This is a genomic window from Photobacterium sp. TLY01 (genome assembly GCF_021432065.1).
Lineage (GTDB): Bacteria > Pseudomonadota > Gammaproteobacteria > Enterobacterales > Vibrionaceae > Photobacterium > Photobacterium halotolerans_A.
Window position 1 is genome coordinate 3107843 of sequence record NZ_CP090364.1, and the last position, 57671, is coordinate 3165513.

General features: G+C 51.7%; 49 protein-coding genes (1 of these 49 cut by a window edge). 29 read left to right on the plus strand and 20 right to left on the minus strand.

Annotated elements, in window-relative coordinates; translation table 11 throughout:
* Together LN341_RS14420 and LN341_RS14425 are read right to left on the minus strand one after the other, a co-directional pair.
* Positions 1-2426 carry the 5' portion of a PAS domain-containing hybrid sensor histidine kinase/response regulator gene (locus LN341_RS14420; RefSeq protein ID WP_234203660.1) on the minus strand. The gene continues 1036 nt to the left of window position 1, outside the view, so only the first 2426 of its 3462 coding nucleotides appear in the window; it begins with the start codon at positions 2424-2426; its stop codon lies beyond the left edge, outside the window.
* A gap of 115 nt (positions 2427-2541) precedes the next feature.
* The gene (locus LN341_RS14425) at positions 2542-3714 is read right to left on the minus strand and encodes a 3-phenylpropionate MFS transporter (RefSeq protein ID WP_234203661.1); all 1173 of its coding nucleotides are present in this window, start codon (positions 3712-3714) and stop codon (positions 2542-2544) included.
* Positions 3715-3961: 247 nt separating this feature from the next.
* Here LN341_RS14425 and LN341_RS14430 point away from each other — a divergent pair, with 247 nt between their 5' ends.
* The 19 genes from LN341_RS14430 (at position 3962) to LN341_RS14520 (ending at position 21662) form a co-directional block, all read left to right on the plus strand.
* Positions 3962-5791, plus strand: a complete 1830-nt coding sequence (locus LN341_RS14430; protein WP_234203662.1) for a DUF294 nucleotidyltransferase-like domain-containing protein — start codon at positions 3962-3964, stop codon at positions 5789-5791.
* 23 nt (positions 5792-5814) lie between these two features.
* Positions 5815-6438 carry a 3'-5' exonuclease gene (locus tag LN341_RS14435; protein ID WP_234203663.1) on the plus strand — a complete coding sequence of 208 codons (624 nt, stop codon included), beginning with the start codon at positions 5815-5817 and terminating at the stop codon, positions 6436-6438.
* Positions 6439-6642: 204 nt separating this feature from the next.
* Positions 6643-8592 (plus strand): acetate--CoA ligase, encoded by a 1950-nt coding sequence (acs, locus tag LN341_RS14440; protein ID WP_234203664.1) that lies wholly within the window; start codon positions 6643-6645, stop codon positions 8590-8592.
* A 490-nt stretch (positions 8593-9082) separates the two neighbouring features.
* The gene (aroQ, locus tag LN341_RS14445; protein ID WP_234203665.1) at positions 9083-9535 is read left to right on the plus strand and encodes a type II 3-dehydroquinate dehydratase; all 453 of its coding nucleotides are present in this window, start codon (positions 9083-9085) and stop codon (positions 9533-9535) included.
* Positions 9536-9557: 22 nt separating this feature from the next.
* Positions 9558-10025: an acetyl-CoA carboxylase biotin carboxyl carrier protein gene (gene accB / locus LN341_RS14450; RefSeq protein WP_046222158.1), complete on the plus strand. Its 468-nt coding sequence runs from the start codon at positions 9558-9560 to the stop codon at positions 10023-10025.
* An 11-nt stretch (positions 10026-10036) separates the two neighbouring features.
* Positions 10037-11380 (plus strand): acetyl-CoA carboxylase biotin carboxylase subunit, encoded by a 1344-nt coding sequence (accC, locus tag LN341_RS14455; protein ID WP_234203666.1) that lies wholly within the window; start codon positions 10037-10039, stop codon positions 11378-11380.
* 291 nt (positions 11381-11671) lie between these two features.
* The gene (prmA, locus tag LN341_RS14460) at positions 11672-12556 is read left to right on the plus strand and encodes a 50S ribosomal protein L11 methyltransferase (RefSeq protein WP_234203667.1); all 885 of its coding nucleotides are present in this window, start codon (positions 11672-11674) and stop codon (positions 12554-12556) included.
* 155 nt (positions 12557-12711) lie between these two features.
* On the plus strand, positions 12712-13677 hold the full coding sequence (dusB, locus tag LN341_RS14465) for a tRNA dihydrouridine synthase DusB (RefSeq protein ID WP_046222156.1): 966 nt from the start codon (positions 12712-12714) through the stop codon (positions 13675-13677).
* A 22-nt stretch (positions 13678-13699) separates the two neighbouring features.
* Positions 13700-13996, plus strand: a complete 297-nt coding sequence (gene fis, locus LN341_RS14470) for a DNA-binding transcriptional regulator Fis (RefSeq protein ID WP_027254108.1) — start codon at positions 13700-13702, stop codon at positions 13994-13996.
* A 123-nt stretch (positions 13997-14119) separates the two neighbouring features.
* On the plus strand, positions 14120-14536 hold the full coding sequence (locus LN341_RS14475; RefSeq protein WP_234203668.1) for a hypothetical protein: 417 nt from the start codon (positions 14120-14122) through the stop codon (positions 14534-14536).
* Between the two features lie 105 nt (positions 14537-14641).
* Positions 14642-14920: a hypothetical protein gene (locus LN341_RS14480; RefSeq protein WP_234203669.1), complete on the plus strand. Its 279-nt coding sequence runs from the start codon at positions 14642-14644 to the stop codon at positions 14918-14920.
* Between the two features lie 101 nt (positions 14921-15021).
* On the plus strand, positions 15022-15273 hold the full coding sequence (locus LN341_RS14485; RefSeq protein WP_234203670.1) for an AlpA family transcriptional regulator: 252 nt from the start codon (positions 15022-15024) through the stop codon (positions 15271-15273).
* Complete coding sequence (locus LN341_RS14490) at positions 15266-15535, plus strand: AlpA family transcriptional regulator (RefSeq protein ID WP_234203671.1); 270 nt, start codon at positions 15266-15268, stop codon at positions 15533-15535. The genes LN341_RS14485 and LN341_RS14490 overlap by 8 nt, the downstream gene beginning before the upstream one ends.
* A 9-nt stretch (positions 15536-15544) precedes the next feature.
* Complete coding sequence (locus LN341_RS14495; RefSeq protein ID WP_234203672.1) at positions 15545-15922, plus strand: hypothetical protein; 378 nt, start codon at positions 15545-15547, stop codon at positions 15920-15922.
* A 54-nt stretch (positions 15923-15976) separates the two neighbouring features.
* The gene (locus LN341_RS14500) at positions 15977-16420 is read left to right on the plus strand and encodes a hypothetical protein (protein ID WP_234203673.1); all 444 of its coding nucleotides are present in this window, start codon (positions 15977-15979) and stop codon (positions 16418-16420) included.
* Between the two features lie 7 nt (positions 16421-16427).
* Positions 16428-18470: a phage/plasmid primase, P4 family gene (locus LN341_RS14505; protein ID WP_234203674.1), complete on the plus strand. Its 2043-nt coding sequence runs from the start codon at positions 16428-16430 to the stop codon at positions 18468-18470.
* Positions 18471-18887: 417 nt separating this feature from the next.
* A complete protein-coding gene (locus tag LN341_RS14510; protein WP_234203675.1) occupies positions 18888-19172 on the plus strand; it encodes a hypothetical protein in 285 nt (94 codons plus the stop codon).
* A 609-nt stretch (positions 19173-19781) separates the two neighbouring features.
* On the plus strand, positions 19782-20258 hold the full coding sequence (locus LN341_RS14515; protein ID WP_234203676.1) for a DNA-packaging protein: 477 nt from the start codon (positions 19782-19784) through the stop codon (positions 20256-20258).
* 366 nt (positions 20259-20624) lie between these two features.
* A complete protein-coding gene (locus tag LN341_RS14520; protein WP_234203677.1) occupies positions 20625-21662 on the plus strand; it encodes a reverse transcriptase/maturase family protein in 1038 nt (345 codons plus the stop codon).
* On the opposite strand, the gene LN341_RS14525 is transcribed toward LN341_RS14520, so the two are convergent.
* The 4 genes from LN341_RS14525 to LN341_RS14540 form a co-directional block, all read right to left on the minus strand.
* On the minus strand, positions 21604-22395 hold the full coding sequence (locus LN341_RS14525) for a PEP-CTERM sorting domain-containing protein (protein ID WP_234203678.1): 792 nt from the start codon (positions 22393-22395) through the stop codon (positions 21604-21606). The genes LN341_RS14520 and LN341_RS14525 overlap by 59 nt on opposite strands.
* A gap of 896 nt (positions 22396-23291) precedes the next feature.
* Positions 23292-24454 (minus strand): IS3 family transposase gene (locus LN341_RS14530; protein WP_234203679.1). Its coding sequence is split into 2 segments (ribosomal slippage): positions 23292-24199 and positions 24199-24454, totalling 1164 coding nucleotides; the frame shifts between segments, so codons are not numbered across the junction.
* A gap of 55 nt (positions 24455-24509) precedes the next feature.
* The gene (locus LN341_RS14535) at positions 24510-26387 is read right to left on the minus strand and encodes a GIY-YIG nuclease family protein (protein ID WP_234203680.1); all 1878 of its coding nucleotides are present in this window, start codon (positions 26385-26387) and stop codon (positions 24510-24512) included.
* 423 nt (positions 26388-26810) lie between these two features.
* A complete protein-coding gene (locus LN341_RS14540) occupies positions 26811-28034 on the minus strand; it encodes a site-specific integrase (RefSeq protein WP_234203681.1) in 1224 nt (407 codons plus the stop codon).
* A gap of 838 nt (positions 28035-28872) precedes the next feature.
* On the opposite strand from LN341_RS14540, the gene LN341_RS14545 reads away from it, so the two are divergent.
* The 3 genes from LN341_RS14545 to LN341_RS14555 all read left to right on the plus strand — a co-directional run bounded on the left by LN341_RS14545 (position 28873) and on the right by LN341_RS14555 (position 32590).
* Positions 28873-30792 (plus strand): PTS mannitol transporter subunit IICBA, encoded by a 1920-nt coding sequence (locus LN341_RS14545; protein ID WP_370643747.1) that lies wholly within the window; start codon positions 28873-28875, stop codon positions 30790-30792.
* A gap of 63 nt (positions 30793-30855) precedes the next feature.
* Positions 30856-32004 carry a mannitol-1-phosphate 5-dehydrogenase gene (locus tag LN341_RS14550; RefSeq protein ID WP_234203682.1) on the plus strand — a complete coding sequence of 383 codons (1149 nt, stop codon included), beginning with the start codon at positions 30856-30858 and terminating at the stop codon, positions 32002-32004.
* A gap of 55 nt (positions 32005-32059) precedes the next feature.
* Positions 32060-32590, plus strand: a complete 531-nt coding sequence (locus LN341_RS14555; RefSeq protein WP_046222154.1) for an MltR family transcriptional regulator — start codon at positions 32060-32062, stop codon at positions 32588-32590.
* A gap of 25 nt (positions 32591-32615) precedes the next feature.
* Here the strand turns inward: LN341_RS14555 and LN341_RS14560 are convergent, their stop codons facing one another.
* From LN341_RS14560 to zntR, 3 genes are all read right to left on the minus strand, one after another.
* Entirely contained in the window at positions 32616-34508 is a 1893-nt protein-coding gene (locus tag LN341_RS14560) for a methyl-accepting chemotaxis protein (RefSeq protein WP_234203683.1), read from the minus strand.
* Positions 34509-34749: 241 nt separating this feature from the next.
* Complete coding sequence (locus tag LN341_RS14565) at positions 34750-35031, minus strand: pyrimidine/purine nucleoside phosphorylase (protein WP_234203684.1); 282 nt, start codon at positions 35029-35031, stop codon at positions 34750-34752.
* 110 nt (positions 35032-35141) lie between these two features.
* Positions 35142-35552, minus strand: coding sequence for a Zn(2+)-responsive transcriptional regulator (zntR, locus tag LN341_RS14570; protein ID WP_234203685.1), 411 nt, complete (start codon positions 35550-35552; stop codon positions 35142-35144).
* A gap of 221 nt (positions 35553-35773) precedes the next feature.
* On the opposite strand from zntR, the gene purH reads away from it, so the two are divergent.
* Both purH and purD read left to right on the plus strand, forming a co-directional pair.
* Complete coding sequence (gene purH / locus LN341_RS14575; protein ID WP_234203686.1) at positions 35774-37366, plus strand: bifunctional phosphoribosylaminoimidazolecarboxamide formyltransferase/IMP cyclohydrolase; 1593 nt, start codon at positions 35774-35776, stop codon at positions 37364-37366.
* 95 nt (positions 37367-37461) lie between these two features.
* Entirely contained in the window at positions 37462-38748 is a 1287-nt protein-coding gene (purD, locus tag LN341_RS14580) for a phosphoribosylamine--glycine ligase (RefSeq protein WP_234203687.1), read from the plus strand.
* Positions 38749-38845: 97 nt separating this feature from the next.
* Here the strand turns inward: purD and LN341_RS14585 are convergent, their stop codons facing one another.
* Entirely contained in the window at positions 38846-39517 is a 672-nt protein-coding gene (locus tag LN341_RS14585) for a DUF1481 domain-containing protein (protein WP_234203688.1), read from the minus strand.
* A gap of 42 nt (positions 39518-39559) precedes the next feature.
* A complete protein-coding gene (hupA, locus tag LN341_RS14590) occupies positions 39560-39832 on the minus strand; it encodes a nucleoid-associated protein HU-alpha (RefSeq protein ID WP_027254117.1) in 273 nt (90 codons plus the stop codon).
* A 330-nt stretch (positions 39833-40162) separates the two neighbouring features.
* Here hupA and LN341_RS14595 point away from each other — a divergent pair, with 330 nt between their 5' ends.
* Complete coding sequence (locus LN341_RS14595; protein WP_234203689.1) at positions 40163-41236, plus strand: CNNM domain-containing protein; 1074 nt, start codon at positions 40163-40165, stop codon at positions 41234-41236.
* Positions 41237-41294: 58 nt separating this feature from the next.
* Here LN341_RS14595 and LN341_RS14600 read toward each other — a convergent pair whose 3' ends face one another.
* Entirely contained in the window at positions 41295-41882 is a 588-nt protein-coding gene (locus LN341_RS14600; protein WP_234203690.1) for a YjaG family protein, read from the minus strand.
* Positions 41883-41951: 69 nt separating this feature from the next.
* Here LN341_RS14600 and LN341_RS14605 point away from each other — a divergent pair, with 69 nt between their 5' ends.
* Together LN341_RS14605 and LN341_RS14610 are read left to right on the plus strand one after the other, a co-directional pair.
* A complete protein-coding gene (locus tag LN341_RS14605; RefSeq protein WP_234203691.1) occupies positions 41952-42863 on the plus strand; it encodes a D-2-hydroxyacid dehydrogenase in 912 nt (303 codons plus the stop codon).
* Between the two features lie 5 nt (positions 42864-42868).
* Positions 42869-43471: a uracil-DNA glycosylase family protein gene (locus LN341_RS14610; RefSeq protein WP_234203692.1), complete on the plus strand. Its 603-nt coding sequence runs from the start codon at positions 42869-42871 to the stop codon at positions 43469-43471.
* A 62-nt stretch (positions 43472-43533) separates the two neighbouring features.
* Here LN341_RS14610 and hemE read toward each other — a convergent pair whose 3' ends face one another.
* The gene (gene hemE, locus LN341_RS14615) at positions 43534-44598 is read right to left on the minus strand and encodes a uroporphyrinogen decarboxylase (protein ID WP_046222143.1); all 1065 of its coding nucleotides are present in this window, start codon (positions 44596-44598) and stop codon (positions 43534-43536) included.
* A gap of 244 nt (positions 44599-44842) precedes the next feature.
* On the opposite strand from hemE, the gene LN341_RS14620 reads away from it, so the two are divergent.
* Positions 44843-45022: a hypothetical protein gene (locus LN341_RS14620; RefSeq protein WP_082095862.1), complete on the plus strand. Its 180-nt coding sequence runs from the start codon at positions 44843-44845 to the stop codon at positions 45020-45022.
* A 44-nt stretch (positions 45023-45066) separates the two neighbouring features.
* Here the strand turns inward: LN341_RS14620 and nudC are convergent, their stop codons facing one another.
* On the minus strand, positions 45067-45858 hold the full coding sequence (gene nudC, locus LN341_RS14625; protein WP_370643660.1) for an NAD(+) diphosphatase: 792 nt from the start codon (positions 45856-45858) through the stop codon (positions 45067-45069).
* Positions 45859-46018: 160 nt separating this feature from the next.
* Here nudC and LN341_RS14630 point away from each other — a divergent pair, with 160 nt between their 5' ends.
* On the plus strand, positions 46019-46504 hold the full coding sequence (locus LN341_RS14630) for an Rsd/AlgQ family anti-sigma factor (protein ID WP_046222141.1): 486 nt from the start codon (positions 46019-46021) through the stop codon (positions 46502-46504).
* A gap of 204 nt (positions 46505-46708) precedes the next feature.
* Here LN341_RS14630 and rpoC read toward each other — a convergent pair whose 3' ends face one another.
* From rpoC to rplK, 6 genes are all read right to left on the minus strand, one after another.
* Complete coding sequence (gene rpoC, locus LN341_RS14635; RefSeq protein ID WP_046222140.1) at positions 46709-50926, minus strand: DNA-directed RNA polymerase subunit beta'; 4218 nt, start codon at positions 50924-50926, stop codon at positions 46709-46711.
* Positions 50927-51020: 94 nt separating this feature from the next.
* On the minus strand, positions 51021-55046 hold the full coding sequence (gene rpoB, locus LN341_RS14640; RefSeq protein ID WP_046222139.1) for a DNA-directed RNA polymerase subunit beta: 4026 nt from the start codon (positions 55044-55046) through the stop codon (positions 51021-51023).
* Between the two features lie 222 nt (positions 55047-55268).
* A complete protein-coding gene (gene rplL / locus LN341_RS14645) occupies positions 55269-55637 on the minus strand; it encodes a 50S ribosomal protein L7/L12 (protein WP_046222138.1) in 369 nt (122 codons plus the stop codon).
* Positions 55638-55698: 61 nt separating this feature from the next.
* Positions 55699-56187: a 50S ribosomal protein L10 gene (gene rplJ / locus LN341_RS14650; RefSeq protein WP_027254129.1), complete on the minus strand. Its 489-nt coding sequence runs from the start codon at positions 56185-56187 to the stop codon at positions 55699-55701.
* A gap of 239 nt (positions 56188-56426) precedes the next feature.
* The gene (gene rplA / locus LN341_RS14655; RefSeq protein WP_046222137.1) at positions 56427-57128 is read right to left on the minus strand and encodes a 50S ribosomal protein L1; all 702 of its coding nucleotides are present in this window, start codon (positions 57126-57128) and stop codon (positions 56427-56429) included.
* Between the two features lie 4 nt (positions 57129-57132).
* Entirely contained in the window at positions 57133-57561 is a 429-nt protein-coding gene (gene rplK, locus LN341_RS14660) for a 50S ribosomal protein L11 (RefSeq protein ID WP_027254131.1), read from the minus strand.
* Between the last annotated feature and the right edge of the window lie 110 nt (positions 57562-57671).

Below are 57671 nucleotides of genomic sequence, written 5' to 3' on the forward strand. Positions count from 1 at the left end.
GCATTGAGCGGTTGCATCAGATCATGACTGACCGCGGCCAGAAAGCGGCTTTTCGAGTGCGCCTGCTGCTCGGCATGCTGTGTGGCCGACACCAGCCGGCGGTTGAGCTGTTCCAGCTCCTGGGTCCGCTGCCGCACCCGGGCTTCGAGATTTTCATTAGCTTCTTTGAGCGCTTCTTCAGCCTGGCGAAATGCCGTGATGTCAGTAAAGCTCATGACAAAGCCGCCGCCCGGCATCGGATTGCCCTGCACTTCAATCACCCGTCCGTCCGGCCGGATCCGGGAAGAAGTGTGTGCCGTTCCCTGCTGCAGGTGCTTCACCCGTTTGGCCACGTGAACTTCCGGATCCCCCGGCCCGCACAATCCCAGACGCGCGTTATGGCGGATCACATCGGCAATTGGCCGCCCGACCTGAATCAGCCCGGGCGGGAAAGAAAACAGTTCCAGATAACGCTGATTCCAGGCCACCAGCCGCAGTTGCTTGTCCACCACGGCAATCCCCTGACTGATGTGCTCAATGGCGCCTTGCAGGAGTCCGCGACTGAAATCAAACAGTTCAGAGGCTTCATCGACTATAGTGGCTACTTCTTCGAGCTGCATGTTGCGCCCCTGCAATGCCGAGGTCAGTACCAGGCGAGCCGAAGAAGCGCCGAACACCCCCGCCAGGACCCGTTCGGTATGACGGATCAGGCTGGCTGGTGCCTGCTGTTGGGGCTGAAAATTAAACTGGTGCTGCTGGGCAAAATGGGTGAATGCCTGCCGCATCCGCTTACGGCCGACAAACCGCGCCGCCAGCAGTTCAAGCTCAGATACGGTCACCCGCGCCTGATATAAACGAGCGTCATCAGCCTCCGGCATCGGTGCGCCAACAAAAGTGGCGGCCTGCAAACGCTCGGTGAGGGATGAGCGGGTCACCATAGAGACCAGGATATAGAGCAGCAGGTTGGTGGTCAGGCTGATCAGCATGCCCCAGTCCACCGTGGTTAACTCGCTCAATACCGGCAGGGAAGGCGGTGTCAGCAACCACAGCAAGAGGTTGGTCTCGGCAGTACCGGCCAGCATACCGGTCTGGCTCATCAGAGTAATCACCCACAGCGCGGTGCCGCCCAACATGCCGGCATAGACACCGTTACGGTTGCCTTCGCGCCAGTAAATGCCCCCCAGCAATGCCGGTGCGAACTGGGCAATCGCGGCAAAAGAGAGCAAGCCGATTGCCGACAGCGATTCAATCTCATCCAGCACTTCATGGAAGCCCCAGGATGCGAGCAGCAGCAGCAGAATCAGCCCGCGGCGGATATTGAGCAGCAACCCGGAAAACGCCGCATGGTTTCGGCTCGAGACCCGCAACCGGCGCAGCAGCAAAGGCAGCACCAGATCGTTGGATGCCATGATCGCCAGTGCGATGGTCGAGACAATCACCATGCCGCTGGCCGCTGAGGTGCCGCCCAGAAATGCCAGCAAGGCAATGGTATCCGCACCTTGCATCAGCGGCAGGTTGATCACATAAGTATCGGCGGGTACATCCGGCAGCAGCACTTTCCCGGCCAGCGCCAGGGGCACCACAAATATCCCCATCAGCAGTAGATAGACAGGAAATACCCGCCGCGCGAGGTGCAGATCCGGGGCGTGGGTATTTTCCACCACAGTGGTGTGGAACTGGCGCGGCAGACAGATAATCGCTGTCATAGTCAGCAGGGTATGAATAATAAAACTGCCGGCATTGAGATCCATAAACGGCAGGACAGACATATCCAGTTGGCTCAGTTCCAGCGCCGGGACATCCCACCACAACAGCATGACAAACAGCCCCACCACCAGAAAGGCCGCCAGTTTGATCAAAGATTCGAACGCCACCGCCATCATCATGCCGCGATGATGTTCGGTGGTATCCAGGTGGCGGGTGCCGAACAACACAGTAAAAGCGGCCAGGGCCAGTGTCACCAGCCAGGCGATATCGCCGTCATTGAGCATACTGTTACGGGTCAGATCAGGAGCCACCTGGGCCAGCCCCATGGTGATCCCCCGCAATTGCAGGGCGATATAGGGCAGAATTCCCGCGACGGCAATCAGGGTGACCAGCACCGCCAGTCCCTGCGATTTGCCATAGCGCGCGGCGATGAAATCGGCAATCGAGGTGATATGTTCGCGTTTAGCGATCAGGATCAGGCGGGCAAAAATACGCCAGCCGAAGGTGAAGACCAGAATGGGCGCCAGGTAAATCGGCAGAAACGACCACAGATCCCGGCTGGCCTGACCGACCGTGCCATAAAACGTCCAGGAAGTGCAGTAGACGGCAATCGACAGGCTGTAAATCCAGGGGCGCCAACGGGACATCCATCCGGCATGTTTATCGCCGTACCAGGCAATCAAAAACAATAGCCCAAGATAGGCCAGTGATACCGGCACGACTATCCATCCCTGCTCCATAGGATCTCCCTGAAAAATGTTCCCTGATTCGGCCCCGTGCCTGGGGCCGAGTGTACCTCACTCTCGGGTGAGTATCCGTCCGGCAGGTCACATCTCACCCGCCGGCCCGTTGCCCTTAATGCACTTCTTGCGCTCTGCTTGGTTCGGTCTGCGGCGATTCGTCAATTTTCATCAGCAAGACCGGCAGTCCCATCACGGCCATCAGCCAGAACACATCGGCGCCCCACCAGCCGTATCCCCAGCCACTCAGGGTCGTCAGTGCCGCCATGACCGCGCCCAGCGGCAAGGCATTATAGAGCGCCTGCAGGGCCACCATCTGATGACTTTGCGCATGCTGAATATACCGGATCGCCGCCAGATGGGCTGCGGCAAAGGTCACGCCATGCAGCGCCTGCGTCAGCACCAGCATCGGCAATTCCGTCATGGTCGCGGTCAGTCCCCAGCGCAACAACACGCCTGCTGCCGCCAGCCGGAACATGGCTGCGACACGCCAGCCGGAAAACAGTCGCTTGCTGAGTGCAAATACCGCAATTTCAGCGATCACGCTGAAGCTCCACAAATAGCCGCTGACCGCTTCGCTGTAGCCGATTGTCTTCCAGTACATGGCACTGAAACTGTAATAAGCGGCATGACTGCCCTGCAGCAAAGCCACAATGATCAGAAAACGCATCACGCGTTTATCGCGCAGAATTCCCATTAACGGAGGGCGGGGCTGGCGCACGGCGGCATCGTCACTGGGCAGTACAGTCGGCTGGCGCAACGACAATAGCAGGGCGACAGCCAGGCCAGCCATCGCGACCCAGGGGATCACAGCGGCGCCAAACTCGGCTGCTGCCAGGCCGGCAATCGTTGAACCCACGATAAATGCGATCGACCCCCACAGCCGGGTTCGACCATAGTCTAAATGCCCGTGTTTGGCATAATAATTGGCCAGACTGTCTGTCAGCGGGATCACCGGACCGACAAGAATATTGAACAGCACAATCACAGCCGTCAGGGCAATCAGATTGCCGCTGACCATGACAAAAGACGCACAGCAAATCAAACTAAGTACCGCCAGCCAGCGCAGGGCCGGCAACAGGTGCTCCACCTGATGGACTCTGGGCGTCAACACCATATTGGCAAAGCAACGCACCCCCAGGCCCAGGCCCAGCAACACCCCGATATCCCCGGCCGGTATACCCAGAGAATTGAGCCACACGGCCCAGAACGGCAGATATACGCCATAGTTAAAATAAAAGCCGAACATATACTGTGCTGTCCAGCCAAACGGGCTACTTCTTAACATCTCAAAACCCTGCTGCATGAAAATGGCCGACATTATGCCTGCTGAGCACATGGCAGGAAAGGCAACCGCGACAGTCTTCCGCTGGGTTCCCCCCATTTATCCCACCTCGGCCAGCCCACCTGCCGTCGCCATCCTCTAGACTAAAGTCGGCTGGAGCAAAACCGGCCACTGGGCGACACTGCTTAGCAGAGGCTTCATCGTCATCACAGTACGCCCCCTGTGCCCAGCGCCACAAAGAGAGAGAGCAATGCCGGACACCTTGAATACGTCACTGATCCCTTTTGACCGGCTCGACCCCAGCCAGCAGGAGGCGCTGCTCAAAGCGCTGGATGTGGCGTATTTTCGCAGCGGTGAAGTGATCATCCGGGCCGGTGATCCCTGTCAGTCGCTGCACATGATTATCAAAGGCAGTGTGGAAGAAACCTCGGCAGACCGGCAAGAGCACTTTGCCCACTACACCACAGATGACCTGTTCGATGTGCGTGCCCAGTTCAGCGGCCACAGTCGCCATCAGTACCGGGCAACAGAAGACACCCTGTGCTATCTGCTCCCTCAGGCGCACTTTATCGATTTGTGTCAGAAAAATCCGGCGTTCGCGGCTTATTTCAACAGCGATCTGGCCACCCGGCAGCAACTGCTCGAACAGGCGCATCAGCAACAGAATCTGGCGGAGTTCATTCTGACCCGCATCCGCCAGGATAATATCCAGCCCTGTCTGATCCTGCCCGCCGAGACCGATCTGCGGACCGCCACCGCCCGGATGCACCAGAGCAACTGCGATGCCGCAGTCATCATTGTGGATGATACGGCGGATCATGCCGACCACAAATTTGGGATTGTCACCCGCACCGATTTGCTGCATGCCGTCATGCTGGATAACCGGGACGCCGGCACTGCGGTTCGCCAGATAGCCACTTCGCCGGTGATCAGCATCGAATTGGGTGCGTATCTGTTCAAGGCCATGATCAGCATGACCCGGCACAAGGTCAAACGCGTGCTGGTCACCCAAGGTGATGCGATCGCTGGCATGCTGGACATGACTCAGGTCCTGAGTTTGTTTTCCACCCATTCCCATGTGCTGGCACTGCGGATTGCCCGCGCCACCAGCATACAGGAGCTGGCACTGGCGGCAGACAGCCAGCAGGCGCTGGTGGAGACGCTGTTCAACAACGGCATTCATACCCGTTTTTTGATGGCGCTGATTGCCAGCATCAATGAACAGATTATTGAAAAAGCCTTTCAGCTGGTGGTGCCAGAACAATGGCAGTCCCGCTGCTGCCTATTGGTGCTGGGGTCAGAAGGCCGCGGCGAGCAAATTCTGAAAACCGATCAGGATAACGCCCTGATCCTGGCAGATCACATCGACTGGCCCGAATGTCAGGCTGTGATGGCCCAACTGAGCGACACCCTGTGTCAGCTGGGTTATCCGCCCTGCCCCGGTAAAGTCATGGTCAATAATCCGGACTGGGTAAAGAGTGTCTCCGGCTGGCAGCACTCCGTACAAACATGCTGCGATAAAGGCGATGAAGCCGCCATGATGACGCTGGCGATCCTGGCAGATGCTCAGGCCGTCGCAGGAAACCGACAACTACTGGACCCGGTCAGACACTGCCTGCATCAACGGCTCAGCAGCCAGGAATTACTGCTGGCGACCTTTGCCCGCCCGGCGCTCAGATTCAGCGTTCCGCTGACGCTGTTCGGCCAGATCAAACGCGGTAAAAACGGGCCGGACATCAAGCGGGGCGGTATTTTTCCGATTGTTCACGGCATCCGGACCCTGGCCCTTGAGCACGATGTGGCAGACACCAATACCTTTCGCCGCCTGATCATGCTGGAGCAACGCCAGGTACTGGAGCCCAGTACGGCTTCTAATCTGAGCGAAGCCCTGAAACTCTTCATCCGGCTCAGGCTGCGTCAACAGCTCAGCTTGCCTGTGGGCACCGCCTCTGCCGGACAGCATCATCTGTTAGATCTGGCCACACTGAGCCGTGCGGAGCGTGATGTCCTGCGACACAGCCTGCATGTGGTGAAGAAATTTAAAGAATGGCTCGGCTATCACTACCAAATCAGAGACTGAGACTTAAGGAATGGTGAGATGACATGAATATTCTGCGTCGTTGGTGGTATCAGTACAAATTCCGCCATCACCCGATACACGCCCTGTTTCAGCGCTACAGCGGCGATGAGCTGGTCTCGGTTGACTGTGAAACTACCAGCCTGGATCCCGCCAGCGCGGAGCTGGTGACGATTGCAGCCACCCGTATCAAAGCCAACCGGATTCTGACCAGTGAGTCGCTGTATCTGACCCTGAGTCCGCCCGATAGTCTGAGTGCGGCCTCAGTCACCATCCACAAAATGCGCCATCAGGATCTCAGCCACGGCCTGGAGCCCAGAGAGGCACTGACACGGCTGCTGGAATTCATCGGTAACCGGCCGCTGGTCGGCTATCACATCCGGTATGATAAGGCGATTCTCGACCGCTATTTCAAGCGTTTGTTCGGGTTTTCCCTGCCCAATAAGCTGGTGGAAGTCAGCCATCTGTACCATGAGCAGCTGGAGCGTCAACTGCCCAATACCTGCTATGACCTGAGCCTTGAGGCCATCAGCCGTCATTTGGGATTGCCGCACCCGGAACGGCACGATGCCTTGCAGGACAGTATTACCGCCGCTCTGATCTATGTCCGGCTCAAGCACGGGGATCTGCCCGCGCTGACCTCCCCTTGATGATGGCTTTTGGCTCGCCACTCCTCCAACCAGCCTGGCGATAAATCATGTAAGCCAATGCAAATGCTCAGAAAAAGCCATGACAGCGCACACTCATCCTAAAGTCTAATTGAGCCTGTCCCGAATCTGGCTCAAGTTAACACAACTATAATGATCAATGATCCGGTCCGCGCAGGACGAAGACGGAAACACAAGGAGAATGAGATGAGTGAGGTTCATGTTTACCCTGTCAACCAGCAGATTGCTGAGCGGGCTCATATCACGGAAGAGCAATACAACGACATGTACCAGCAGTCTGTCAGCGACCCGGAAGCTTTCTGGCGTGAGCACGGTAAGATTGTTGACTGGATCACCCCGTACAACAAGATTAAGCAGACCTCTTTCGATACCGGCCATGTCAATATCAAATGGTTTGAAGACGGCACACTGAACGTCTCCGCCAACTGTCTCGACCGTCATCTGGCAACCCGCGGCGACCAGCCTGCCATCATCTGGGAAGGTGACGACCCAAGCGATGATGCCACCCTGACGTATCACGAACTGCACAAACAAGTCTGCCAGTTCGCCAACGCCCTCAAAGCACAGGGCGTGAAAAAAGGCGATGTGGTTTGTCTGTACATGCCCATGGTAGCTGAAGCGGCGGTGGCCATGCTGGCCTGTACCCGCATCGGGGCCGTGCACACCATTGTGTTCGGTGGCTTCTCACCGGAAGCCCTTGCCGGCCGTATTATCGACTCAAAAGCCAAAGTCGTTGTGACTGCTGATGAAGGGGTTCGCGGCGGCCGCGCTGTGCCCCTGAAGAAGAATGTCGACGATGCCCTGAAACACCCTGAGGTCACCAGCATTGAGAAAGTGGTGGTGTTCCAGCGCACCGGCAATGCCGTGGCATGGGATGAGAACCGTGATGTCTGGTGGCATGACGCCACCGCAGCCGTGCCGGATCATTGCGACCCGGAACCGATGAATGCCGAAGATCCGCTGTTTATCCTCTATACCTCGGGCTCGACCGGTAAGCCCAAGGGCGTGCTGCACACCACAGGCGGCTATCTGGTTTATGCGACCATGACCTTTAAATATGTCTTCGACTATCAGGAAGGTGAAGTCTACTGGTGTACCGCCGATGTGGGCTGGATCACCGGCCACAGCTATCTGGTGTACGGCCCGCTGGCCAACGGCGCCACCACTCTGTTGTTTGAAGGCGTGCCTAATTATCCGTCTACCGCCCGCATGAGCGAAGTGGTCGACAAGCATCAGGTCAACATTCTCTATACTGCGCCAACCGCCATTCGCGCCCTGATGGCCAAAGGCGACGAAGCCATTGCCGGGACTCAGCGTTCATCGCTGCGGATCATGGGTTCAGTCGGCGAGCCGATTAACCCGGAAGCCTGGGAATGGTATCACCGCACGATTGGTGACAGCCGCTGCCCGATTGTCGATACCTGGTGGCAGACCGAAACCGGCGGCATCCTGATCACCCCGCTGCCTGGCGCAACCGCGCTGAAGCCCGGTTCAGCCACCCGTCCGTTCTTTGGCGTTCAGCCGGCACTGGTCGATAACATGGGCAACATTCTGCCGGGCGCGACTGAAGGTAATCTGGTGATGCTGGACAGCTGGCCGGGTCAGATGCGCACCCTGTGGGGCGACCACGAGCGCTTCGAGCAGACTTACTTCTCGACCTTTAAAGGCATGTATTTTACCGGTGACGGCGCCCGACGCGATGAAGACGGTTACTACTGGATCACCGGCCGTGTCGATGATGTCCTGAATATCTCAGGTCACCGCATGGGAACCGCTGAAATTGAATCGGCCCTGGTGGCTTTCGACAAGATTGCCGAAGCCGCGATCGTCGGCGTGCCGCACGATATCAAAGGCCAGGCCATTTATGCCTATATCACCTTAAACGACGGCGTGATCCCAACGGCTGAACTGCATAAAGAAGTCAAAGACTGGGTCCGTAAGGAGATCGGCCCGATTGCCACACCAGACTTCCTGCACTGGACGGACGCGCTGCCGAAAACCCGCTCCGGTAAAATTATGCGCCGGATTCTGCGCAAAATCGCCACCGGGGACACTGGCTCGCTGGGAGATACCTCCACCCTGGCCGATCCAAGTGTGGTCGACAAACTGATCGCCGAAAAAGAAAAAGTCGTCTGATCGACAAACACCTGCACGCCACACAAGCCGCCGCAAGGCGGCTTTCTTTTTTCCGCGCAAACCGGCTCCTGTCACTGCAGATCACCGGTCAATCGCCTGACGGGAACTCTCAGCCTTGCCCGATTGTCAGATTCCCCGGCACACCCGTTTTGTTTGAACCTGCTGCATTCTGCGGTGAATTTCCGCAAAACTGATTAAGATTCAAGGTGATTGGCCGCTTATCTTGTATGTGTGGTTCATCTGTCAGCTATCTTACTGAAGCAGCGGCGAAAAGCGAGACGACACGCGGCAATTTAAGCCAGTTGCGTACAGTTGTAAGGTCAAAAAAGTGGTGATTAGACCAGTATTTTGCTGCGAATTGTGCTGAATTCTCTATAATTGAGCCACTAACAGGTTTTAGGCCGTGATGGTTTGCATGAAAGGAAGCAAAGTCACAGTTTTTTTGTGCTTTGTCGCTTGAAACAGCAAGAACAGGTATAGATAACAGAATATGTCGACTAATTACCGCATTTTACTGCTTAATGGACCCAATCTGAATTTGCTGGGCCTGCGCGAGCCGGGACACTATGGCCAGCAGACACTGGATCAGATTGTAGCAAACCTGAGTGCCAAAGCCGCCAAACTGGGCGTGACACTGGATCACCTGCAGTCCAATGCAGAACACGCACTGATAGAGGCCATCCACCAGGCGCACGGTCAGGTGGATTTTATCCTCATCAACCCGGCAGCCTATACCCATACCAGCGTCGCCATTCGCGATGCGCTGTTGGGCGTGGCTATCCCGTTTATTGAAATACATTTATCAAACGTGCATGCCCGCGAGCCCTTCCGCCACCATTCCTATCTGTCTGACAAGGCAGTTGGCGTGATCTGCGGCCTGGGCCCGGATGGTTATGAATTCGCCCTGGAGGCAGCTGTCCGCCGCCTTCAGAATGCTCAATGAACAACATGAAGAGTAAAGATACATGGATATTCGCAAGATCAAGAAACTTATCGAACTGGTAGAAGAGTCAGGCATCTCCGAGCTGGAAATCTCTGAAGGTGAAGAATCGGTACGCATCAGCCGTACAACCGCTGCACCGGTTGCTGCACCTGCGCAAATGTACGCAGCACCTGCACCCGCTGCGGCACCAGCACCTGTTGCTGCTCCGGCGGAAGCCGCAGCACCTGCCGCTTCTTCTGCACCTGCGACCCCTGCCGGTCACCAGGTTCTGTCGCCTATGGTCGGTACTTTCTACCGCGCACCGAGCCCGGAAGCCAAAGCGTTTGTGGAAGTGGGTCAAAGCGTAAATGTTGGCGATACCCTGTGCATCGTTGAAGCCATGAAAATGATGAACCAGATCGAAGCCGATAAAGCCGGTACTGTTGTGGCTATCCTGGCCGAAAACGGTGATCCGATTGAATTCGATCAACCTCTGGTTATCATCGAGTAACTGAGGCGCATATGTTAGATAAAGTAGTCATAGCAAACCGCGGCGAAATCGCCCTGCGTATCCTGCGTGCCTGTAAAGAGCTGGGGATCAAAACGGTCGCTGTGCACTCCACAGCTGACCGCGATCTGAAACACGTTCTTCTGGCAGATGAATCTATCTGTATCGGTCCGGCACGAGGCACAGACAGTTACCTGAACATTCCGCGCATCATCAGCGCAGCGGAAGTGACCGGTGCCGTCGCCATCCACCCGGGTTACGGCTTCCTGTCCGAGAACGCGGATTTTGCCGAGCAGGTTGAACGTTCAGGCTTCATCTTTGTGGGCCCGAAAGCAGACACTATTCGCCTGATGGGTGACAAAGTGTCCGCCATCAACGCGATGAAAAAAGCCGGCGTCCCTTGTGTACCGGGTTCTGACGGCCCGCTGGGCGACGATGAAGCCAAAAACAAGTCGATTGCCAAGCGTATCGGCTATCCGGTGATCATCAAAGCTTCTGGCGGCGGCGGTGGCCGTGGTATGCGTGTAGTACGCAAAGAAGCGGATCTGATCCAGTCAATCGCCATGACCCGTGCTGAAGCCAAAGCGGCGTTCAGCAACGACATGGTGTACATGGAAAAATTCCTGGAAAACCCACGCCACATCGAAGTTCAGGTGCTGGCGGACGGTCAGGGCGGTGCTATCCATCTGGGCGAACGTGACTGCTCCATGCAGCGCCGTCACCAGAAAGTGGTTGAAGAAGCACCGGCACCGGGCATCACCGAAGAGATGCGTAAGTACATCGGTGAGCGCTGTACCCGTGCCTGTATCGAAATCAATTACCGCGGTGCGGGTACTTTTGAGTTCCTGTATGAAAACGGCGAGTTCTATTTCATTGAAATGAACACCCGGATCCAGGTTGAACACCCAGTCACAGAAATGGTGACCGGCGTTGATCTGATCAAAGAGCAGCTGCGCATTGCAGCCGGTCAGCCGCTGTCATTCAGCCAGAGCGACATCCACCTGCGTGGTCACGCAGTTGAGTGCCGTATCAATGCTGAAGATCCGGTGCGTTTCCTGCCTTCTCCGGGCAAGATCGAGCGTTTTCATGCGCCAGGTGGCATGGGGATCCGTTGGGAATCCCACATCTACACCGGCTACACGGTACCGCCGCACTACGATTCAATGATCGGCAAACTGATTGCTTACGGTGAAAACCGTGACGTGGCGATTTCGCGCATGCGTAACGCCCTCAACGAGATGATCATCGACGGCATCAAGACCAATGTTCCGCTGCAGAAAGACATCATGGCAGACGAGAACTTCCAGCACGGTGGCGCCAACATCCACTATCTGGAGAAGAAGCTGGGTCTGCAATAATTGCAATCCCACTGACCGTATATCCAAGGCTGCCTCAGGGCAGCCTTTTTGTTACCGGCGGCTTCTTCACAGCACACAACACCGTATCAGGCTCATGCCTCCCCGTTGCAGCGCTCCATATCCCCTTAAAATGCCGCTGTGCGGCCTTCTGCCGGCTTGATTATCTCGTCTGACCTTATCCCCTGCCTGCTGCTGTCTTTGTTTTACCAGCAGCGCATGGACTCGCTGTGCCGTCTGCTCACATTTCGTGATAGACTTCGCTCCTTCTGTTTCCACAAGAGCGACATAACCATGCCTTGGATTCAACTTAAACTGAATGCCACCGCCGCCAATGCCGAAGCCATTGGTGACATGCTGATGGAAGACACCGGCGCGCTGTCGGTCACTTTCCTGGATGCACAGGACACCCCGGTGTTCGAACCGCTGCCGGGCGAAACCCGCCTGTGGGGCGATACCGACGTCATTGGCCTGTACGATGCGGAAAGTGACATGGCTATGGTGCTCTCCCTGCTGAAAAACAGCCCGTTGCTGGCTGACGATTTCGCCTACAAGGTGGAGCAGCTGGAAGACAAAGACTGGGAACGCGAGTGGATGGATAACTTCCACCCGATGAAATTCGGTCAGCGCCTGTGGATCTGCCCGAGCTGGCGAGAAGCGCCTGAGCCAGGCGCCGTCAACGTACTGCTCGATCCGGGCCTGGCCTTTGGTACCGGGACCCACCCGACGACCTCACTGTGCCTGGAATGGCTGGACAGCCAGGATCTGAGCGGTAAAACCGTGATCGATTTCGGCTGCGGCTCCGGCATTCTGGCGATTGCCGCACTCAAGCTGGGCGCCGCCAAAGTGATCGGGATTGATATCGACCCGCAGGCGATTCTGGCCTCGCGTGACAACGCTGAACGCAATGGTGTGTCTGACAATCTGGACCTGTATCTACCCAACGATCAGCCGGAGAATCTGCAGGCCGATGTGGTGGTTGCCAATATTCTGGCCGGTCCGCTGCGTGAGCTGTCACCGGTGATCAAGAGCCTGGTCAGGGACAAGGGCCTGCTGGCGATCTCCGGGGTACTGGAGTCTCAGGCGGACGATGTGGCCAGCCATTACAGCGATGAGCTGACGCTGGATCCGATCGCCGCCCGCGAGGAATGGTGCCGGATTTCAGGCCAAAAAGCCTGATCCTGACAAATTTGTCCATTGTGCGTTTTATGAGCAATCCACTGAATTCCATGACCTTTTGCAATCCAAAATCAGGATGCTCAAATATTGGCCTTTTCAGCACAGCAAAAAATGCGTAAAATGCGCGCCCTTACTGGCATAGTCAGGAACAGACATTGAAGATCGGTCCATATCAATTAGACAACCCGTTAATTGTCGCGCCTATGGCAGGTGTGACCGATCGTCCGTTTCGCGAGTTATGCCTGCGCCACGGCGCAGGGATGGCGGTCAGCGAAATGATGTCTGCCAACCCAGACGTTTGGAAAACAGCCAAGTCGCTCAACCGCATGGTGCATGAAGGTGAGTCTGGACTTCGTTCGGTACAGATTGCCGGGGCAGATCCCCAGCAGATGGCCGACGCCGCCCGCTTCAGTGTGGCGCACGGTGCCCAGATCATTGATATCAACATGGGTTGCCCGGCCAAGAAAGTGAACAAGCGCCTGGCTGGCTCTGCCCTGCTGCAATACCCGGATCTTGTCGAGGATATCCTCAAGGCCGTGGTCAGTGCCGTGGACGTCCCTGTGACGCTGAAAACACGGACCGGCTGGGATACAGAGAACCGAAACTGTGTCGAGATCGCACAGCTCGCTGAACACTGTGGCATTCAGGCACTGGCCCTGCACGGCAGAACCAAGGCCTGTATGTACAAAGGGGAAGCGGAATATGATTACATCAAGGCAGTGAAACAGGCGGTGTCGATTCCTGTGATTGCGAACGGTGATATCGACTCACCGGAAAAAGCACGCTTCGTCCTGGATTATACCGGGGCCGATGCCTTGATGATTGGCCGCCCAGCGCAGGGACGGCCGTGGATTTTTCGGGAAATCCAGCATTATTTAACAACCGGTGAACACCTGCCAGCGCCTTCTTTTGAAGAAGTCAGCAGCATCTTGCTGGAGCATGTACAGGCACTCCACGCTTTCTATGGGGAGTACCAGGGGTTACGCATCGCACGTAAACACGTGTCGTGGTACCTCAAAGAACAGGCTTCTGCGGGTGACTTCCGCCGGTCCTTCAACGCACTCGAAGATGCTCAAGAGCAAATCGATGCGCTGCAAGGCTACTTCGACAACGTTGCATAAATACCAGAAGAGCTTACAGAATATGTTCGAACAAAATCTGACTTCCGAAGCACTTACAGTGACTACTGTCACTTCTCAAGACCAAATCACTCAGAAGCCTCTGCGTGACTCCGTCAAAGCCTCGCTTAAGAACTATCTCGCCCAGCTGAACGGTCAGGACGTCGATGATCTGTACGAGCTTGTCCTGGCTGAAGTCGAGCAACCCCTGCTGGACACCATCATGCAGTACACCCGCGGCAACCAGACCCGCGCAGCAACCATGATGGGCATCAACCGCGGCACCCTGCGTAAGAAACTGAAAAAATACGGCATGAACTGATCGAAAGTTGCCAAGGTACTGATTTAAAAACCGAATCCTGATGTAGGGGTTCGGTTTTTTTTCGTATATGTACACCGATATGTACGCATAGGCAATTACTAGCCACAAAAAGAGACATTAAACATGACAAGGGAAAAAACGAGTCAGGCTAAATTTCAGGAGCTACTCCAGTCAGAATCAACGCTATCCAGATACATTTGTCCAGAGGTGACGGACGCTTTGTCGTCACCATCAGCTGATATCTTTTGGGCAAAAGTTGATTTGTTTCTAGCAAAAAATCCAGCTACAACATGGTCCTTTTTCGTTACTGTGTTAATCCATTCAATAAACAATGCGCTAGCGACAACGAAAAGCGGTGATGTTTCAACTTGGTATGAAAGTAACCGCCTTGAGAAACAAGCGATGATTCAAGCCGCCTTGAACGCAGGTAGTGCCTATGAATCGTTACTGAGAGAGATACCTGAACCAAACAGTAGTGAAAAGGCTCTTTATACCAACCAGTTCGGGATCATATCTCCTGATGCACTGATCGAACTTTAAGCAGCAAAACAAGTTGCTTACCAGACCCGAGGTTCAATTAAAGAAGCCCGATCAGTCTTCGACGCAAGTAAAGAGCATCTCCTAGATATTAGAAAAAGACTTACCATGAGACAGCTCGCACTTAACGAAGATAATGAAAATTATTTCTCAAACCACCGCCCTACACGCAATGCAGCTCATAAGACCCGAGCAAAGCTGGTTTACTCCATGTTGGAAATGTTTTTTCTGCTAAAGAGCCCTATTTCAGCTCAAATAATAATTGAGCTGTGTCACGCTTTGGATTATCCCGATACAGATGAAAACTATATTAAGAAAATGAAAACAAAGTTCAATAACAATAAAAAACAATCCCTTATCAGCCAGCTATCATATTTCCAGGATTAGCAAGGGGTACTATCTACCTCAAATTTTCCTCCAGATGGTACCCCCGACCAATACCCAGTCCAGTATCTAATGGCCTCAGTTGTTAACCAATGGAGGTCATTATGACTCAATTAGATACAAACCAGCCCAACCTATCCAGCAAAGAAATTTTGCTTCACTACGGCGAAACCGAACGCCTGTGCCGTGAAAAAGAGCGCCGCCGTATTACGAGCCTGTCACGCTCTCAAGCCTGGGTGCTGGAGCAGGAAGGCAAATTTCCGACTCGTAAGAAAATCGGCCGGACAAATGTTTGGCTGCTCTCTGAGCTGCTGCTTTGGACTCATCAGCTGCGCGAGAGCAACAGCGATGCTTAAGGCTGTGGGCACAAATCACATCCTGCGTGGCATTCAGGTAGCTGACTATCTTGGCTACTCCCTGTCTACCGTGTACCGCCGGATCAACGACGGATTGCTTCCAACACCAATCCGATATGGCCGTAAATCTGTGGCTTGGCACATGCAAGAGCTTGGTGCTGTCGTCACTGCGCAAGACTGCGGCTATACCGACCCCGAACTAAAGGATTTAGTTCGAGAAATCATTGAAAAACGTAATTACTTCAAGGAAGAAGAAAAATGAAGAACTGGAATGATAAATACATCACAATGTATTGCATATGCTGTGCTTGAACGGTTCCTGCTTGGTGAGCGGTTAACCAAAGCCGATGTGAATTTGCTGATCGACAAAGGGGTCTCTCTATCTCCTGAAGACATTTTTCGCTGCCTTCGCGATCAGGGGGTTTTGTTCACTTACAAGCGGTTCAGCTCTGAGAAAGGCGAGACTGAATGGTTCATGACAGAGGAGGCTCGTACGAGTTTCCTGAAATCGCCTGCAAAACATAAGAACATCAAGTTCGCGCTGGATAAGCAAAAGTCCAAACGTGCCGCAGCAAAGAAAGTTCGTACCATCTCGGAGCGTTACGGTATTAGCTTCTGTTTTTCCGCATTGCTTGAGCAAAACGACTAATCTATATTCCCCTCCCTCTCATGGACGAGAGGGAGGCACCTACAAGGATAAAACATGCATTTAGCTGATTTCTTCTCAGCCTTCATCATGGCGATGGTCGAGCTAGGCATTACACCGCCGACCCAGATCATCAACGATGGTCAAATCCACCGTTTCAGTAGCAACGGTAAGTCCAGTGATAGTTCGGGCTACTACGCTTTCTTTTCCCACCCGAATGGTTTCAATGCTGGCTTTTTCGGCTGCTGGCGCACAGGGCTATATAGCACTTGGTCATCAAAAGAAGAGTTTCGGCTTCAGCCGCACGAGGCAGAGTTCTTGCGCCAATGTAAAGCCGAGGCACAGAAGGCTCGGGAGAGCGTCTACAAAGACCGTTCTGAATACGCCCAAAGCCTTTGGGATAAAGCTGAACCAGCACCAGTTTCGCACCCTTACCTCCAGCGCAAACAGCTTTCTACAGTCGGGGGCGATTGCTTTTCTGACAGCCTTGCCGTGTCGTGACTTCTTCATGGACGAGTCACGCACAACGTCTTTGAAAAGCGTACTCTTAATCCCGATTTACAGCGAGAATAACAGCCTTCAATCATTGCAGGCAATCAATGCTGAAGGGAAAAAGTTCTTCATGAAAGGCGGAAAAATGACAGGTGGCCGCTTCACCTTTCCGGGGGACGACAGCGAGGTGTATGTCTGCGAAGGCTATGCGACAGGGGCAACGGTCCATGAAGCGACAGGGGCGACGGTTGTGGTTGCCTTTAATGCTGGCGGTCTTGAGAAGATCGTTCCCAACGTCGTAAATCACTACCCGGACAGTAAAGTTATCATCGCAGCAGACAACGACCACCGCAAAGCCGGAGAAGGGAAAGGCAACAAAGGGCTGGAAGTTGCCAAATCAACAGCCGAAAAGCTCAAGGTTGCTTATACGCTCCCGACGTTCGAAGAAGCGGATACAGGTACGGACTGGAACGACTACGCGATCCAGCATGGCATTGATGCCACCACGAAGGCACTGGTTGAGAACGAAAAGGTCTTGCGGACCTTTGCCAATTTCGATGAGACCATCAAAGCGCTACTTGCGGATACTAATGACGAGGAAGCATTCGATGCCGCAATTTGCTTCGTCAAAGATGCAACATCACTTCAAGTGGGGCGCTTGCGCGCCCGCCTGAAAGATGTGACAGGCGTTAATGTTGGTGACATTAATAAAGCTGTTGCTAAAAAAAGGCAGGAGGAGGAAGTACCATCGTTGACCCATGGTGAAATCGCCAATGAATACATTGCCCAATATAATAGGCCTCATCCAGTCTGCGAACATGGTTACCTCTGGGCATACTGTAAAGCCAAAGGCATCTGGCTGAAATCACCACTGCCGAAGATTGGGGTAAGGATTGCCGAACAGTTTAAACATGAGAAGCTGTGTCAGAGAGAAGGGGACTACAAAGCCATTGCCTCTCACACGTACAATACCCTAGAGCAAAAAGGCTTCTTCGACAAGGCACCGAAGGGCATTCATATCCCGTCGGGATTTATGTTCATTGAAGATAATCAGCTTAAAAATGAGCCACCAACCCCTCAACACCGAGCTCGCTTTCGCCTGAGTATTGAACCAGACCTGACCCGCCAGCCGGAAATGCTGCTACAGGTGCTCCGGGAGGCTTTCGAGGGATGTCATGCTGAAGAGCAAATCCGCCAGTTGCGCATGATGATAGGGCTGGCATTGTTCGGGCTGCAAGCCAAAGAGCAGCGTGCCGTTTTGTTGTACGGGGCAGCGGGCTCAGGCAAGTCGCTTTTCCTCAAGTTGATTGAAGCATTAGTTCCAAAAGAGTACCGGACCAGCGTGAGTCCGCTACACATGGACAACGACTACAAGGTTGCTGCGCTGGCTGGAAAGCTGATGAACTTGGTTCCCGAGATTGATAAGGACAAGCCCGTGCCAAGCGCAGAGTTCAAGGCAATCACTGGCGGGGATACCATGTCTGCCCGCGAGCCATACGGCAAGGTGTTTACCTTCACCCCGGAAGCAGCATGTTGGTTCAATGGTAACTACTACCTGACAACCAAAGATAACAGTGAGGAATTCTGGCGGCGCTGGACAATTTTCCACTTTGCCAACAGTAAGCCAGAGCAAAACCGAGACCCGAAACTGCTGGCTAAGATAGTCGAGCAGGAGCTGCCCACCTTTCTCGCTTGGGCGATTAATGGCGTTCAGGACTATCTTGAGAACGGGCTTTACCTGTCCCCTGCTCACCACGCCTGTATCCAAGAGTGGAAGCGGGACGGCAACAGTGTTTCAAGCTGGCTGAGTGACATGGAAGACAATGGCGTCGGCGCTCGCAAGCAAGGCTTGCTGGTTCAGCCGCTAAGGATTTCCCATGCTTACACCATCTATAAGGATTGGTGTCGTCATAACAACCGCAAGCCGTATAACAAGACGGCGTTCAAGGGGCACATGGAAAGCTGCGGGCATCCGGGCAGCATGTACAACGGCTACTCCAGCTACATAGGACTTTACGACGCTCGTCCGGGGTCTGGAGCCATGGCGAAAGTCAGCTAGCCCGCCGGTTTAGTGGAAATAGTGGCTTTTTCAGCAGCACTCTTCTCCTTATGGAGAAAGAAGCATAGTGACTGATAAACGATATCTGTTTTTTACCTGAAAAGTTATTAATAGGAGAAAAACACACTATTTCCACTACGGCTACTTCCAACCACCTGGGGTGGGGGCGGACCAAGCGCTCGAAACCCTCCCCCCATCAAAAATGTTTTCATTGAATCGTATCTGATTTTCTGAATCAGCTATAATTAGGTAATTACAAAAGATTAGAGCTCAAAAATGAAAAAATTCAATCTTGATCGCTGGATATGTGAGAACACGGCTCTCACACTAATAATTTGCATATTTTTTGCATTTTCGATGGGTTACATAATTTTTTAGCCGTGTGGCATTGGGTGCATCATGAGATAAGGAATCAGCATGGAGAGAAAAATTCGAGATACGCACAAAATGGTTAAGACGTTTACAGAGAGTGGAATGTCAGAGAAACAGGCAAAAACCATTGTTTACTTTATCTGCGAGATAGCCGATGAGATTAACAGAGAAATAATCAGAGAAAAGTTTACTGTAGAGAATAAGTTGGATTTAAAAAGAACTAATGAAGATTTAAAGAGAACTAATGAAGATAAATTTTATAAGTTATTTTTTATCGTGGCCGCAACCATAATAAATATCGCTGCGCTAAAGTACCTTGTGGTAGGATAATTTAAATAATAAACTTCATGCCTGTAATATTTTACTCTCGGGGGAAATATCATGATGAGAGTAAAAACGAAAAATTCAATATTGAGGATGTTTATCCGAACACCGCTACCTTAACAAACAAGGCCCAAACAATCCCTAACATCTATTTCAGCTAGACAATCTCAGTGTGCTATCTCACTCCGCATCTGTTCTAATGAGACTGAATACTTGCTTTCGAGTTTGTTGATATCGGCTGTGCTTGCCACCTCAGCTTGCAGCAGCACACGACATGCATAAACTATGCTGTCAGCTTGGTTCTTTTCAAAGCCATTTTTCATTAGGTGCTCTATGGCGCGATGGCGCGATGGGTGTTGTATGTCATAAACGTTCAGCTTTTGTTCTTCAGAAAATTAGGCCATTGAATATTCATCATTATCCGTGAAATAGTTTAATCGTTTAGATTAATAATAGCTTCAATTTTTAATATGACTACCAAACACGAAAGCATATTTCTCTGGTACATAATTTTAGCACCAAAGAGAAAAACTAAGACTTTGCCACGTAATAGGTTATACTCATTAAACCACCTGTATCAATGGGCAAAAACTATTATGGATGAGAGTGAGATTTATGCCTGCGCCCAAAAAGAATAAATACAACAATAAGTACCAATCTGAATTCGCACCGCAGTGCCGCAAGCTTTGTATGCTTGGAGCGACAGATATGGAGCTGGCACGCTTTTTTAACGTGAGTCGAGAGACAATCAAGAACTGGGTTAAAATGCAGCCAGAGTTTGCTGAAGGTCGTAAATCAGGCAAGATGATTGCAGATGCCAAGGTCGCCAGTAAGCTCTTTCACCGTGCGACCGGATGTACCATCAAGAAGCAGAAGGTACTGAACAACGGAGACATCATTGAGTACATGGAAGAGCTGCCGCCTGATGTCCGTGCTATAAAACACTGGCTTCAATTTCGTCAGCGCAACAACTGGTCACCAGATCAGAAGGTAAAGCTGTTCAATGATGCTAAGAATCCCTTGGCTTTTGCTTTGGATAATGTCGAACATGAAGCTGAGACAAGGAGTTGTTTGCCATCTGGATGCGAATGATGAACGATATGATCACAGTATTTTGCTTATGTGTAGTAACTCATACTCGATCTTACACACCCGCTGGTTAGTCACTACTAGGTCGTACAGGAAACCTGTTGGTATCATAACTCACAATTGGACATTTCCAATTCAGCAGCAATCACCTACTCTACCTCTCGGATAACTATTAGTATGAAAAACACCTCAGCTACCGAATGGTCAGCATTGGTTGAGGTGCGGGAAAATAGACAAAGTCTGTCCCCACATTCGGCATATCCAGATGAACTTATACGGGATTGGCTAGAAAGCACCTCGTTTACTTCTGAAGTTCTTTGACTGTTTTCTATACTTACTTACTTACAAACAAACTATCTCGGCTCGCATTTGCCAACTGTAACTGAACTGATTAAACCTGAAAAAGTTGAAGCGGCATTTCAGTGGCTGAAACAACAGCGCAAGCACTTTCCGCCTAATAGCGATATTTGGACTTTGCTCTTTCACTGGGAAACTGAGAAACATCGCCTCATACAGGAAGTACTGGGTGATACGTTCTATTTTCAACCGCTCCAAGCGGTAACGAAAGCCAATGGTGAAAGGCTGCACCTCTGGTCATCGCGTGATAGTTTGGTCTTAAAACTCTTGGCTTATTATCTTGAGGAGGTTTTACCAAAGGCGAAGTGCTGCACTCACCTGAAAAGTCACGGTGGAGCAAAAGCGACGGTGAATCAGGTATTTCATGCGGCAAGACACAGTCGGTTTGTATACCGGACAGACGTAAAGTCTTTCTATGACAGCATTGACCATGAAACGTTACTTATGATGCTTGAGCGCTATGTCCAGAATAAAACCGTCTTAAATTTATTAACTCAATATCTCAAGCGAACAGTAGAGAGTGGGGGGAACTTTAAGTCTTACCACAAGGGAATTTCTTCAGGCTGTCCACTTAGCCCGCTAATGGGTGGTTTGTATTTGTATGAGTTGGACAGAGCAATGAGTACCAAGGCGGTGTTTTACCGTCGCTATATGGACGACATTATCATTCTGGTACAAAGTCGTTGGCAGTTAAGACGGGCAGTGAGGTGCGTGAATACGTTTTTTGAACGGTTAAAGCTTAAGGCACACCCTGATCAAACCTGCATTGGGCGAATTGATAAAGGGTTTGACTTTCTAGGCTACCAATACATCGATGGCAAAGTCACTGTTTCTGAGCGGGCGCTTTCTCATCATCTCTGTCGATATGCACGGCTTTTTGAGCAGAAGCATAACCACCCGAATAGGGCGGCTCTGCTTGACGCGTATCGACAGCGTTGGCTGACATGGGTATGTGCAGGAATTGAACAAACGGTTGTCCTCATCGTCCCTCTTAACGGGAGAGGCGTTGACGAAAACGCCCCGATAACATCCCCATTAATGCCAGCGTAAACAACGCGAATGTACCGGGTTCCGGGACTTCGGTTATGGTTATGTTCCTTGTTAGATAAGTCCCTATATGGTCATAGTAAAAGTGGATTGATACGAATGAGTTGTTCAGGATTTGATCGTTCGTAATATCATTTATGTCGTCATAATACTGGCCGTCGATTACCCTGCTTAATTCTACTTCTGTTGAACTTATGGGGGTATTTGTATTTCCATATGCGTAGCCGATATTGGGTAATGCTGGGTTGGCATCGGGGGTATTAGTTAAGTTGCTGTCTTCTCGGCCTTCGTGATACGTGTCGCCAAATAACTGTATGAATTGTTCCACCTCTGTGGTATTCGTGCCGAAGAAGTGGTTTTGGTCGTCGATTAACATCAGTCCAAAAAAACTATTAAACAGATCAACGACGCCTTGGTCACTCACGGTATTCCATCCGCCCGTTTGGGTTGGACTCAATCCGGTCACATCCGCAATGCTGTTCGCGATGCCAACCAAACCCGCACTGTTATCTAAAGCACCATTATCCGCTAAGTCGGCTGCAATGCTGTTGTAAGTGATACCATTGGTAATGGTCAAATCGAGCCATTCCCATGTTTCTGTATAGCTACCGTAATCACGGACTTCTGTCACCATATCGCCGTTGTCAACAAAGGTACTGGTGTATAGTAGGGATGCGTTGGATATAACAGGTGTTAACACCAACACGAGCGGCAGGAACCGAGTAATATTGATCATTGTATATTCCTCTAAGTGCGTTTCACATAACCATGGGTACTGAATGGATACACAATAGCTAGGCAATATTTATGCCGCTGCATATAATCAACGAGTTACCAATATTTTGGGTTGCATACTGTAAAATATTTCGACAGTTAAGGGGTGACTTGAGAGGTGTGGATACTATTTTTGCTGTTGGGTGAATCTTATGACAGCCCCATTTTATAATGGGAAACGGAGTAGAAAATTAATGCAAATCAACGAGTACAACCTGATACTGAGTAATTACGTTGTCTGAAAAAGGGGCAGAACCGATTTAGGGCACCTGTCAGTTCTAGTCACATCGAGCAAACGAAATCGACAGATTGCATTCAGACTAATTCAGCCTACGCGTCTCCGTGCTTCTAGCCATGTCCTTCGTGCTAGAGCATCTTTGGATTATCTTTCTAGGGATGTATATGGGGGTTCTCTGGGGCCGCATTTATCCGTCATCCGGTCCTGATAATGAGAAGTCCCGCACATCAGTGATGAATGTGACTCATACACGATCTGACGGTTTTGGTGGTGTAGCTTGACCAAATCGTAAGGCAGAATCGCTTGGTGATCACACCAGCACCATATCACCCCAAAATCGTTTCTGGACAACTGCGAGTCATTGAAATTTCTAAATTAGTATCTTACGAATTATCTAGGGTAACGCCAAGTCTCTAACCTATTGGTCAAGCTCACTCACCCACACAGTCAGTACGCTGTGCTGAATTTATCTCAGTGACTGAAAGCTAGACCTTTTTGAGGTCACCCATTCCTCCGAGGAAGGTTTTTATTGCTTCTTCAACCGTCATTCCGCTACGCACCCAAGCGTTCAGTGTATGATGTTTGTTCCGAGGTAAGTGGTAAGCATCATAATGTAGTGGTCAACTAATTCCGGACAGTAAATTAGGTTGGTATTCTGCCTTTGCAGGCGGAATACCATCATTGTAGCTGTGTGGCCTTTCCCAGTTGTAGTAGTCCATCAGATAACGACTGATATCTTTGGTTGAGTCTGTCAACGATGTATAGCCTGTTGCTGGTATCCACTCCGATTTCAGACTTCTAAACAACCGCTCCATGGGTGCGTTGTCCCAACAATTACCACGACGACTCATACTTTGAGTCATGCGATAACGCCATAGATGTTGGCGAAACAGACGACTGGTGTACTGACAGCCTTGATCTGAATGAAACAGTACATCTTGTGGCCGGCCTCTTTGCTCATAGGCCATGGTCAGAGCCTTTGCGGCTAATGAAGCATCTGGTTTATCTGACATCGCCCAACCGACAACACGACGACGGAACAGGTCAATCACAGCAGCCAGATAGCACCACCGATTACCAGCCCAGATGTAAGTGATATCACCACACCAAGCCTGATTAGGTCCACACGCATGAAATTCTCGGTTGAGACGGTTCGGAACATCAAGCCGCTCAACGGTCGCATTCCTGTAAACATGTGGACCTGGCTGCTTACTGATAAGTTGCGCTTCTTTCATCAGCGCTCTGACTTTGAAACGACCGATGGAATAACGGCGTTCACGCATCATCCAGGTGATCGTACGACTACCGGCAGCACCTCGGCTGAGTGTAAAGAGTCGATTGACTTCGCTACGAAGTTCCATGCGTTCAACATCAACGCGTTGTTGTCGTTGCTTGTAGTCGTAATAACTGGATGAAGAAATATCGAATACTGAACAGACCAAGTGAACCGATTCATGCTCCCTCAACTGGTCTATCAGCGTGTACGTTCGAGTTCGTCCGACATTAAGAGAGCTGTGGCCTTTTTTAGAATCGCTTTTTCCCGCTCTAAGCGATTAATTCGTGCTTCAAGCTCCTGAATTTTTTGCTGTTCTGACGTGAGTGCTTTCGATGTTGGTGTTTGGCCACCGCGCTCAGCTCTGAGCTGATCAACCCAACGTCTAAGTGCCGTCTCTCCGACGTCAACGGAGCGGCATGCCTCAGGAATTGAATAATTCTGGTCGAGTACCAAACTTGCAGTATCACGTTTGAACTCAGGACTAAATGAGCGTCGTTTTTTGGTCATTGAACACCTCTTTCTTTGGTGGCTACTTTACCACCTTAAATGGTGTCCGGGTTCATTAAACCACTACATAAGCAGTGGATTTGTTCGGATAGATATGCCCCTCTACCTTTACAGCAGCAACTCTGCGCTTCCGCAGTAGTGCATCTTCCAGTGACATACCTTTCGATAAAGCGGCGTTAAGACTGCGCAGGCTCATATCATACGCCTCAGCCAAAGCTGTCTTTGTTGGGTATGTGGCATCACGGAACTCAATTTCATTGGAAGCCCGAACAATGACAGAACGTACTGCTTCAATCGCATCCTGCGAGGACAGTCCATGCAGATGCTTTTGTCTGTAAACCTCCCTTTCATCAATATTAAGTATTCGACAAGCGTTTGCTATTGATGGGTATGTTATACCATCGATCATTACGGATTCAATGCGGTTAGGAGCTGAAACTGCCTCTTCTATGCTCATGCCTTCTTTGAGTCTTTTGAAGTATGTATTGGCACTTAAGCCGTAAGTGGTATAAATCTCCTTTTGAGTTTCGTAGTGAGTACCGAACACCAAATATCCAGTTGGTTTGCTGATTTTTTCAATAAAATATTTTATGGCTTCTTCGGGTGTGCCGCCTTTATCCCTTATTCTACCGCGAACGTTAGATTCATTCACACCAGCGGCCTTGCATGCCGCCGCGATGGAGCGATGTAGGGTGCCATTCAAATTAACCTGTCTAGGTCTGCCAGACTGATTGATGATTTCTTCATAGGTCTTGCCTTGTTTTAAGCCCTTATGAATCGTTTCCTTGGCTATGTTGAATTCCTTGCAAACAGCGTGTTCGCTTCGAAAATGAACTCCATTAATCAATATACGACTGTCTAGCTTAGACTCTATCGCCTCCTTCCAGGTTAGTTTTTTATCACGCTTATGCATCTGTGTAGATTCATAGCTTTGGCTATGGTACCGGCAGGCGATACGGGCGCTTTGGAAATACTGACCGTGAATAGTAACCGCAGTTCGCATATTTCCAGACTCACCACCTTTAGTTAGGTTGTATCCGTTGGGGGTCTTGCAATTGAGCTTTTCAATCCACTCAACCTCACCATCAAGCATTGCTTTGCGGCTGTTGTAACTTTCAACAACTTCCATGATGAAGGCGTTCAAACCGTATTTTCGGATGTCTGTATACAGAGGACGTTCCGTTGTCTTTAACTGATCTTCAAAGTGGGCCTTGCGCCGCTTCTCTAGGTCATCAGTGCAGCCGATATACACCTTGCCGTTAACCTGATTAACGATCTTGTAGACGACCCCATAAACGCCTTGGATGGTGATATGGTGATACTTTTCATTATTGATTGGAGCTTTAAGAGCCGACTCAAGATCCATACCTCTTCTGAGGCGGGAGTAAACGGTGCCTATACAGATACCATAAGCTCTCGCTGCCGCAGACTTGCTGGTGTACTTAACACCAAAGACCGTAACAACGGTCTTTGTTATATTGGCTTTTATCTCGCTTATGGCCGCCTCGGGATCCAGCCCACACTTGTTTATGAGTTTACTCAATGACACGGGTGATACACTATGCTCCATAGCGAGTGCCGCAACTGATGGGTATGATTTACCATCTGCTTCGTAACTAGACGGAGCGGTGGCTCTTATCGCGTGTATGGCCTGCTCGGCAGTGAGATTGTCGCGCTTCATTCGCCCCTTGATAGTTGAACCTGGAATGCCAACATGTTTGCTTAGCGCTCGCATACTACGAAAGGGGGCTCCTTCGAACATCATCGTCGACGATGCCTTTCTTTCTAAATATTTATTGATCGCTTCCTCAGCTGACAATCCCTTTTTGGATACAGCTTCGGTGATAATATTCTGGGGGATGTGGTAGCGCCGAGCAGCCGCTGATGTGCTTGGAAACTTAACGTCATTAACTCTAACAGACTGTATCGCCATAATTACTTACTTAGCAGTGAAATATATCGTTTCATCGAATTACATAATGTTAGTCTATGGTATCCAGTAACGAAAATACGATATAGATAGTTTCCACTTTCATAGATTCACTACAAGAATGGATAAATCTCAGTCAAACCTTGTTCTGATCACAGAATCGTCAAACCGTTCAAAGTCATTGAGGGGCAGAATCGACTTAGGGCAATCTGTCAAACCGAGTTGCATCGTTGCGAGTGCGGCAAAGTCCCTCGCTAATTAGTTCGTTTGTATCCCTGGTAATCACACTAATCCAAGTGATGTCTTCAGACTAAAGCAACTTTAGGTTTTCTGGCTATTGGTTCGTTCTTAGGTGCGTCACTGCATTGTGGGCACCTAAACAACTCGATTAATTAGCGTTCAAACTGGCATGATACCTGTCGCGCTTTATCCCGCTGGTTTATACAGGACGACGTTTTCGCTTGGATAAGCCATTAACTCTAGCTGCTCTAGCCAAATATCTAACGCCTTCAACTTCTCAGCCATATACTGACTGTGGTTGTAAACAGCCATCACACCACCGAGAGAATGCCCCAACAAATGCTCCACCACATGAGGCATCACACCCAAATCGTTAAGTTTCGTTGCCAAGCTGCGTCGTAAATCATGCAGTGTCCATGCTTCACTGTGCCTAAGTTTATTCCACAACAACCGTCCAGCTTGGCTTACTGCTTCCGGTTTCTTTAGTTCCCCGAGAACATAACCACTACTTTCCGTTTGCTCCTTCAGCGCCATCAGCCAAGGTAACAATGCTTCCGGTATAGGCCGGAGAATCTTCTCTGAGGTTTTGCTGTTCGCTTTAGGTACAGTCCAAGTCATCGCTTGAAAATCCCATTCAGCCCATTGGGAAAGTCTGACCTCCCGAGTTCTAGCTCCGAACGCCAGCAGCAACTTCAGTAGATTACGATAGTAAGGCAAGGCATTACTAGAGCCAGCGAAGCGCCATACATCCGCCAGTTCTTGATCGGACAGAACTCTGTCCTTTTTACGTTGCCGCTGCCCAACATCACTGACCGTCAAATCATCCAGTACACGACTGATGGCATACTTACGTACCCTGCAAAATCGCAGTGCCTGTTTTGCATTTTGCATGACGTAACCAGCAGCAACAGGCGCTGGACGCCGTTTACCCGGAATCCCTTTTCGAGCCCGATCAAAGCATTCAAGCCAATGATGTGTTTCCGTTTGGCTCAATGGATAGTCACCAATAAAGGGATAGATATGTCGCAAAAACTGAGCGCGGTGTTTATAGGCATTAGCCCGTTTTTCTTCTGCATACTCTGTCAGCCAATACTCTAAGGCATCTTTGACAGTAACAGGTTTGAGGGTTTGATTTCGCTGCATAGCCCGCTGAAGTTTAGGGTCATATCCTTCAGCCAACCATTCCCGGCACTGCCTTGCCATTTCTCTTGCTTTGACCAAAGAGACTTCCGGGTAATCCCCAAGATCGAGGCGCTTCCCATATCCGTCAATCTTGTATCTGTATTGCCAGCGAACCTTGCCTAAAGGGGACACTCGCGCGCCGAGCCCACCGCCATCGTTCAGCACTACTGTTTTTTCACGCAGCTTGTTTTGCACTGCCTTCAGGTTTTTATCAAAAAGTTTGTTCATCGACCAACGTCCTTTTTCCGGCAGGTACATATCACGATATGTACCCCCATATGTACACCAGACCTACTGAAAAAGCCCGAACCCTGTGAAACAAACCAGGACAGATAAAATTATATCTAAATGATTTTAAACCATAAATCAAGTTAATCAAAAACAATCAGAATCAAACTAAGACGAGTAAATTGATAATACGGCATGAACTGATCATCCGTTCAGATGACGCTGATTTGACAGGGTTATGCGCACGCATAACCCTTTTTTGATGACGATTCCTCGATCCCCCCTCACGCTCAATCCCGCTTCAATCGCTTCCCGCGACACACCCCGTAAGCCCGCAGATGCATATCTCAAGCTGTAACTTAGTGACAAATTCATAGCACCTGAAAAATACGATTTTATTTCACAGCGCGAACAAAATTAGCGGAGTGATACAGATCACTTCCTTTTCCAGAGAGCGTTTGACCAAATGCATAATGCGTGATCAATATCACTATAAGATTAATAACCAATCAGCAAATAAATGTGACATCAAGCAGCTAAAATTAATTGACTATTAGAAAACATAGAGAATGTAATTTTATTACGCAGGGTAATTGTTAGTTGGATCACTGTATCTGGGTGGGGGAGCGCTAAAAAAGGAGACGGGGATCACGAGAACCCCGTTATCAGTTCCGTTTTCAGGATCTGTGGTAGATTGATTGGGTACGAAGCAATCGACGGTTTTGGCGAACCGTTATCGACACAACAGAACTTGAAGCTGAACATCAAACGGGGAAACGTTATGATATCACCAGACACTAAGGTCAAGATACAGAATTTTGGCCGCTTCCTCTCCAACATGGTGATGCCCAATATTGGCGCATTCATCGCTTGGGGGTTTATTACCGCGCTCTTCATTCCGACCGGCTGGCTGCCCAACGAGACGATAGCCAAGCTGGTGGGTCCAATGATTACTTACCTGCTGCCCCTGCTGATCGGTTATACCGGCGGTAAACTGGTGGGTGGCGATCGGGGTGCCGTGGTGGGCGCCGTGACCACCATGGGTGTGATTGTCGGGACAGACATTCCCATGTTCATGGGGGCCATGATTGTCGGCCCTATGGGCGGCTGGGCAATTAAACACTTTGATAAGGCCGTGGAAGGCAAAATCAAAAGCGGCTTCGAAATGCTGGTCAACAACTTTTCGGCCGGCATCATCGGGATGCTGTGTGCCATCGTTGCCTTTTTCCTGATCGGACCTTTCGTAAAAATTCTCTCTGGCGGTCTGGCTGCCGGGGTCAACTTCCTGGTTGATGCCGGTTTACTGCCGCTGACCTCAATCTTCGTTGAGCCAGCGAAAATTCTGTTCCTCAACAATGCCATCAACCACGGTATCTTCTCGCCGCTGGGCATTCAGCAGGCCAATGAAGTCGGTCAGTCTATTTTCTTCCTGATTGAAGCGAATCCGGGTCCAGGGCTGGGCATTTTACTGGCTTACATGGTCTTTGGCCGCGGGACAGCCAAACAGACCGCCGGGGGTGCTGCCATCATCCACTTCTTCGGGGGGATCCACGAGATTTATTTCCCCTATATTCTGATGAATCCGCGTCTGATCCTGGCCGCAATTGCCGGCGGTATGACAGGTGTCTTCACCCTGACCCTGTTCAATGCCGGTCTGGTCTCGCCTGCATCACCGGGCTCTATCTTTGCCGTGATGCTGATGGCGCCGAAAGCCTCGATCGTGGGCGTGCTGTGCTCTATCGTGGCAGCCGCGACTGTGTCTTTCCTGGTCGCTTCACTGCTGCTGAAAACCCAGAAAGTAACCGAAGACGATGACGGCAGCGCGCTCAAAGATGCCAGCGAGAAAATGAAAGCCATGAAATCGGGCAAAGCCACTGAAGGGACTGCTGCCACAGGCGCTGCGGCGACCACTGCCAGCACCCACCAGGTATCCAAGGCTCAGCTCAGTCAGGTTCGCCGCATCATCGTGGCTTGCGATGCCGGTATGGGTTCCAGCGCCATGGGGGCCGGTTTACTGCGCAAGAAAGTCAATGAGGCCAAATTGAATATTGATGTCACGAACAGTGCCATCAACAACCTGCCTGATAATGTCGATATTGTGATCACTCACAAAGACCTCACTGAGCGTGCCCGCAAGCATGCCCCGCAGGCGCAGCATATTTCACTGACCAACTTCCTTGACGGTCAGGTCTACAATGATTTGCTCACCCGTATCATGGCCGCGTCCAGCCCGGAAGCGGCAAATGATCCGACTCTGGTGAAACTGACGCCGGTAGCTGCCAATGACGACAGCCTGGCGCCTCAGCAACCCTCGGTTTTCCAGATCCAGGCAGCTAATATCCACCTCGGACTCCAGGCCAACAATAAGGACGAGGCCATCCGCTTCGCCGGTGAGCAGTTGGTCAAACTGGGCTATGCCGAACCTGAATACATTGATGCCATGTTTGCCCGCGAGGCACTGGTGCCGACTTATCTCGGGGAATCTATCGCCGTGCCGCACGGAACAGTGGAAGCCAAAGACAGGGTGATCAAGACAGGTATCGTCATTTGCCAGTACCCTGCCGGGGTGGCATTTACCGATGACGAAGACGACATCGCCCATCTGGTGATCGGCATTGCTGCCAAAAATGACGAACATATTCAGGTGATTACTACCATCACCAACGCACTGGATGACCACGAGGCCATTGAGCGCCTCAAGCGTACCCAGGATGTCCGGGAAGTGCTCAGCATCCTGGCCAGTGAAGAAGCGGCGTAACCGCCAGTGCAGATATCGGGACCGCCCAGCGCGGCCTCTCACAAACTTGAGGTAGTCATCATCATGAAAGCAGTTCATTTTGGCGCCGGCAATATCGGCCGGGGTTTTATTGGTAAAGTACTGGCAGATGCCGAGGTTAACGTCACTTTTGCCGACGTAAACGAGCCGTTGATCGATCAGCTCAGCCATGCGCAGTCTTACAAGGTCAAAGTGGTGGGGAACGACTGTCATCTGGATACCGTCAGCCATATCACAGCAGTGAACGCCGCCGGGCAAGACGTGATCAATCAGATAGTGCAGACCGATCTGATCACCACTGCCGTCGGCCCTGCGGTACTGGATAAAATTGCCAGCACCATCGCGAGCGGGCTGGCCAAACGGTTTGAAGCGGGTAACACCCAGCCGCTCAATATCATCGCCTGTGAAAACATGGTGCGGGGCACCACGCACCTGAAAGAAGAGGTCTATAAGCAGTTGACGCCTGCACACCGGCAGCTGGCGGATCAGCATGTCGGCTTTGTCGATTCGGCCGTCGACCGTATTGTGCCTCCTGCGGAAGCGGCCAACGATGATCCCCTGGAAGTCACCGTGGAAAGTTTCAGCGAGTGGATTGTCGATCAGCAACAGTTCAAAGGCGAGATCCCCCACATTGCCGGGATGGAAACCACAGATAACCTGATGGCATTTGTCGAGCGGAAGTTGTTTACCCTCAACACAGGCCATATCATGACCGCCTATCTGGGCGCGCTGAAAGGTTACCAGACGATCCGCGATGCGATCGAAGATGAAGAAATCTGCGGCCAGGTCAGAACCGCAATGCGGGAAAGCGGCGAAGTGCTGATTCGCCGGTATGGCTTTGATCGTGAGCAGCATTATGCTTACATCGAAAAAATCCTGACCCGCTTTGCCAATCCCTTCCTGCGCGATGAGATTGACAGGGTTGGCCGCCAGCCGCTGCGCAAGCTGGGCAGCAACGACAGATTGATTAAACCCCTGCTGGGCACGCTGGAGTACGGGACTGACAATCGTATGCTGATCAAAGGCATCGCTGCGGCTTTGAAGTATGTGAATGCGACCGATCCGCAGGCCGTGGAACTGCAGCAGACATTACATGAGAAAGGGGTCCGCCAGACGCTGGCACAATACACGGGTCTGGACACTGACAGCGAAGTGGTCCGTGACATTGAACACTGCTATCAGACGCTGACCTGATCACCTTGCGGGGAGTGCGCTCCCCGCTTTTGCAGCACAAAGAGAAGACACATTCATGGCACCCAGTGAACACGAAGCTGACATCATAGAACGCCTGAACGAGGCCATCACAGTACGCGGCTTTTTTATTACTTCGGTGGAGATCTTAGAAGAAGCCGTCGATGCGCTGATCCAGCGAATTTTCCGTAAGGACGACTTTGCGGTGAAATCCGTGGTGGAGCCGCTGCTGCACGACACAGGTCCGCTTGGGGAGCTCAGCGTACGCCTTAAGCTGCTGTACGGTTTGGGGGTGATTGCCCAGCCTGTCTATCAGGATATTGAGCGCTGCCTGCATATCAAAGACATGCTCAACCGGGATGTGACTGAATACCAGTTTACCGACCCTAAAATCATTCAAGAAATCAAGGCGCTTCATCAGGCCAATGTGATGGGCATTGCCCAGCTGGACATGGCCCCGATCACCGAAGACATCGATCTGGCTTTCTATCAGATGCAAACCGCCCGTCAGGAGCAGATCGTCAAATCCACCCTGGCACTGGCCATTTCCGGCATTGCCACTTCACTCAACAAAGACAGCCCGTTTTAGGCTGCCTCTGCACGCTTTCAGTGTGTTACAGCTTAAACTGGCCAACCGCCTGCTCTATTCTGCTCGACAGTATTTTCAGTTGTACTGACTGTTCAGTGGATTTCACCGATTCTTCTGCCAGAGATTCAGCCACAGCATTCACTGTCATCGCATTTTTACGGATATCATCCGTCACAGTCGACTGCTCTTCAGCGCCGGCAGCAATTTGGATTGCTTTGTGATTGATCTGTTCAACCGCGTCACTCATCGCCTCTAAGCGCTTGCTGACAATATCGGCCTCAGTGACACAAGCGCCAGCCCTTTCATGCGACGATGACATGGCAGTCACCGCTTGCTGGGTTACCTGCTGCAGCGTGTGGATCATCGTTTGAATCTCAGCCGTCGACGTATGTGTCCGCTGCGACAACACCCGGACTTCATCAGCCACCACAGCAAACCCGCGCCCTTGTTCGCCGGCACGGGCAGCTTCAATCGCCGCATTAAGCGCCAGCAGGTTGGTCTGCTCAGCAATATCACTGATTGTGGAAATAATACTGCCAATCCGCTGCCCCTGCAGTTCCAGCTCTCCGATCAAGGTCGCGGACTGCTGCATCTCTTGCGCTAAGCCGTGAATGGCCTTTTGGTTCTGCTGCATCTCTTTCTGGCTGGTCTGACTCAGCTCAACAAGCTGCTGTACCGTTTCAGCCGTTTGCTCAGCATTTGAGGCAATGTCCTGCGTGGCAATCGCCATCTGGCTCAGCGCCGTTGCCACCTGAGTAATATCCTGCTGCTGATTCTGAATCGACTGTGTCCGCACTTCTGATGCATCTGATACACGGGTTGACTGGCGATTCAGCTCATGCGTAATCTCACGTAAGCCCGTCACCATCTGGTGCAAACGACCGACAAATAAATTGAAATGCTGAGCAAGCTGTCCGATCTCATCCTGGCTGCGACTGTTCACTCGTACCGTCAAATCACCTTGTCCCTTCGCAATGTCCTCCAGCGCAGAAGAAACCTGCTTCAGTTCACGCAGCAACCAGGTCAGAAAGACACTGGCCACGACAGCCACCAGCACGAGAATCAACAGCCCAATCCCTATCCCTTCCATTAAAATACGCTTAATCGGGGCTGTCAGCGCGGCTTCATCCATCAGAAAGACTAAAGACCAGTTTGTATCCGGTACGGGGACTGCCATCAGGCGGCTTGGTTTGCCCGCCAGCATCAAGGCAACCAGCTCTTTACGCTGGGCCGCTTCGCGGATCCCCCCGGCAGAAAGCGCCTTGTCCAGTTCATGGACTTGCTTGAGATTCAGCTGAGTATTCTGATGCGCTAAGATCAGCCCCTCAGCTGTCACCAGCATCGCTTCACCGTTTCCCGGTACCGACATCGACTGAATATCATCAGACAGAGAGCCCAACGCGAGGTTTGCTCCCACGGCCCCCAGCCATTCACCATTTCGGATCACAGGCTCTGCAATGGCAACAACCAGTTTTTTAGCGGTCGAACTGACAAAAGGAGCCGTGGTAATTTGACGCTGATCTGCCTGAGCGGCCTGATACCAGCTCCGCTGACGCGGGTCAAACCCCGGCGGACTGACGAGGTTAGGATCATCACGGTACATATCGCCACTGCGAGTGCCATAATAGGTCAGCAGAAATCCAGCAGAGTGCTTCGCCTGCGCCAGTATAGCGTGGGGAGAGGACAGATTATCTGATGCAGCAATCGCTTCTGACAGCGCAGAGATACTCTGTTTCTTACTGCCAAACCACTTGCCGAAGCCATAAGCGTAGCCTTCAAGCGTCTGGCGGGTTTCTCTGCTCAAATCCTGCCAGGTTTGCGCCTGAAATGATTGATACCCAGCAATAATAAGAATACTGCCTGACAGAAAGATGGCCAGGATACAGGCCAATACGACTTTGTTCTTGATTGAATTCATAGACACCGCTCATGGAAAATTGTCATAGCAGTATCATGCATAGGACGCCATAAATTTCGACAAGAAGAACAAAGCGATACTTTGCAATGCGCTGAAGCTCGACACAGCGCAGTCATTATGGGTAGAAACCACCCCATAGAATGAGAGAAGGTTCAGAAGACAGCAGGTTTGGTTGGGCAGTCTGCAGGAAAATATTCAGCCAGGCCGGGCTGCAGAGCCCGACCTGGATTTACTTGAGCAATTACAGGTAATCACACAAATAAGCGGTGGTTTCTTCAATCTTGACATCAAAAGAAGCATCGCCAGGGACTTCAAAATTATCACCTGCGTTGTAGGTTTCCCAATCAACATGGCCCGGCAGCTTGACCGAAATCGCACCTTTGACCACTGTCATACGCTCTGGCGCAGCAGTCCCAAAAGTATAAGATCCCGGAAGCATCACACCGACACTGCTGCGCGCACCTTCGGCTTCAAAACCAATAGACTTTACATTTCCATCAAAATATTCGTTCGTATTCAGCATGATAATCCTTATCCTGTTCTTCTTTTCGGGCATTGGAAACCCATCACGCTATCACAGTTTTTTGCGGTCGCATACACCTTTATCAGCGCTTGCTGAGGCCTCAGTCATTACTACTCATCGGCCAGCGCTTCCAGGATTGAACAGTGGCTCGCATCGTCATCGGCCGCGCCGCAGCAGGCATCATTCAAGCGCTTCAATGCCCTGCGTATTCGCTGTAATTCCGCCAGTTTGCTGTCAATATCGTCTAACTTGGCCTGCGTAATCGCTTTGACTTCCGCGCAGCTGTGCTGATCGGCTTCGACCCGGATCGCCAGCAGCTCCCGGATTTCGTCCAGACTCAGGCCAATGGCTTTGGCCCGCAGAATAAACCGGATACGAGAAACATCCTCGTCGCTGTAGAGCCGGTAGCCGCTTTCGCTGCGCTCGCCGGGGATCAGCAGGCCATTCTTTTCGTAAAAGCGCAAAGTATCACTGCTGACTTCGCAGCGCTTTGCCAGTTGTCCGATCAAGTACCTAGCCATATTCACCTCATGATCCTTCTCATCTCTCCCTGCCCAGCGTTCGCGGCAGAGCACTTCTGACCCAAGGCAAACGTTTGCGCAACGCAGGGAATCATGTAAAATACGCGCCATTACGCAAATCCCATCCCCGCCTGACGGATGAGGCTATTTGCCAAAGGCAACCTCAGTATAACAGGTCAGCTTTTGGCAAATAATTCACCGCAATCAAAGAGATGGTAGCAATGGAAAACGCTCGTCCTATTCGCCGTGCTCTGATCAGCGTATCAGACAAAACGGGAATTGTTGAATTCGCACAAGCTCTTGCCAACCGTGGCGTCGATATCCTGTCCACTGGTGGCACTGCCCGCCTGCTGGCTGATCAGGGTATTCAGGTGACTGAAGTCTCCGACTACACGGGCTTTCCTGAAATGATGGATGGCCGTGTGAAAACCCTGCACCCGAAAGTGCACGGCGGCGTTCTGGGCCGACGTGGCCAGGATGATGCAATCATGGCTGAGCATGGCATTGCACCGATTGATATGGTGGTGGTGAACCTCTATCCGTTCGCGGCGACAGTCGCCAAAGCCGGATGTACGCTGGAAGACGCCGTTGAGAACATCGACATCGGTGGCCCGACTATGGTACGCAGTGCGGCGAAAAACCACAAAGACGTGACCATAGTCGTCAATGCACACGACTACGACCGCGTGCTGGCCGAAATGGCCGACAACAACGGCTCACTGACCCACGCCACCCGTTTTGATCTGGCCATTGCCGCCTTCGAACACACAGCCGCCTACGACGGTATGATCGCCAACTATTTCGGTACTATGGTGCCGTCTTACGGCGACAACAAAGAGGGTGATGAGGCTTCGAAATTCCCGCGCACCTTCAATCAGCAGTTCATCAAGAAACAAGACATGCGCTATGGCGAAAACAGCCATCAGGACGCCGCGTTCTACGTCGAAGCTCAGCCTGAAGAAGCTTCCGTCGCCACGGCACGTCAGTTGCAGGGCAAAGCACTGTCTTACAACAATATCGCCGATACCGATGCCGCGCTGGAGTGTGTCAAAGAATTCGACCAGCCAGCCTGTGTGATCGTCAAGCACGCCAACCCTTGTGGTGTGGCACTGGGTGCTAACCTGCTGGAAGCCTATGATCGCGCTTATCAAACCGACCCGACCTCAGCGTTTGGCGGTATCATTGCCTTCAACGGTGAGCTGGATGCCGACACTGCGAAAGCCATTGTTGAGCGCCAGTTCGTCGAAGTGATTATTGCCCCAAGCGTCAGCGCCGAAGCGGCTGAAGTGGTGTCTGCCAAGCAAAACGTCCGTCTGCTGGCATGTGGTCAGTGGGACAGCAAAACCACAGGGTTTGATGTCAAACGCGTCAACGGCGGTCTGCTGGTGCAGGATCGCGATCAAGGCATGGTCGGCCTGGATGACCTCAAAGTGGTTACCCAGCGCCAGCCGACCGAAGAAGAACTGCGTGATGCCCTGTTCTGCTGGAAAGTGGCTAAATACGTGAAATCCAATGCAATTGTCTACGCCAAAGGCAACATGACCATTGGTGTCGGCGCCGGTCAGATGAGCCGCGTTTATTCTGCCAAAATCGCAGGCATCAAAGCGGCGGACGAAAAGCTGGAAGTCGCCGGCAGTGTGATGGCATCGGACGCCTTCTTCCCGTTCCGTGATGGCATAGATGCGGCGGCAGAAGCCGGGATTACCTGTGTGATTCAGCCGGGCGGCTCCATGCGTGATGAAGAAGTGATTGCCGCTGCCGATGAACACGGCATGGCCATGGTCTTCACGGGCATGCGTCACTTCCGTCACTAATATTTTGGCAGGCGTCTGTGTGGCGCCTTCCTGCGTATATCAGCCCCTGATCGCATCAGGGGCTTTCCTCCATCTCACGAGGTAAAGGATTTAGCATGAAAGTTCTTGTCATTGGTAACGGCGGCCGCGAGCACGCCCTGGGCTGGAAAGCGGCTCAGTCTGCACAAGTCGAAAAAGTTTTCGTAGCACCGGGCAATGCCGGGACTGCCCTGGAGCCTAAGCTGGAAAATGTCGCGATTGGCGTCGAAGACACCGCAGCACTGGTGGCATTTGCCCAAGCGCAGCAAATCGGCCTGACCATTGTTGGCCCGGAAGCGCCATTGGTGATTGGCGTGGTTGACGCATTCCGTGCAGCCGGACTGCCGATTTTTGGTCCGACTCAGGCCGCTGCCCAGCTGGAAGGCTCCAAAGCCTTCACCAAAGATTTCCTGGCCCGCCATCAGATCCCGACCGCGGAATACCAGAACTTTACCGAGATCGAGCCGGCCCTGGCTTATCTGCAAGAAAAAGGCGCCCCGATTGTAGTCAAAGCCGATGGCCTGGCAGCAGGTAAAGGCGTAATCGTGGCCATGACACTGGAAGAAGCCGAAGCAGCAGTGCGTGATATGCTGGCAGGCAATGCCTTTGGTGAAGCGGGTCACCGCGTTGTTATCGAAGAATTCCTTGACGGCGAAGAAGCCAGTTTCATTGTCATGGTTGATGGCGAAAATATTCTGCCAATGGCCACCAGTCAGGATCACAAACGCGTTGGCAACGGCGACACAGGTCCCAATACCGGCGGCATGGGCGCTTACTCACCGGCTCCTGTGGTCACTCAGGAAATCCACCAGCGCGTGATGGACGAAGTGATTGTTCCGACCGTGCGTGGCATGGCTGCCGAAGGCAATCCCTACACAGGTTTTCTGTATGCAGGCCTGATGATCATGGCTGACGGCACGCCGAAAGTGATTGAGTATAACTGCCGCTTCGGCGACCCGGAAACTCAGCCGATCATGCTGCGCCTGCAGTCCGATCTGGTTGAGCTGTGTCTGGCCGCGGTTGATGGCAAGCTGGATACCGTAGAATCCCAGTGGGATCCGCGTGCGGCGATTGGCGTGGTACTGGCTGCCGGCGGTTATCCGGGCGATTACAACAAAGGCGATGTGATTTCCGGCCTGCCTCTGCAGGATGGCGATGCACAAAAAGTCTTCCATGCCGGTACTGCCAGCAAAGACGGAGCTGTGGTGACCAATGGTGGCCGCGTGTTATGTGCCACAGCGATGGGCGACACAGTGTCAGATGCGCAGCAACGCGCTTATGCGCTGGCAAAACAAATCAGCTGGGATGGTGTTTTCTACCGCGATGACATTGGCTACCGCGCCATTGCCCGTGAACAGGCCTGATCTGGCAGCGAATAAAACACCGCATGAAGCAGAGATAGCAATAAGGCGCCGAAAGGCGCCTTATTTAATATGATCGACTTATCTGTCACTCAGTCCGTCAGGACACATCCAGTAATCTGGGTGGCGTCAGGCACTGCTGCTCCTGGGTCCGGTTCAACACCAATTGCTGGGCGGTGATCTTACCCCGGCCGTCAGATTTTCCAATCAGCGCGATATAACCGGGCTGGGCATGAATCTGCTGCCAGTGGATCTCAAGCTCGGTCTGCTCCCCACAGGATATCAGTCGTTGCCCGTCCCACACGCCCTGCACCAGTTGGAGCCCCTCGCGCGACTGCTCTCTGAGCAGCGCAACCGCCATGTCAGCCTGCTGGCTGAGCTGATGCAGCTGGGTATCAGACAACGGAAAAACCGTGTCGCCGACTTTATAGCGCTGGAACACAGCATCGCCGTGCTGATCGTAACGCACATGCAGTTCAAACGGCTGAAGTTTGTCGTCTTTCAGCGCTGTGCCGGCGCGCTTCAATTCACGCAGTTGCCCGTCATGCCAGCGATAATCCGTCAGATATTCACCGTAATCGCCCATCCAGACCCGTTCAGCCAACGACTCGGGTTTCGACTGGCGCAGATTGCCCCAGTACAGTGATGACGCATCACCAACAACCTGGCCACCGCTCAGGCGTTCCAAAGGAGACAATGAATGGGGGGATAAAGCAGAGCTGCCGCAGGCAGAAAGTAGAAAAGTCAGTGCAATCAGGCAGGTTCGTTTCATAAATAAAAAACTCCGTCGAAGTGATCCCCGACGGAGTTCAAATTATTTTACAGAATCTTTCAGCGCTTTACCTGCAACGAAAGCAGGTACGTTGGCTGCAGCGATCTGGATTTCTTTACCAGTCTGCGGGTTACGACCTGTACGCGCTGCGCGGTGGTTTACTTTAAATGTGCCAAAGCCAATAAGTTGAACCTGGTCACCGGATTTCAATGCTTCGGTGATGCCGCTCAGGGTTGATTCCAGCGCGTCTTTTGCTTGCGCTTTAGTCAGGTCCGCTTGTTCAGCAATCAGGTCAATCAGTTGGGTCTTGTTCATTCGGTTTCCCTTCTAAGGTTTTTTCTTCAGACTTATCCACTCTAATTCAAAAGAAGCCCATGTGGCAAAGGTTTGTCGGCTTTCCTGCGGTTAGCTGCGGGGTCTTTAACCATAAACTGAGCGCAAGTTCACAAATTGTTACTATCCTGAAGAAGACGCTGGTTGCTTTTGCTTCACCTTGCACCAATTAATACTCAACGAACTCAAGAAACTAGGGTCCGTGAGTCCAGCGCATGCATTCATGCCAGTACTGTGACGACCCTGATCGTCCGGCACTTTGAGGCCCCTTGAGTATCTTCATGGTTATTCCACTAAGAGCACATCCAACCCATGTTACTTCTGATCATCTATATCTCAATCGCCATCGGCGTTTCTTTTGTCTGCTCTGTACTGGAAGCTGTCTTGCTCAGCATTTCTCCCAGCTACATAGGTACCCTGCGTCAGCAGGAACATCCCATGGCAGACAAGCTGGCAGAGCTGAAAGGCAATATCGACCGCCCACTGGCATCCATTCTGACCCTGAACACCATCGCCCACACCATTGGTGCTGCCACTGCCGGTGCCCAGGCCGCCGTCGTGTTCGGCAGTCAGTGGCTGGGGGTATTCTCCGCCGCGCTCACGGTCGGGATTCTACTGCTGTCGGAAATCATTCCCAAAACCATCGGCGCAACTTACTGGCGTCAGCTGGCCCCACTCACGGCTCATGTGCTGGGATGGATGATCTGGCTGCTGCGTCCTTTCGTATGGTGCTCGGAGCAAATCACCCGGCGCTTGTCGCGGGGTCACCAGCCACCCAAACTGCGGGATGAACTCTCCGCTATGGCCATGCTGGCCAAAGAGTCCGGTGAACTGGCTGAAGGGGAATCGAAAATCATGCATAACCTGCTGCAGTTCTGCGATGTCAGCGTGACTAAAATCATGACTCCACGGCCGGTCCTGTTCCGGGTCGAGGGCAGTTTGTCGATCAACGAATTTTTGAGCGAGGCGAAAGACAGCCCATTCTCTCGCCCGTTGATTTACCAAGACAGCAAAGACAATATTCTCGGCTTTGTTCACCGTCTCGAACTGTTTGCTGCCAGTCAGAGCGGACAGGGTAATTTGCTGCTCAGCGACATGATGCGGCCGCTGCCTGTGGTGCTGAATCTGGATACGGTGCCGGTGGCGTTTGAAAAACTGATGAAAGAACGGGTCCAGCTGGCCCTAGTGGTCGATGAATACGGTACTGTGATGGGGCTGGTGACCCTGGAAGATATTTTCGAGAGCCTGGTCGGCGAAGAAATTGTCGATGAAGCTGATACCAGTACCGACATGCAGCAACTGGCGTTTCAGCGCTGGGAACGCTGGAAGAAAAAACACGGGGTGATTGAAAACCGCGACGAAGACGAAGACGACTACAACAACTGATCCCCGATAAAGACCAATCAGGCAGGACAATCATCCTGCCTGATTGCGGCAACGGGGATCAGAGTGTAATCCCGATATTGCTGACACCATCATCACGCAGTTCGCGGCGCAGGCTTTTAATCAGCTCAATATCCCGACCATCGGTCTCTTTCAGGGCGCGGTAAATCGCCCACTGGACATCCCATTCTTCGCACACGGCCTGGTTATTCTTCTGATTGTCATTGGTGATTTCCTCACCCTCGCGCGCTTCTTCCAGATTGGCCACGGTTTCCACAGACAAAGAGCTGATACTCAGTGCGGTTTCAGGGATCAAGTCCCGGTCCAGCAACGCATGCAGCAGATCAGACAGCCCGACACAGGCATCAATCGCCGGGTTCACCGCATACAAGTCATAATCGTCGGCGGCAGGGACCATCGCTTCCAGCTTCTCCAGCTGGTTTTCAAAATTGATCTTGGCATTTTTCACCGTCAGGATTTCCCAGACGCTGTCGAGGATTAAGCGGTAAGGCTGAGGATCCGCAAATTCAGTCTCGCGACAAAAGAAAGCGTAATTCGGATACATCCGCTCGCAAAGTGAGGCCATAAAGGTCAGGTATTGCCAGGGTTCAAATTTTTCTAGGCGAAGCTGAATTGGATTCTTAAGCATGGGATAATCTGTCTGAAAACGTTAACTTGAATTTTACTTGATAACCCGCCAGCGCAAAAGGAAAAAGCCATGCATCAACTCTGTATTGTTTCCCGACGGGCAGACCTGTACCGCCAACTGATTGAAGAAGCAGATCTACCGGCACTGTCACTGACGGATAATCCGAATGATGCAACCCTGGTGCTGGCCGATCCGCCGTTAATCACGGACAGGTTAGCGCAATTTCCGCAGCTGCGCTGGCTGCAATCCACCTATGCCGGCATAGACGCGCTGACCCGGCCCGGACTGCGCAGCGATTATACGCTGACCAATGTCCGGGGGATTTTCGGTCAGCTGATCAGCGAGTATGTGATGGGTTTGCTGATTGGCCACCAGCGCCATTTCGGCCGTTATCAGGCTCAGCAACAGCAGGCGCAGTGGCAACCGCACAGCTACAGCGCTCTGTCTGACAAGACCATGGTGATTCTGGGCACCGGCTCGATTGGCCAGCACCTGGCTGGTACTGCCAAAGCACTGGGTATGACAGTGCTGGGGGTGAACCGCTCCGGCGAATGCTCCGCGTCTGGTTTTGATCAGATTATCGCGATCAAGGATCTGAGCGAGGCGCTGCAGCAAGCGGATGTGCTGGTCTCTGTGCTGCCTGCCACAGCCATGACAGACAATCTGCTCAATGCCGACAGCCTGAGTCACTGCCGCGGCACCTTGCTCTTTAATGTCGGCCGGGGGAATGCGGTTTGCGAATCAGGCCTGATCCAAGCGCTGGCCAGTGGCGCGCTGAGCCATGCTTTTCTGGATGTGTTCAAACAAGAACCCCTGCCTGCAGAGCACCCGTTCTGGTGTCATCCTCAGATAACTGTCACCCCGCACATTGCCGCCGAAAGCTTCCCGCAGCAGGTGATGGAAATATTCAAGACCAACTACCTGCGCTATGTTGAAGGGAAACCGCTGCAACACCAGATTGATTTCGCACTCGGCTATTAAGGCAGATGATGTCCAAACGTAACCCGACCCACGCCTTACCTGTATTGCTGGACCGGATCCGGCAATGTGAACTGTGCAAAGCGCACCTGCCGCTCGGTCCGCGGCCGGTAATTCAGGCCAGCAGCGAAGCACGCTTGATGATAATCGGCCAGGCGCCGGGCACCCGGGTCCATGACACCGGCATTCCCTGGAACGATCCGAGCGGCGATCGGCTGCGTCGCTGGCTGGATCTCGACCGTGACACCTTCTATGATCCCAGCCGTATCGCCATTATGCCGATGGGGTTTTGCTATCCGGGGAAAGGGAAGAGCGGTGATCTGCCGCCAAGGCCTGAATGTGCCCCACAATGGCATGGTCAGGTCTGGCCGCTGCTGCCCAATATCGGTATGACGCTGCTGGTCGGCCAGTATGCGCAGAATTATTATCTGCCGGATAAACCCAAAACCCTGACCGAGACAGTCAGAGCCTGGCGGCGATGGGCGCCGGATTATCTGCCGCTGCCTCACCCATCGCCGCGCAATACCTTGTGGCTGAAGAAAAACCCCTGGTTTGAAGCCGATGTTGTCCCCTACATCCGCGACTATGTCCACCAGCACCTGGGGCTGTAAGCGACCTTAAAAACGCAAAAAGCGAGCCATTCAGCTCGCTTTCTGGTGACATCTACCGCTGCTTACTTGTGGTAAGGGGCAGACAGCTCATGAACCGCCTCGACAAAAACACCGGCATTTTCCGGCGGCACATCAAGATGGATACCGTGGCCCAGGTTAAAGACATGGCCCGTGCCTTCACCGAAACCGGACAGAATACCGGCCACTTCCTCACGAATACGCGCTGGTGACGCGTACAACATAGACGGGTCCATATTACCTTGCAGGGCCACCTTATCGCCCACACGGCGCTTGGCGTCGGCAATATCAATGGTCCAGTCCAGGCCCACCGCATCACAACCGGTTGCTGCAATCGCTTCCAGCCACATCCCGCCGTTTTTGGTAAACAGGGTCACAGGGACACGACGGCCTTCGTTTTCACGGATCAGGCCATCGACAATCTTGTGCATGTACTGCAGGGAGAACAACTTGTAATCCCGTGGCGTCAGGACACCACCCCAGGTGTCAAACACCATCACTGACTGGGCACCGGCTTTGATTTGGGCATTCAGATACTGAATCACACTATCGGCCAGTTTATCCAGCAGTGCATGCAGCACCGCAGGTTCGGCGTACATCATTTTTTTGATTTTGGTAAAGGCCTTGGTGCTGCCACCTTCCACCATGTAAGTCGCCAATGTCCACGGGCTGCCGGAAAAACCAATCAGCGGTACTTCGCCTTTGAGATCTTTTCGGATTTGACGCACAGCGTTCATGACATATTGCAGTTCACCTTCCGGATCAGGGATGCCTATCCTATCGACATCCGCTTTGCAGCTGATCGGACGCTCAAACTTTGGTCCTTCACCGGTCTCGAAGTACAGCCCCAGACCCATGGCATCCGGAATGGTCAGGATGTCAGAAAACAAGATCGCGGCATCCAGCGGAAAACGGCGCAAAGGTTGCAAAGTCACTTCGCTGGCCAGTTCAGCATTCTTGCATAGCGACATAAAGTCGCCCGCCACACCGCGGGTAGCCCGGTATTCAGGGAGATAACGGCCTGCCTGACGCATCATCCATACAGGGGTGCAGTCAACCGGCTGCTTGAGTAAAGCACGCAGATAGCGATCGTTCTTCAATTCTGTCATTGTCAACATCCTGGCAAATAATTGAGTACATTGTAACACCCTGATCCGGCATCAGCAGCTATGCATTCATCCTGAAGGGTAATTAATGCCGCTTAGCGCACATCGCTTGCACACAGCACGATTTGCACGCCACCGGTTTCATTTTTGGTAATCTAATGTTGCAGATATTTTAATCAATACCCTCTGTATTCTCTGATACTGTTATTTACAGCCAACATCGGCTACTGCAAAGATTGGAGGATCTATGAACCTGCAAGTTGTTATCGAATTTACTGAAACCGGTGTATACAAAGACCGCTGCTGGGAAAATTCTTTCACAGCCATGAAAGGGCAGTTGCACAAAGTCACCCCGCATTATGCCGCGCATCTGATTAAACATTCCAAAGCCGTTTTCCGCGGGCTGCCAGAAAGCCACTCCGGCTAACCCCCAGCTATTTACTGTTTCAGTTACAGGCTCTTCATCGTTTACTAGACACCGTCCGACCGGATTGCGGCTTCCTGCCTGATGGCTGCACAAGTCGCCTGAATCAGGCGATACGCAATCGTACCGGGTGGCGCGATCTGCGGTAACTGATCGTGTTGAAACCAACGGGCATCCACCAGCTCTTCGTAATCCGGACGGATAGCACCACTGTGGTGCTCAGCCAGAAAGCCCATCATGAGATTGGACGGAAACGCCCAGGGCTGGCTGTCAAAGTAGCGGATATGGGTTACCTCGATCCCTGTCTCTTCTTTGACTTCCCGAGCCACACATTGCTCCAGCGTTTCTCCGGCCTCGACAAAGCCGGCAATCACGGTATACATACCGTTTTTATGGCGAGGATGCTGTGCCAGCAAAATGCAGTCATCCTTCTTCACCGCAACAATGATGCAGGGAGAAATACGCGGATAATGGTCAGTCTTGCAAGTCAGGCAGTGCATGGCCTGTCCACCGTCTGCCAGCGTCGTTTTGCCGCCGCAGGCGGAACAAAACCTTTGAGTTTCTTGCATATAGGATAGCTGCATCGCTTTGCCGGCCAGCGCAAACAGATCCTCAGGCTCGTGGAGTAATTCCCTGAGCGAATAAAAATTTTTATCGGCCAGCAAATCAGGATCTTCCAGCCATTTCACCGGATATCCCTGATGAAACCCGATCGTTTTGGATCCAGCAAGATCAAGTTCAGTAAAGCCTTCTAAGGTAAGTGGTAACTTACCACCCTCTAAATAAATTCTGCGATCACGAATGACGCACCAGTAACTGTGTTCTTGCTTTTTTGACATGAGTGACTTCTCCATCCTTGCAGGGTATCAGTTTTGCTGGCAATCTAAACCTAACAGTGGAATTTGGCTTTGCCATATTGGTACTCTTAGTGTCACTAAGAGTTTGACAGGTATTGTTTTCGGCTCCTGCGACTTGCGGGGCGATCATGAGGACATGGTCATGCTTAGTAAATTCGAACAAGTGCAAAAACAATGGGGCGGCAACAATGATGTCATTGATCATTGGCTGATGTCGAGGCAGCAGTTGCTGATAGATTACTGCAAATTAGCTGGCTTACCCCCCTTTGAACATAAATCCCGGCAACTTCCCACGTCATCGCAACTCCAACTCTTCAGCCAGCAACTGGTTGATTACATCTCCGAAGGTCACTTTAAAATTTACGACAAGGTGATGGCAAGATGGCAGGCGACCGGATACTCCCCGACCACAGAAATCTCACAGCTCTACCACAAAATTACGGATACCACAGATCCTTTGCTGAATTTTGCGGATCGCTATTGTGAGATCACAGACGATAGTGATGATTGGGATAACTTTGATCACGAACTGTCTCTGGTGGGCGAACAAATCGAATTGAGGTTCGAGCTGGAAGATGAGCTGATTGAACTGATCAGTGAAAGTTTAGCCGTGCCACCCGGCGCGTAATCACAGCCGCTTACAGCTGTGTCTCGAGCAAACACAGGCAATCAGCATCCTGATTGCCGATAGGCCTTTGCATGCTTAAAGTCAATTCAACAACCAAGATATGACAGTCGCTCAAAGCCAATCAAGGTCTGATTGCTCCCAGAAAACAAAAGGCACCCCAGAGGGTGCCTTTTCAGTTTCGGTTACGTAAGAACCAGGCAGATCTTAATCTTCGTCGTTCAGACCAGCATTCAGCAGTGCCGCCAGGTCTTGTGACGCTTGTTCGGCATCAACCTGTGGCTCGACTGGGGCCAGATCCGCATCACGACGACGCTGACGTTGCTGGTGATAAGAGAAACCCGTACCCGCTGGGATCAAACGACCCACGATCACGTTTTCTTTCAGACCACGCAGCTCATCACGCTTACCAGCAACTGCAGCTTCAGTCAGTACGCGAGTCGTTTCCTGGAACGACGCGGCAGAGATGAAGGACTCAGTCGCCAGAGACGCTTTGGTAATACCCAGCAGATCACGCTCAAACAACGCAGGTTGCTTGTCTTCAGCGATCAGCTGACGGTTGGCGATGTTCACGCGGGAGAATTCCACTTGCTCGCCTTCCAGGAACTCAGAGTCACCCGGAACCGTAATGGTTACCTTACGCAGCATCTGACGGATGATTGTCTCGATGTGCTTATCGTTAATCTTAACGCCTTGCAGACGGTAAACTTCCTGAACCTCATTCACGATGTATTCTGCTACTGCGTGAACACCACGCAGACGCAGGATATCGTGCGGCGCTTCCGGACCATCAGCAATCACATCACCTTTTTCAACTTTCTCGCCCTCAAAGACGTTCAGCTGACGCCACTTCGGAATCATTTCCTCATATGGCTGACCCTCGGTTGGGGTGATGATCAGACGACGCTTACCTTTGGTCTCTTTACCGAAGGATACTGCACCTGTGATTTCAGCCAGGATAGCAGGCTCTTTCGGTTTACGCGCTTCGAACAGATCCGCAACGCGTGGCAGACCACCGGTGATATCTTTCGTACCGCCAGATTCCTGAGGAATACGAGACAGCGTGTCACCGATACCCACAGCAGAACCGTCTTCCAGCTGAACAATGGCTTTACCCGGCAGGAAGTACTGCGCAGGCATCTCAGTCCCTGGGATCATGACATCGTTGCCTTTGTCATCCACCAGCTTCACCATTGGACGCATATCTTTACCTGCACCGGTACGCTCGGAACCGTCCAGGATAACGATAGAAGACAGACCTGTCAGGTCGTCCGTCTGGCGAGAAACCGTCACACCATCGATCAGATCCACAAACTGGATATGACCTGCCACTTCAGTAATGATTGGCATTGTGTGCGGGTCCCAGTTCGCCACCACTTCACCGGCTTCAACTGGATCGTTATCGCCTTTGCCCAGCATCGAACCGTAAGGCAGCTTGTAGCTTTCCTTGGTACGACCGAACTCATCAACAATGGTCAGCTCAGCAGCACGCGAAGTGATCACCAGCTTGCCGTCGTTGTTGGTGACGAACTTGGCATTGTGAAGCTTCAGAGAACCTTTGTTCTTCACCTGAATGCTGTTTTCTGCTGCCGCACGTGATGCCGCACCACCGATGTGGAACGTACGCATCGTCAGCTGTGTACCTGGTTCACCGATGGACTGTGCTGCCACAACACCGACCGCTTCACCCTGGTTCACCAGGTGACCACGCGCCAGGTCACGGCCATAACAGTTACGGCAACAACCGAAGTCGTTTTCACAGGTCACAACGGAACGCACTTTGATCTGGTCAACTGAGTTGTCTTCCAGAATGTCACACCACTTCTCGTCCAGCATCGTGTTGCGTTGAACCAGTACTTCTTCAGTACCCGGTTTCAGCACATCATCGGCCACGACACGACCCAGTACGCGATCACGCAGCGGCTCTTTCACATCACCGCCTTCGATCAGCGGCATCATTGTGATACCTGCATGCGTACCACAGTCATCCGCTGTGATCACAACGTCCTGAGCAACGTCTACCAGACGACGAGTCAGGTAACCTGAGTTCGCTGTCTTCAGTGCCGTATCCGCCAGACCTTTACGCGCACCGTGGGTCGAGATGAAGTACTGAAGTACGTTCAGACCTTCACGGAAGTTCGCTGTGATTGGCGTTTCGATGATCGAGCCATCAGGTTTCGCCATCAGACCACGCATACCCGCCAACTGACGAATCTGAGCAGCCGAACCACGCGCACCGGAATCGGCCATCATGTATACGCTGTTAAACGATTTCTGTTGTTCTTCTTTACCTTCGCGGTTGATCACCGTGTCAAACGACAGGTTATCCATCATCGCTTTGGCAACCTGCTCGTTGGCCGTTGCCCAGATATCGATTACTTTGTTGTAACGCTCACCAGCCGTTACCAGACCAGACTGGAACTGCTCCTGAATTTCGGCTACTTCAGCTTCGGCTTCAGCGATCTTGGTGTACTTCGCATCCGGCACAACCATATCGTCGATACCGACAGAGACACCAGACAGGGCTGCGTAAGCAAAACCTGTGTACATGATCTGGTCAGCAAAGATAACGGTCTGCTTCATACCCAGTTCACGGTAACAGGTGTTCAGCAGGTTCGAGATCTGCTTCTTACCCAACGCTTCGGTGTTCACCAGGCTGTATGGCAGGCCCTTAGGCACGATTTGCCACAACATGGCACGACCGACAGTGGTATCCACCAGCTGGGTGTTTTTCACCAGCTCGCCTTGCTCGTTTTTCACGTGCTCGGTGATACGCACTTTCACACGGGCATGCAACTCAGCATTACCAGTGCGGTACGCTTTCTCTGCTTCTGCAGAGCCGGCCAGGTACATGCCTTCGCCTTTGGCGTTGATCTTGTCACGGGTCATGTAGTACAGACCCAGTACAACGTCCTGAGACGGTACGATGATCGGATCACCGGATGCTGGCGACAGAATGTTGTTGGTCGACATCATCAGTGCACGCGCTTCCAGCTGGGCTTCCAGCGTCAGCGGTACGTGAACAGCCATCTGGTCACCATCGAAGTCGGCGTTATAAGCCGCACAGACCAGCGGGTGCAGCTGAATCGCTTTACCTTCGATCAGTACAGGTTCAAACGCCTGGATGCCCAGACGGTGCAGTGTTGGTGCACGGTTCAGCATCACCGGGTGTTCGCGGATCACTTCGTCCAGGATATCCCAAACGACAGCTTCTTCACGCTCAACCATCTTCTTAGCAGCTTTGATGGTGGTCGCCAGACCACGGGTTTCCAGCTTGCCGTAGATGAACGGTTTGAACAGCTCCAGGGCCATTTTCTTCGGCAGACCACACTGGTGCAGACGCAAATATGGACCCACGGTGATTACCGAACGGCCTGAGTAGTCAACACGCTTACCCAACAGGTTCTGACGGAAACGACCCTGCTTACCTTTGATCATGTCAGCCAGAGATTTCAGCGGACGCTTGTTCGAGCCAGTGATAGCGCGACCACGACGGCCGTTGTCCAGCAGGGCATCCACAGACTCTTGCAGCATACGCTTTTCGTTACGTACGATGATGTCTGGGGCAGCCAGATCCAGCAGACGCTTCAGACGGTTGTTACGGTTGATCACACGACGGTAAAGGTCGTTCAGATCAGAAGTCGCAAAACGACCACCGTCCAGCGGTACCAGCGGACGCAGATCCGGTGGCAGTACAGGCAGTACTGAAAGGATCATCCACTCTGGGTTGTTACCGGATTGAACAAATGCTTCAACCAGCTTCAGACGCTTGGTCAGCTTCTTACGCTTGGTTTCAGAGTTGGTTTCTTCCAGCTCTTCACGCATCAGTTCGATTTCAGCATTCAAATCCATGTTGGCCAGCAGTGCTTTCACTGCTTCGGCGCCCATGCGCGCGTCGAACTCATCGCCCCACTCTTCCAGCGCGTCCAGATACTGTTCTTCAGACAGCAACTGACTCCGCTCAAGATTGGTCATGCCAGGTTCGATAACCACATAAGATTCAAAGTAAAGCACACGCTCAATATCACGCAGCGGCATGTCCATCAACAGACCGATACGGGATGGCAGTGATTTCAGGAACCAGATGTGGGCAACAGGAGAAGCCAGCTCAATGTGACCCATACGCTCACGACGTACTTTGGTCTGAGTAACTTCTACACCACATTTTTCACAGATCACGCCACGGTGCTTCAGGCGTTTGTATTTACCACAAAGACATTCATAGTCTTTGACCGGGCCAAAGATACGTGCACAGAACAGACCGTCACGCTCAGGCTTAAAGGTACGGTAGTTAATGGTTTCTGGCTTTTTCACTTCACCGAAAGACCATGAACGAATCATGTCTGGTGAAGCAAGACCGATTTTGATCGCGTCAAATTCTTCGGTCTTGTGCTGTGCTTTCAGAAACTTAAGTAAGTCTTTCACATTCGGCTCCTGTGAGGAGTTGACCCATAAAGGCGCCGTGGCGGCGGCGCCTTCATATTGATACCGGATTCAAGTATTACTGACAGCGTCAGAATTACTCGTCTTCCAGCTCGATGTTGATACCCAACGAGCGGATCTCTTTCAACAGTACGTTGAAGGATTCCGGCATACCTGGTTCCATACGGTGATCGCCATCGACGATGTTCTTGTACATCTTCGTCCGGCCGTTCACATCATCCGATTTCACGGTCAGCATTTCCTGCAGCGTATAGGCGGCACCGTAAGCTTCCAGTGCCCACACTTCCATCTCACCGAAGCGCTGGCCACCGAACTGAGCTTTACCACCCAGTGGCTGCTGAGTTACCAGACTGTACGAACCAGTAGAACGTGCGTGCATCTTATCGTCGACCAGGTGGTTCAGTTTCAGCATGTACATGTAACCAACAGTTACAGGACGTTCGAACTTCTCACCGGTACGGCCATCGAACAGATTCAGCTGACCAGATTCTGGGAGATCACCCAGTTTCAGCAGCTCTTTGATCGAAGGCTCAGGTGCACCGTCAAAGACAGGGGTCGCGATTGGCAGACCACCACGCAGGTTCTCAATCAGGGTACGAACTTCATCATCAGACATAGACGCAATGTCTACTTTCTGACGGGTATCGCCCAGATCATAGACCTTCTGCAGGAACTCGCGGAATTTATGCAATTCCTGCTGTTCTTTCAGCATCTGGTTGATCTTGTCGCCGATACCTTTTGCCGCCAGACCCATATGTGTTTCCAGGATCTGACCAATGTTCATCCGCGAAGGTACACCCAATGGGTTCAGTACGATGTCGACCGTCTGGCCTTTCTCATCGTAAGGCATGTCTTCAACCGGACAGATCTTCGAGATAACACCCTTGTTACCGTGACGACCGGCCATCTTATCACCCGGCTGAATACGGCGCTTCACGGCCAGATAGACCTTCACGATCTTCAGGACGCCAGGGGCCAGATCATCACCTTGAGTGATCTTACGACGCTTGGTTTCAAACTTCTTATCGAACTCAGATTTCAGCTCGTCGTACTGCTCTGCCAACTGCTCCAGCTGGTTTTGCATCGATTCGTCATCCAGAGTCTGAGAGAACAGTTTCTCACGGTCCATGGAAGTGACGCGCGCTTCATCATAGCCGGCAGACAGCAGCAGAGTCCGGACACGAGCCAGCAAACCACCTTCCAGGATCTGGAATTCTTCGGTGATGTCTTTCTTCGCTTCTTTCAGCTGCATCTCTTCAATTTCGAGTGCACGCTTGTCCTTCTCTACGCCATCGCGCGTGAAGACCTGAACGTCGATGATGGTACCAGACACAGAGTTCGGTACACGCAGTGACGAATCTTTCACGTCAGATGCTTTTTCACCGAAGATGGCACGCAGCAGTTTCTCTTCCGGTGTCAGCTGAGTCTCGCCCTTCGGCGTCACTTTACCAACCAGAATGTCGCCACCCTTCACTTCCGCACCGATATATACGATACCGGACTCGTCCAGCTTGGACAGGGCTGCTTCACCCACGTTCGGGATGTCTGCTGTGATTTCTTCTGCGCCCAGCTTAGTATCACGTGCCACACAGGACAGTTCCTGAATGTGGATCGTCGTCAGGCGATCTTCCTGAACCACGCGCTCAGAGACTAAGATGGAGTCTTCGAAGTTGTAACCGTTCCAAGGCATGAACGCGATACGCATGTTCTGGCCAAGCGCCAGTTCACCCAGGTCAGTCGACGGACCATCAGCCAGCACGTCACCACGTGCTACAGGTTCACCCGGCATCACAGTCGGACGCTGGTTGATACAGGTGTTCTGGTTAGAACGGGTGTATTTAGTCAGGTTGTAGATGTCGATACCGGCTTCGCCTGGTACCAGCTCGTCTTCGTTGACTTTAATCACGATACGAGACGCATCAACCGACTGAACCATACCGCCACGCTTCGCGACCGAGGTTACACCGGAGTCAACAGCAACCGCACGCTCAATCCCTGTACCTACCAGCGGCTTGTCAGCACGCAGTGTCGGTACCGCCTGACGTTGCATGTTCGCACCCATCAGGGCACGGTTCGCATCATCGTGCTCCAGGAATGGGATCAGGGACGCCGCCACAGATACCACCTGGTTGGTTGCTACGTCCATGTACTGAACGTGGTCACGTGGGTGAAGACCCGATTCGCCTTTATGACGAGCCGTGATTAATTCATCAGTAAAGCCGCCGTCTTCAGCCAGCGCGGCGTTGGCCTGCGCAATGACGAACTGACCTTCTTCAATCGCGGACAGATAATCAATCTGATCGGTGACCACACCATCAACCACTTTGCGGTATGGCGTTTCCAGGAAACCGTACGGGTTACAACGCGCAAAAACAGACAGCGAGTTGATCAGACCGATGTTTGGACCTTCAGGGGTCTCGATCGGACACAGACGACCGTAGTGCGTCGCGTGAACATCTCGAACTTCAAAGCCTGCACGCTCACGCGTCAGACCGCCTGGACCCAGGGCAGAAATACGACGCTTGTGCGTGACTTCTGACAGCGGGTTGTTCTGGTCCATAAACTGAGACAGCTGGGAAGAGCCAAAGAACTCTTTCACGGCTGCTGAGATAGGTTTGGCGTTGATCAGATCCTGTGGCATCACAGCATCCAGATCACCCAGACTCAGACGTTCTTTTACTGCACGCTCAACACGTACCAGACCGACACGGAACTGGTTTTCAGCCATTTCACCAACACTACGGATACGGCGGTTACCCAGGTGGTCGATATCATCAACTTCACCTTTACCGTTACGAATGTCGATCAGCTTACGCATGACGTCGATGATATCGTCGTGATCCAGTGTGCCTGGGCCTGTCGTTTCTTCACGTACCAGAGAGCTGTTGAACTTCATACGGCCAACCGCAGACAGATCATAGCGATCTTCAGAGAAGAACAGGCTTTCAAACAGCTGCTCAGCCGCTTCACGCGTTGGTGGCTCACCAGGGCGCATCATGCGGTAGATTTCAACCAGCGCACTCAGACGATCCGTTGTGCTGTCAATACGCAGGGTATCAGACATGTACGGACCGTAATCCAGGTCATTGGTAAACAGAACTTCGATGGCTTTGTGACCAGCCTGAGACAGCTTGGCCAGAATTTCCAGGCTCAGCTCTTGGTTCGCTTCAACAATCAGCTCACCCGTGTCTTCATTCACATAGTCACGTGCTGACACTTTGCCCACGATGTACTCAACCGGCACTTCGATGTGGTCAATGTTATCTTTCTGCAGCTGACGGATATGGCGCGCGGTAATCCGACGGCCTTTCTCAACGTACACAGTCCCGTTTGCTTCGATATCAAAGCTCGCGGTTTCGCCGCGCAGACGGTCTGGTACCAGCTCCATGACCAGAGACTTACCTTGCACTTCGAAATTGATTTTTTCAAAGAACAGGTCAAGAATTTGCTCAGTGGTATAGTTCAGCGCACGCAGAATGATAGACGCAGGCAACTTACGACGACGGTCGATACGAACGTAGACGTTATCCTTTGGATCAAATTCAAAATCCAACCATGAACCACGGTAAGGAATGATGCGTGCGTTATAAAGCACTTTACCTGAGGAGTGGGTTTTACCCTTATCGCTGTCGAAAAAGACGCCCGGGCTACGGTGCAGCTGGGATACGATAACCCTCTCGGTACCGTTAATAACGAATGTACCGTTATCTGTCATGAGCGGAATTTCGCCCATGTAAACTTCTTGTTCTTTAATGTCTTTGACTGTGCCAGCTGGTGCGTCCTTGTCATACATAACAAGACGTAATTTCACGCGCAACGGCGCGGAGTACGTTACACCACGAATCTGACATTCTTTGACATCGAACACCGGCTCACCGAGACGATAGCTAACGTATTGCAGCTCGGAATTGCCGTTATAGCTCTGAATTGGGAATACAGAACGAAAGGCAGCTTCTAGACCGTAATGCCCTTCCGGATCCTGCTCGATGAACTTATCAAAAGACTCAAGCTGGATCGACAGCAAGTAAGGTACATCCAATACTTGAGGACGCTTACCAAAATCCTTACGGATACGCTTTTTCTCGGTATAAGAGTAAACCATAGGTTCCTCAGATCGCTGATAAGTGATCCAAACTACCTCGAGTAAGAGGCAGTGACTAATAACATTGTTTGTAGCAGGAACAGCACTGGAGTACAGGCTGTGATTTGCACGGGAAGCGGTTGCAAAACAATGTGAAAAACACCACTACCCTACAGCGCAAAAGGGCCGGTGGCTTTTTAGCCACCAGCCCATAGCCATAAAGGCTAAGAAATTAAGTAATAATTACTTGATTTCAACAGATGCACCAGCTTCTTCCAGCTGAGCTTTCAGAGCTTCAGCTTCAGCTTTCTCAACACCTTCTTTCAGAGGTGCTGGAGCGCCGTCAACCAGAGCTTTCGCTTCTTTCAGGCCCAGACCAGTTGCGCCACGTACTGCTTTGATTACAGCAACTTTGTTACCGCCAGCAGCAGTCAGGATTACGTCGAATTCAGTTTGCTCTTCAGCAGCTGCGCCTTCAGCAGCACCGCCAGCAACTACTGCAGCAGCAGCAGTAACACCGAACTTCTCTTCCATTGCTTCGATCAGTTCAACAACTTGCATTACAGACATTTCTGCAACTGCGTCTAGGATTTGCTCGTTAGTGATAGACATAACAATTCTCTTTTAAAGTCAACAATTAGTTTAAATAGCAACCAATAAAAAGCCAAACTTATTAAGCGGCTTCTTTCTGATCGCGAATAGCTGCAATAGTACGAACCAGCTTGCCAGCAGAAGCTTCTTTCATGCACATCATCAGACGCGCGATCGCTTCGTCGTAAGTTGGCAGTTTCGCCAGAACATCTGCATCAGTCAGTACGCCTTCGAATGCAGCAGCTTTGATCTCGAAATTTTTGTTCTCTTTAGCGAAGTCTTTGAAAAGACGCGCTGCGGCACCTGGGTGCTCAGTAGAGAAAGCCAGCAGAGTAGGACCTACGAAAGTGTCAGCAAGACACTCATAGTTAGTACCTACGACTGCACGACGAGCCAGAGTATTACGAACAACACGTACGTAAACGCCCGCTTCACGCGCTTGTTTACGCAGAGTTGTCATAGCACCCACGGCGACGCCACGAGAGTCAGCAACAACTGCAGACAGGGCACCACTGGCAGCTTCGTTGACTTCAGCAACAATTGCTTTTTTGTCTTGAAGGTTTAAAGCCATTGGATTTGCTCCTGGATTGTGTTTACCCACTCACTGCAAAATTGCAGGAGAGTTTGTACGGCGCAGATCCAAGAAAGACAGTATATCAATCATGTTCCTGGCACCGTCTACGTAGGCTGAATTATTAAGTTCAGAGAACACCTACGGTCTTGGACGAAGATCTCGGCAGAATACTGCCCAGATCTTAGCCATTAATTCGAAACGCAGGATTATACATAATCCCAGCGATTCTGCAAATATTAAACGTTAGCGTCCAGAGTATTCTGGTCTAGCGCCACACCTGCACCCATAGTGGTAGAGATGCTAACTTTCTTGATGAAAGTACCTTTTGCTGAAGATGGTTTTGCTTTTTTCAGCGCAACCAGCAGAGCTTCCAGGTTAGCTTTCAGTTTGTCAGCATCGAAATCAACCTTACCAATCGTGGTATGGATGATACCGTTCTTGTCGTTACGGTAACGAACCTGGCCTGCTTTAGCATTCTTCACAGCTTCAGCAACGTTAGGAGTTACAGTACCCACTTTCGGGTTTGGCATCAGGCCACGTGGACCCAGGATGGTACCCAGTTGACCAACAACGCGCATTGCGTCTGGAGAAGCGATAACAACGTCAAAGTTCATTTCGCCTTTCTTAACCAGGTCAGCCAGATCGTCCATACCAACCAGATCTGCACCAGCTTCTTTCGCTGCTTCAGCGTTAGCACCTTGGGTGAACACTGCTACACGAACATCACGGCCAGTACCGTGTGGCAGTACAGTTGCGCCACGAACGTTCTGATCAGATTTACGTGCATCGATACCCAGGTTCACTGAAACGTCAACACTTTCTACGAATTTAGCAGTAGCCAGTTCTTTCAGCAGAGCAACAGCTTCGTTGATGTCGTACTCGCGAGTTGCGTCAACTTTCTCACGAATTACGCGCATACGCTTAGTTAGTTTTGCCATTGTCTTAACCCTCAACTACCAGACCCATGGAACGGGCAGTACCCGCGATAGAGCGCTTCATCGCTTCGATGTCGGCACCAGTCATGTCTGCAGCTTTAGTTTCTGCGATCTCTTGGATCTGAGCTTCAGTCACTTTACCCACTTTTTCAGTGTTAGGACGGCCAGAGCCAGACTTAACGCCAGCTGCTTTCTTCAGCAGAACTGCAGCAGGTGGAGTCTTAGTCACGAAAGTGAAAGAACGGTCGCTATATACAGTGATAACCACTGGCGTTGGCAGACCTTTTTCCATTGAATCTGTTTTTGCGTTAAACGCTTTACAGAATTCCATGATGTTCACACCGTGCTGACCCAGAGCTGGACCAACTGGTGGAGATGGGTTTGCCATACCAGCTGCAACTTGCAGCTTGATGTAAGCTTCTACTTTTTTAGCCATTGCTTAATTACCTTAATTTGGGTTCAAACGTCTGCTTTTCGCAAACAGACTCCCCGTCTAACGAAAGGGCGCGAAATTATAGTGTAATTCCACGCCCTTGACAATATGAC

What these genes read in the sequence shown, in the direction of transcription:
- LN341_RS14425 (WP_234203661.1), bottom strand. Translation starts at nt 3,714, where the DNA reads ATGTTAAGAAGTAGCCCGTTTGGCTGGACAGCACAGTATATGTTCGGC.
- LN341_RS14430 (WP_234203662.1), top strand. Translation starts at nt 3,962, where the DNA reads ATGCCGGACACCTTGAATACGTCACTGATCCCTTTTGACCGGCTCGAC.
- LN341_RS14435 (WP_234203663.1), top strand. Translation starts at nt 5,815, where the DNA reads ATGAATATTCTGCGTCGTTGGTGGTATCAGTACAAATTCCGCCATCAC.
- acs (WP_234203664.1), top strand. Translation starts at nt 6,643, where the DNA reads ATGAGTGAGGTTCATGTTTACCCTGTCAACCAGCAGATTGCTGAGCGG.
- aroQ (WP_234203665.1), top strand. Translation starts at nt 9,083, where the DNA reads ATGTCGACTAATTACCGCATTTTACTGCTTAATGGACCCAATCTGAAT.
- accB (WP_046222158.1), top strand. Translation starts at nt 9,558, where the DNA reads ATGGATATTCGCAAGATCAAGAAACTTATCGAACTGGTAGAAGAGTCA.
- accC (WP_234203666.1), top strand. Translation starts at nt 10,037, where the DNA reads ATGTTAGATAAAGTAGTCATAGCAAACCGCGGCGAAATCGCCCTGCGT.
- prmA (WP_234203667.1), top strand. Translation starts at nt 11,672, where the DNA reads ATGCCTTGGATTCAACTTAAACTGAATGCCACCGCCGCCAATGCCGAA.
- fis (WP_027254108.1), top strand. Translation starts at nt 13,700, where the DNA reads ATGTTCGAACAAAATCTGACTTCCGAAGCACTTACAGTGACTACTGTC.
- LN341_RS14475 (WP_234203668.1), top strand. Translation starts at nt 14,120, where the DNA reads ATGACAAGGGAAAAAACGAGTCAGGCTAAATTTCAGGAGCTACTCCAG.
- LN341_RS14480 (WP_234203669.1), top strand. Translation starts at nt 14,642, where the DNA reads ATGAGACAGCTCGCACTTAACGAAGATAATGAAAATTATTTCTCAAAC.
- LN341_RS14485 (WP_234203670.1), top strand. Translation starts at nt 15,022, where the DNA reads ATGACTCAATTAGATACAAACCAGCCCAACCTATCCAGCAAAGAAATT.
- LN341_RS14490 (WP_234203671.1), top strand. Translation starts at nt 15,266, where the DNA reads ATGCTTAAGGCTGTGGGCACAAATCACATCCTGCGTGGCATTCAGGTA.
- LN341_RS14495 (WP_234203672.1), top strand. Translation starts at nt 15,545, where the DNA reads ATGATAAATACATCACAATGTATTGCATATGCTGTGCTTGAACGGTTC.
- LN341_RS14500 (WP_234203673.1), top strand. Translation starts at nt 15,977, where the DNA reads ATGCATTTAGCTGATTTCTTCTCAGCCTTCATCATGGCGATGGTCGAG.
- LN341_RS14505 (WP_234203674.1), top strand. Translation starts at nt 16,428, where the DNA reads ATGGACGAGTCACGCACAACGTCTTTGAAAAGCGTACTCTTAATCCCG.
- LN341_RS14510 (WP_234203675.1), top strand. Translation starts at nt 18,888, where the DNA reads ATGGAGAGAAAAATTCGAGATACGCACAAAATGGTTAAGACGTTTACA.
- LN341_RS14515 (WP_234203676.1), top strand. Translation starts at nt 19,782, where the DNA reads ATGCCTGCGCCCAAAAAGAATAAATACAACAATAAGTACCAATCTGAA.
- LN341_RS14525 (WP_234203678.1), bottom strand. Translation starts at nt 22,395, where the DNA reads ATGATCAATATTACTCGGTTCCTGCCGCTCGTGTTGGTGTTAACACCT.
- LN341_RS14535 (WP_234203680.1), bottom strand. Translation starts at nt 26,387, where the DNA reads ATGGCGATACAGTCTGTTAGAGTTAATGACGTTAAGTTTCCAAGCACA.
- LN341_RS14540 (WP_234203681.1), bottom strand. Translation starts at nt 28,034, where the DNA reads ATGAACAAACTTTTTGATAAAAACCTGAAGGCAGTGCAAAACAAGCTG.
- LN341_RS14545 (WP_370643747.1), top strand. Translation starts at nt 28,873, where the DNA reads ATGGTGATGCCCAATATTGGCGCATTCATCGCTTGGGGGTTTATTACC.
- LN341_RS14550 (WP_234203682.1), top strand. Translation starts at nt 30,856, where the DNA reads ATGAAAGCAGTTCATTTTGGCGCCGGCAATATCGGCCGGGGTTTTATT.
- LN341_RS14555 (WP_046222154.1), top strand. Translation starts at nt 32,060, where the DNA reads ATGGCACCCAGTGAACACGAAGCTGACATCATAGAACGCCTGAACGAG.
- LN341_RS14560 (WP_234203683.1), bottom strand. Translation starts at nt 34,508, where the DNA reads ATGAATTCAATCAAGAACAAAGTCGTATTGGCCTGTATCCTGGCCATC.
- LN341_RS14565 (WP_234203684.1), bottom strand. Translation starts at nt 35,031, where the DNA reads ATGCTGAATACGAACGAATATTTTGATGGAAATGTAAAGTCTATTGGT.
- zntR (WP_234203685.1), bottom strand. Translation starts at nt 35,552, where the DNA reads ATGGCTAGGTACTTGATCGGACAACTGGCAAAGCGCTGCGAAGTCAGC.
- purH (WP_234203686.1), top strand. Translation starts at nt 35,774, where the DNA reads ATGGAAAACGCTCGTCCTATTCGCCGTGCTCTGATCAGCGTATCAGAC.
- purD (WP_234203687.1), top strand. Translation starts at nt 37,462, where the DNA reads ATGAAAGTTCTTGTCATTGGTAACGGCGGCCGCGAGCACGCCCTGGGC.
- LN341_RS14585 (WP_234203688.1), bottom strand. Translation starts at nt 39,517, where the DNA reads ATGAAACGAACCTGCCTGATTGCACTGACTTTTCTACTTTCTGCCTGC.
- hupA (WP_027254117.1), bottom strand. Translation starts at nt 39,832, where the DNA reads ATGAACAAGACCCAACTGATTGACCTGATTGCTGAACAAGCGGACCTG.
- LN341_RS14595 (WP_234203689.1), top strand. Translation starts at nt 40,163, where the DNA reads ATGTTACTTCTGATCATCTATATCTCAATCGCCATCGGCGTTTCTTTT.
- LN341_RS14600 (WP_234203690.1), bottom strand. Translation starts at nt 41,882, where the DNA reads ATGCTTAAGAATCCAATTCAGCTTCGCCTAGAAAAATTTGAACCCTGG.
- LN341_RS14605 (WP_234203691.1), top strand. Translation starts at nt 41,952, where the DNA reads ATGCATCAACTCTGTATTGTTTCCCGACGGGCAGACCTGTACCGCCAA.
- LN341_RS14610 (WP_234203692.1), top strand. Translation starts at nt 42,869, where the DNA reads ATGATGTCCAAACGTAACCCGACCCACGCCTTACCTGTATTGCTGGAC.
- hemE (WP_046222143.1), bottom strand. Translation starts at nt 44,598, where the DNA reads ATGACAGAATTGAAGAACGATCGCTATCTGCGTGCTTTACTCAAGCAG.
- LN341_RS14620 (WP_082095862.1), top strand. Translation starts at nt 44,843, where the DNA reads ATGAACCTGCAAGTTGTTATCGAATTTACTGAAACCGGTGTATACAAA.
- nudC (WP_370643660.1), bottom strand. Translation starts at nt 45,858, where the DNA reads ATGTCAAAAAAGCAAGAACACAGTTACTGGTGCGTCATTCGTGATCGC.
- LN341_RS14630 (WP_046222141.1), top strand. Translation starts at nt 46,019, where the DNA reads ATGCTTAGTAAATTCGAACAAGTGCAAAAACAATGGGGCGGCAACAAT.
- rpoB (WP_046222139.1), bottom strand. Translation starts at nt 55,046, where the DNA reads ATGGTTTACTCTTATACCGAGAAAAAGCGTATCCGTAAGGATTTTGGT.
- rplL (WP_046222138.1), bottom strand. Translation starts at nt 55,637, where the DNA reads ATGTCTATCACTAACGAGCAAATCCTAGACGCAGTTGCAGAAATGTCT.
- rplJ (WP_027254129.1), bottom strand. Translation starts at nt 56,187, where the DNA reads ATGGCTTTAAACCTTCAAGACAAAAAAGCAATTGTTGCTGAAGTCAAC.
- rplA (WP_046222137.1), bottom strand. Translation starts at nt 57,128, where the DNA reads ATGGCAAAACTAACTAAGCGTATGCGCGTAATTCGTGAGAAAGTTGAC.
- rplK (WP_027254131.1), bottom strand. Translation starts at nt 57,561, where the DNA reads ATGGCTAAAAAAGTAGAAGCTTACATCAAGCTGCAAGTTGCAGCTGGT.